Below are 51,207 nucleotides of genomic sequence, written 5' to 3'. Positions count from 1 at the left end.
GCGGTTGGCTTCGCTTTTGCTGATCCTCAGCCGCTGGCGGAGGAACTCTGCGGTATTGGCGCAGCCGTCATCGGCCGGTGAGGTGATCACCCGGTTCCGGCCGTCGGTGATACTCATGGTCCCGGTGTTACAGGGTGCAGATCCGGCGGGCCAGTGGGTGTCTGTTTCGTTCAGGGTTTCGACGCCGTTGTCCCAGCCGGTGACCCAGCCCTTGCCCGTGCCGGTGCCGGTGCCGGTGCGGGACCGGCTGGCGCGGGCGGTGTCCGCGGCGGCGATGGCCTGGGTGCGGGTCCGGTCCACGGTCCCGGCCGACAGGACCTGCAAGTACTCCACGGTCCGGGAAATTTCCTCCACCCCGGCGGCGTAGTTGGCGGCTTCAACATAGCTGGCCCCGGCAAGTATCGACGGCGCGGCAGCAGCAGCCTGAGCCACGAGCCTGCCGATCTCGGCCAGGCTCAACGGCTCCCCGGCGCGCAGGGAATCCGCGGGCACCCGCCCTGTCACAGACGCAGCTGGGCCGGACTCATTCACAGCAGGCGCGGGCCCTGTTACAGCTACGGCTGATGAGGAGTCAGCCTCTGCGGGCTTGGCTTGTGCGAAATCAGCCTGCTTGGGCCCTGTTAGAGCCACGGCTGATGAGGAGCGAGCATCGGCATGCTCGCCTGCTGCGGAATCAGCGAGCTCGCGCCCTGTTACAGACATGGCTGCTGCGGAATCAGCCTGCGTGGGCCCTGCTTCTGATGCGGCTGATGCAGTGTCAGCCTCTGTGGCCTCGGCGGGTACAGCGCGAAGGGGCCTGCCGGGCCCGAACCGGGTGTCGTCGTCGTACGCGGAAGGGCCAGAGCCGGAAAGAAAGCCAGAGGCGCCAGCCGGACCGCCGAGGTCCAAAACGCCAGACGAGGCAACAGCCCCGGCCCGTCCGAGCACCACGACGTTACCGCCGTACTGCTCAGGCCGCTCCCCAATGGCTTCCATAAACCCATTCTGGTGCGGGGGTCTGACAATTCCGGAGCCCTCGGCAACAAGGGCAGCAAACCCGGAAGCGCCCGAAGCCGTCCCAGGCTGAACTGCAGAATCAGCGCCTAAGGAGCTATCAGGAACCAGCGCACGCGCGGCGAAAAAACGGCCGAATTCCGCGAGCGGATCCCCGATGGCTTCCATACGTCAACTCTGCCAAAGGACACCGAGAAAGGTGGTTGAAACAGAAGCTATGTGGATAACTGAAGCGAGTCAGTCCTCCGCAACCACCACGACTCCGCCGGCAGGAACCGAACCCTCAAACCGCTCGCCGGACAGCAGCTCGACACCGGAAGCCTGGACCAACGCGGACGAGCGCGAGTGGTTGATGGCGAAGAGGAAACTGCGGCCGTCGTCGGAGCGGCGCCGGGTCAGCTCCACACCAGGATCGGCGGCTGCAACGGGCGCAGCACCGGACTCCTCCAGTAACTGGTCAACAATCGACTCGATCCCTTCCCGGTCCGGGAACGTGGCCAGGTACCAGGCCGCACCGGCACCAACGGATCGCTTGGTCAAGGACGGAACGCCCTCCAGCGGGTACTCCGTAAAGGTCTGAAGGGCTTCCGCACCGGCAAGGTGAACGTGCTCGCTCCAGACAGAGGAAATCGTCCCGTCGCTCAGCTTGAGTTGCGTGCCCGCCAGGAGGGGATGGAATTCCTCCACCCGCACGCCCAACAGGTCCCGGAAGGCACCCGGATAGCCTCCCAGCCGCACATGGTCCTTCTCGTCCGCGATGCCACTGAAGTAGCTCACCAGCACGGTGGCACCGGCGGAGGCTGCAGCGGCAATGTTCGCGGCCGCCTCGTCAGTCACCGAGTACAGGGTGCACACCAGCACGAGGTCGTACCCCTCAAGGGAAGCGGACGGGTGCACCATATCCACGGAAACGCCCCGCAGGAACAGCTGCCGGTGGAAGGCCCGCAGGAGGTCAAGATACTTCACGTCGACACTCGGCTTGGAATCGATTTCGCCCGCCCACCACGCCTCGTAGTCGAACACAATGGCAACGCGCGATTCCACGCGGGAACCGCGGACCGGAGCCAGCCGCTTCAGGGCAGCGCCGAGGTCCACCACCTCACGCCACACACGCGTGTCCCGTCCGCCGTGCGGCACCATGGCCGAGTGGAACTTCTCCGAGCCGGCGAAGCTCTGCCGCCACTGGAAGAACATCACAGCATCGGCACCGCGGGCCAGGTGGGCCAGCGAGTTGCGCAGCATTTCACCGGGCATCTTGGGCTGGTTGCGCGGCTGCCAGTTGACGGCCGACGTCGAATGTTCCATCAGGATCCATGGGTCACCGCCCGCAATGCCGCGGGTGAGGTCCGCGCTGAACGCGAGTTCGATCTGCCGTTCCGGGTCGGCGGCCACCAGGTAGTGGTCGTTGGCGATGACGTCCAGGTCCTTGGCCCAGTCAAAGTAATCCATGGACTTGGTGGCGCTTGAGGCCATCAGGTTGGTGGTGCACGGCACGCCGGGAGTCACCTCACGCAGGACGGCAACGAGTTCCCGGTAGTAGTCCATCAGCGCCCAGGAGTTGAAGCGCTGGAAGTCCAGCTGCTGGCCCGGGTTCAGCGTGGACGGCGCGACGGCGGGCGGCAGGATCTCGTCGAACGAGCCGTAGTTTTGGGACCAGAAAGCCGTACCCCAGGATGCGTTCAGGGCATCGATGGTCCCGTACCGGCGCTTCAGCCACGACCGGAAGGCGGCGGCATCTTCCTCGCCGTAGAACTCTGAGACATGGCAGCCCAGTTCATTGTCAACGTGCCAGAGCGCCAGGGCCGGATGGTCCTTGTACCGCTCGGCGAGCTTGCGTGTGATTCCCGTGGCGTACCGGCGGTAGACGGCCGACGACGGCGTGTAGTGCCGCCGCGACCCCGGCCCCAGGACGGTTCCGTCAGCCGTTACCGGCAGGATCTCCGGATGCTTCCGTACCAGCCATGCCGGGGGAGCGGCTGTGGCCGTTGCCAGAGCCACCTTGACGCCGATTCCAGCGAGGTTGTCCATGACCTCGTCGAGCCAGGCGAAGTCGTACGTGCCCTCAGCTGGTTCCAGCAGCGCCCAGGAGAAAATTCCCACGCTGAGGAAGCTCACGCCTGCTTCCTTCATCAGCTCCAGGTCCTCGAGGCGGACGCTGACAGGCCACTGTTCCGGGTTGTAGTCGCCGCCAAAGGCGATGCCTTCGATGTTGTTCCAGACGCTCGCCGGGCTGGAGGTTTCCTGCAAAGTCATGGGACTCCTTTGTCTGCTGGGAAGATGGATGCTGCGTGAAAATCAGATCTTTGGAAAACGCTTGCCCATTTCCGGGAATGCCGATATTGTATCGTTTCAGAAGCCGTGTAAGCCAGCTCACTACTCTCGTTGTAGATTCGGGCAATGGGACTGCACACATCGAGCAAGGAGGCTCCCATGATCAACAGAAGGCATTTCCTTACCACCGTAGCCGTCGGCACCGCATCTGCCGCGGCATTGGCGGCTTGTGGAACTGGCTCCAGCACCAGCGCCGGAGAAACCGGCACCGCGGAGAAGCCCGTCACCATCAACTACACCTGGTGGGGCAATGACGACCGTGCCGAGCGTACCCGCAAGGCCATCGCCCTGTTTGAGTCCAAGAACCCGGACATCAAGGTGAACGGCAACTTCACCGACTTCCCCAGCTACTGGCAGAAGCGTGCCACCGAGGCCGCCGGCGGGGGCCTGCCGGACGTCATGCAGTGGGACCTGTCCTATCTGCGCGACTACGGCCAGCGGAACCAGCTCCTCGACTTGGGCACCGTCAAGATCAACACGGACGCTTTCGAGAAGTCCCTCCTGCCTTCGGGACAGATCAAGGGCAAGACCTACGGCATTCCCACCAGCACCAACGCCTTCGCCGTCTACTACGACCCCGCGAAATTGGCTTCCCTCGGTGTCGCCGAACCGACGGGAAATTGGACCTACAAGGACTTCAACGCTTTCCTCACCGAGGTGGGCACCAAGAGCGGCGGGGCGTTGTTCGGTTCCACTGATTACACCGGAGTGTGGTGGATGTTCAACATCTGGCTTCGTCAGAACAACATCGAGGCCTTCACCGAAGACGGTAAGCTCGGCTTCAGCAAGGACGACCTGAAGAAGTGGTGGAACACCACCGCCGGCCTGCGCGGCACGCCCGCCATCATCTCTGAAGAGCGGGTGACCCAGCTCAAGCCCAAGTCGCCACTAGGATCCAATGTGACTGTTTCTGAGGTTACTTGGGACAACTTCATGGCCGGCTACCTCGGTGACAGTGGCGCCAAGGAACTCAAGCTGGTGCCAGTTCCGTCCGATGACCCGGACAACCTGGGCCTGTTCCTGAAGCCGTCCATGCTGATGGTGGCCAGTGCCAAGACTAAGTACAAGGACGCTGCAGCCCGGTTCATCGACTTCATGGTCAACGATCCCGAGGTGGGCCAGATCTTCAAGACCTCCCGTGGCGTCCCGGCTTCCAAGACCCAGCGTGACGGCACCACCTTCGAAGGCACGGACAAGCTCGTGGTGGATTACGAAAAGTCCATCGAGAAGTACCTCAAGGACGCTCCCGAGCCGCCCATCGTGGGCTTCGGCACTTTGGAAGCATCGTTCAACCGAATCGCCTCGGAGTTGAACTACGGCAAGGTGGACATCAACGGTGCTGCCGACGCATGGTTCAAGGAAGCCGAAGACCTCATCAAGCAGAACGCCTGACCAGGCAGACTGTCTGACCAAGACGTCCACAACTGACGGAATGAACTCGTGACTCAAAGCCCAACACTGAGCAGGCGTTCGGCGTCGTCCGCTCCCGCGCAGCTTCGCAAGTCGAAGCAGCGCGGGGCGGATGCCCGTGCCGGCTACACCTTCCTGCTGCCCTGGCTGCTGGGATTCATCGCCCTCACTGTCGGGCCCATGATTTCCTCGCTGTACCTGTCCTTCACCAACTACAACCTGTTTGAGCCGCCCAAATGGATCGGCTTGGATAACTACACATCCCTCTTCCAGGACGAGCGGTTCCTGCAGTCAGTGGGCGTGACCGTCAGCTACGTGGTGTTCGGTACCCCGCTCAAGCTTGCCGCTGCGCTGGCGGTGGCCATGCTGCTGAACAGCAAGCGTCGAGGCCAGGGCTTCTACCGCTCGGCCTTTTACGCGCCGTCCCTGATCGGCGCGTCCGTGTCCATCGCCATCGTCTGGAAGGCCATGTTCGGCGACTCCGGCCCGGTGGACCAGGGCTTGTCCTTCTTTGGGATCAACCTAGGCGGCTGGGTGGGCAACCCGGCCATGACCATGCCGATGTTCATCCTCCTGACGGTGTGGCAGTTCGGCGCCCCCATGGTGATCTTCCTGGCCGGCCTGAAGCAGATCCCGAACGATCTCTACGAGGCGGCGTCCATGGACGGTGCCGGGCCGGTACGGAAGTTTTTCAACATCACCTGGCCCATGCTCTCCCCGGTCATCTTCTTCAACCTGCTGATGGAAACCATCCACGCGTTCCAGATCTTCGCCTCCGCCTACATCATCTCCAACGGTGACGGCGGCCCGGCTGGTTCCACCCTCTTCTACACCCTTTACCTGTACCTGCGGGGCTTCAGTGACTTCCGGATGGGCTACGCCTCGGCGATGGCCTGGCTGCTGGTGATCGTTGTCGGCATCATTACCCTGATCTTCTTCCGCACCTCCAAGTCCTGGGTCCACTACAGCGGTGATGCAAAATGACAACCATGGCAACCCCCACCCAGTCCGCCCCGGACGAACAGGTGTCGCACTACAACCCCAAGTCCGAGTCCGCCGGGGCAAAGCGCGCCAAGAGCACCCTCTTCCACATCGTGGCGCTGGGTCTCACGGCCGTGGTGCTGTACCCGGGTCTGTGGATGATCGCCTCGTCCTTCAAACCAAACTCGGAGATCGGCGGCTCCAACACGTCGCTGTGGTCGAACAACTTCAGCTTCGACAACTTCGTCACCGCGATGGAAGGCATTGGTGGGGTCTCCACCCTGCAGTTCTTCACCAACTCGCTGATCCTGGCCATCGGTGCGGTAGTGGGAACCATCCTCTCGGCGTCCGTGTCAGCGTACGCGTTCGCCAGGATCAAGTTCCCCGGCCGGAGCATCTTCTTCGGCATGATGATCGCCACCCTGCTCCTGCCGTTCCATGTAGTGATCATCCCGCAGTACATCGTGTTCCAGCAGCTCGGCCTCGTTGACACGTATGTCCCGCTGCTGATCGGCAAGTTCCTCGCTGCCGACGCGTTCTTTGTATTCCTGATGGTCCAGTTCATGCGCAACCTGCCCGCCGAACTGGACGAGGCCGCACGGATCGACGGCGCCGGGCACGTCCGGATCTTCACCTCCATCATGCTGCCGCTGATGAAGCCGGCCCTGATCTCCACCTCGATCTTCTCCTTCATCTGGAGCTGGAACGACTTCCTGGGCCCGCTGCTCTACCTGAACACGCCGGAAAAGTACCCGCTGCCGCTGGCCCTGCGCCTCTTCGTGGACCAGACCCAGAGCTCGGACTACGGCGCCATGATCGCCATGTCCGTCCTGGCCCTGCTGCCGGTGCTGATCTTCTTTCTGGTCTTCCAGCGCTACATCGTCGAAGGCGTCTCCACCCAAGGCCTCAAGGGCTGACGGAAGAAATCCAACAGAAAAATGAGCGTCATGGACAGCACCACGCCCGCCTCCAACCATCACGAACCCGTCCCGGTCAACCGCTTCGCGCTGTTCTCCGAGACGCTCCTGGCCGGGGTGCTGGTGCTGGTGCTGTCCATCCCGCTCGTGACGATCCCCGCCGCGTATGCGGCGGGGATCGCCCATCTCGAACGTCATCTCTCCGGCCGCGACGATTCCGTCCGCGGCCTCTGGGATACCTTCAAGGCTGCCCTGCCCGGCAGCTGGAAGCTGGGAATGACGACGGCGGCAGCCGCCGTCGTGATTGTCCTTAACCTTTTGCTCGCTTGGGTGGGGCAGCTTCCCGGCAGGGAAGTGGTGTTGCCTGCCACGCTGGTCCTCGCCGCCGCGGGTGCCGTCCTGCTCCTGCGCGCCACCGCCGCCTGGTCGGACTCCACGGGCCACCACGTCTCCGCCGCCGCGGACTCGCGCGCTCTGGCCGGCAGCGCAGACGCCCGCAGGTCCGAAGCCCGCAGCTGGCGCTCTGCCCTCGAAACAGGCCAGGCCGTGTCCGTAAGGGACTGGAGCGGATCCCTCCTGCTGATTGCGGCGCTAATCGGGGCAGTGGTGTTCGTCTGGATGCTCGCAGCACTGTTCGTGGTGGTCCCCGGCATCCTGATCCTGGCCTCGGCCGCCGTCAAAATGCGCTCCAGCCGCGCCTGAAGTCTCCAGCTCCAGGTACCCCGGTTCTGTCCGCCACTATTGAGTTGAGTCCGACGTGTCTTCCGACCGCCAACGTTCCCAGCAGTCCCTCCGTCCTTCACAGAACCAGCCCCCGTGGTACCAGCCCCTGACCCAGCGCAATTACCGGATCTTCTTGGTGCTCCTCTTCACGGGCAGTGTAGGGGTGTGGATGCAGCGGCTGGCCCAGGACTGGCTGGTGCTGCAGCTGACCGGCAGTCCGGCCGCAGTGGGTTTGGCTGTTGCCCTGCAATTCCTGCCCATGCTGGTGGTGGGCCCGCTCAGCGGCCTGCTGGTGGACCTCTTTCCCAAGCGACGCATCATGCTGGCCTGCCAGGCTGTTATCGCTTTGCTCGCCATGGGACTTGCCGCATGGGCAGCGAGCGGGACCATCACCGTCTGGGCCGTCTACGCCAGCTGCATTGCACTAGGTATTACGTCGGCCATCAACCAGCCTGCCACCACTGTCTTCGTCAACGAAGTAGTGGGTGACACCGCGCTGCGCCCGGCCATCGGCCTCAACAATGCCATCGGCCAGCTGGGCGCCATGGCCGGGCCGGCATTGGCCGGTGTGGTCATTGCCCAGGCCGGATCAGCCGCAGCATTCGCGGCCAACTCCGTGCTGTGCGTGCTGGTCCTGTGCATGATTGCCGCCATCCGTCCCGCCGAGCTGCACCCCAGCACTCCCGCGGCGCGGGGGAGGGGCCAGCTCCTGGCCGGATTCCGGTACGTCAAGGACCGCCCCTCCCTGCTGCTGATCATCGCGCTGGCCGGGCTGCTGGGGATGTTCGGAATGAACGGTCCCGTGGTGCTGGCAGCCTTTGCAGCACGCGTCTGGCACAACGGCGTTGAAGGGTTCGGCCTTTTCAACACTGTCAGTGCGGTTGGCGCCCTGGCCGGTGCGTTGCTGGCCGCACGCCTGCGGACGCTGGGCCGGAAAGGGATTGTCCTGGCGGCCGGCCTCTTTGGGCTGGCCCAATTGGTGGCGGCCCTGATGCCCAACCTTGTCCTCTTCACCGTGATGCTGGTGGTGGTGGGCCTGATGACCCTGTTGTTCCTGACCAGTGCGGCCACCGCCGTCCAGCTCGAGGCAGGGCCGGAAATCCGGGGCCGGGTGATGGCGCTTTACCTGCCGCTGCTGCTGGGCGGACACGCGATGGGCGGGCTGTTGGCCGGCTGGTTAACCGAGCAGTTGGGGGTGCGCCTGGGGCTGGTAGCCACCGGCGCTGGAGGTATCCTGTCCGCCGTCGTCGTCGGTTTGCTGCTGTGGCGGAATTCCCGCCGCCTGCGCCGGTGATTCCTTAGGCCGCACCGCCGGGGCTGACTAGCCGCCGGCGGTCGGCGCTTTCAGGAAGCCATTCAGGATGCCGGCAGGCTGAACACGTGCGGTGCCGAGGTGGCCCAGGGGAGCCCGAGCTCACTGAACGTGGCGTGTTGCGCGCCCGAGCTTTCCAGGGCCTCCTCGATGCCGGCGACCACGGCGTGGGCCGAATCTCCCTCGCCCTCCCACTGGACGTACTCTCCGTCAATCGGGGCGGGCAGCGGCGCAGTGCGGATGGCTTCCAGGACGAGCATAAAGGCGCCGCTGTCCAGGAGCGGGCTCAGAAGAGAGGTGCCGTTGCTGCGGTGGGCCAGCAGGTTCTCCGTCAAGTCGTCCCGGCCAAAGACCTCCTCGGTACGGCCCTTCGCCGTCTCAACGGCCAGGCGGTCCTCTGTGTAGTGGAAGACGGCGGTGCCGGCCGAGCCCTGGAGCGTCACATACGGTTCCACGGATTCCGTGGCACACAGCGTCAGGGCGCACGTGATGGGCAGGCCGGCGCGGGTGCGGATCCTGATCACTGACGTGTCATCGGACTCAATCTGGTTGGCGCGGTACAGCTCGGTTTCGAGCGATGCAATGTCCGCCGTCGTGCGTGCCCCGGCAATCCTCAGTGCGGTTGCCACCGCGTGGGCCAGGGGATTGGTGGCCACGCCGTCCACCACATCCACGCCGTCGATGGTCCGCCTGCCCGCCCACCGGGACCGCTTGTAATAGGCCCGGTCCCGGACCCAGCGGCCGGTGGCGGAGATGCCCTGCAAGGTTCCGATGGTGCCGTCGGCGAGGAGCTTTTCGATGGCCGCCAGTGCATGCGATCCCAGGCTCTGGAACCCGATCTGCACACTCCGACCGGACGCCGCGGCAGCGTCGACGAGCCGGTTGAAGTCCGCCAGTGAGGCGACGGGAGGCTTTTCCAGGTAGAGGTCGGCCGCGGTGGCCAGGGCTGCCAGGCCCAGCGGCGCGTGCGTCTGGATGGGGGTGGCAACAATGATCAGGTCCAGGCCGGTGGTCTCCGCGAGCAGTTCCGTGAGGCCAGGAAAGACATGCGCTGTTTCGGGGACCGAGCCGGCGGCAGGGGGATTGGGATCGGCCACGGCAACAAGATCGACGACGCCTGCTGCCTGGAGGCGTTCCAGGTTCCGCAGGTGGTGGGTCCCGAAGCCGTGGACACCTACCAGCGCCACCTTGGCTGCAGGTCCACCGCCCGGTCCGGGCGAAGATTCGCCTGCCGACGCTGCCCGGACTGCAGTGGCGTGAGGTCCGGTTGCAGGAGTATCCCCGCTGGCCTGGGTCCCGGCGTCTGTGGCGGTTGGTGTTCCCATGGTGCTCCATTCGGCCCCGGAGGGCTGTTTTTCCGGCCGCGAGACCCGACGCGGGCAAGCGCTTTCCAGATTCAAGTGTGAAGCACAGGCAGGCTTCCCGTCCAGTATTGTAACGATTCAAAAGGCTGGGCTGTGGAAACCGAACCGAAATTCCGTGCAGCCGCAGTGCAGTTGGTAAATGTTTTGCAGTGTGGGGTGCGCTCAGGCCACGGCTTCGAGCGACAACTCTTCCACCGCCACCTGCAGGGCTTCCATGTCGAACCACTTGGCGGGCATGATCTCGTGGATAAACGCATCAAAATCAAAGGGGTGGCAGTGCCCTCCGTGGTTCCAATAGAGAACCCACAGATCGATCAGGCCAAGATCCTTCCGCTGCAGCAGGGCTCTGGCGGTGTGCCGCAGGTCTTCCATAGCCAATCCTTGCTTCTGCTCCCCCCGGCCCACAAGAGCAGTAACGGGGTTGACCGAAAGAGATTTGGCTTGGAGGCTATTGGCTGTGGGTCGGGACCGGGGCCTCAGCCTGTGCCATAACGCCGGCTATCACCTGCTTCAGCTGTGCCGCGCTGCTCTGGATGCTGGTACCGGCATCAACCAGGATAAAGCCGGGGTACCAGGGCAGTCCGGCGTACCCCATCCGGAACTTCTCGAGGTCCCCAAGGTTCTCCTGGTCCTCGCCCCGCAACATGATCCGTTCATGGGCCTGCTCTGCTGTGATGTCGAAGTAGACCACTGCCTGCGCCTGCGGAAGCAGCCGCAACAGCGTTGAGAGCGCACGGCTGCGGCGGATTCCCCGGGCTTTCCGCAGCGCCAGCTGGCAGTAGAGGTGCCTGTCCATGATGACAACGCCGTCGAACCGGGCCGCCCGCAGATGGTTGAGCAGGACATTGAAGACCCGGACCGCGGTTTCCAGGACATCGGAAACGTGGACGGGCAGGGGCACCTTGAAACGCTGCGCAAGGGCCAGGATGGTTTTCCTGCCCGAGTAATTGCCCAGTACCAGTACTGGTGTGTCCGGAAGCAGCTTTTTCATTTCCCTGGCAGCCGTGGACTTGCCGGCGCCATCGATTCCCAGCAGGACAATGAGTGCCTGTTCCGGTCTGGCGCGATGTGTCATGTTTCCTTCATACCGTCCGGGCCTGTGGCTTCTGTTCATGAAGCCGGGGAAAGGCTGTGAGTGCGCTTGGAACGGCGCTGGGGTCTAAGTTTGGTTCCGGGAAGTCAAAGCAGGAGCAGTATTGGGGGAGCCTGCAAACGGAGGGGAGAGCGGGGCATGGAGCCAGTAACGGTCGACGGCGGTAAGGGCACCGTGGAATTGCGTCCCGACGGCGTGATCCACCTTATCTGGGAACCGAAAGTCCGGATAGAACAACAGGACGCCGCGGCGGCGATGGCAGCGGTGAACGACATAGCGGGGGATGCCACCTACCCCATGCTGGTGGACATGGCCACCACCGAATCAGTCACCAGGGCGGCACGGTCCGTTTTTTCGATCCCATGCGCCGCGCACCGGATCGCCCTCCTGGGCGCCAGCCCTGTGGACCGGATCCTGGCGAACTTCTTCCTGGGTGTCCACGTCCCGCCCTGTCCCACCCGCTTCTTCACGTCCCGGACCGAGTCGATGATGTGGCTGCGGCAGGAGAACGAGTAACCCGCGGGCCTGGGATCAGTTCGCTGACGGCGTCCCGGTGCTCTGCCTGACCACCAGTTCCGGCGTGAAGATGACTGCACGGTGCCGGGGATGCTGGGCTTCGACCTCTTCGGCCAGGAGCTCGATGGCTGTCCGGCCCAGGGCCTCGGTAGGCTGCCGGATGGAGGACAAGGGCACTACCGCGGAAACGGCGAAGTCGATGTCGTCGTAGCCGATCAAGGCAATGTCCTCCGGAATCCTGAGGGTGTGCGTCATGGTCAGTGACTGCATGATCCCCAGCGCCAGAAGATCGTTCGCGCAGAAGATCCCGTCCGGCAGGTCCTCCCGGTTCCGCTCCACCAGGGTGTTGCCCACGCTGCGTCCGGCCAGGACTGTCATGCCCTCGGACACCAGCACTTCCAGGGTGGCGTCCGGTTCCTCCTTCACAGCGCGCCTGGCGCCCTGCAGCCGGTCCGCCACCTGCCGGATGGAGGTTGAGCCGCCCACAAAGGCGAGCCGACGGCGGCCGGTGTCCAGAAGGTGCCGGGCAGCGAGGTACCCGCCGGCGTCGTCGTCAACTGCTACTGAACTGAACTTTTCCTCGTCCGCCAGCCGGTCCACCAGGACTGTTGGCACCCCGCGCTCGCGAAGGAGGTCCAGTCGCTCGGTAACATCGCCGACGGGCGAGATGAGCAGGCCCTGGACGCGTTGCTCCTGGAAAAGGTCGATGTAGTTTGCCTCGCGGCCGGCATCGTGGCCGCTGTCTCCCAGCAGTACGGCACTGCCCTGGAGGGCGGCCGCATCCTCGGCTGCCCGCACCACTGAAGTGAAGAAAGGGTTGCCAACGTCCAGGACGATCAAGCCGATGGTCCGGCTGTGGCCGGCACGCAGCTGGCGGGCAGCGTCATTGCGGACGAAGCCCAGCTCGTCGATGGCCCGCAGCACCCGCTCCTTGGTCCGTTCCGAGACCCTGTCCGGGTAGTTCAGCACATTCGAAACAGTGCCCACCGCCACGCTGGCATGGTTGGCTACGTCCTTGATGCTGGCTGTGCGGTTCATGATTCTCCGTGCTGATGGTCCGAGTGCCTGTGCGTCCGGCGGTACTGCTGAAGAAGAGGGCCCCGGATTGCTTGACACCTGCTCAGGTACAAGAGTACTTTGAATCGTAACAATGAAACGATTCAAAGATGCACGAGTTCAGGAGAGTTTCCCATGAGGGTGTGTTTCCGGTCGTCGGTCCAGCCGACGCTGATGGACGAGTACCGCCGGCGGCATGCCGCCGTGTGGCCGGAAATGCTCCGCGCCCTGAAGGACGCCGGCTGGAACAACTACTCCCTCTTCCTTGCAGGGGACGGGCTCCTGATCGGCTACCTTGAGTGCGACGACTTCGACGCCGTCCGGGCCAGGATGGCCCTGGCTGACGTGAACGCCCGCTGGCAGGCGGAAATGGCCACACTCTTCGAGAACACCGACCAGGCACCCGATGAGGGGTTCCAGGTACTCGAAGAAGTCTTCAACCTGGACAGCCAGCTCGCGGCGGCAGAAGCAACCGCCGGCTGAGGCAATCTGCGGCTCCAGCAGCGGGCCTGGAGTATTGCCGCACGGCCAACCCTGCTGCACCACATCAAGACTCTCAACAGACCACACACACCAAGACACCGGAAAGAACCACATCATGAATGACGTAGCAACGGCGCTGGGCAGGCTCGGGGAGCTTGCCATCGAGGTCCCTTCGTGGGCCTATGGAAATTCAGGCACGCGGTTCAAGGTGTTCGGCACGCCCGGCACCCCGCGTACCGTGCAGGAGAAACTGGCGGATGCCGCCAAGGTCCATGAACTGACCGGCCTGGCCCCCACCGTTGCGCTCCACATTCCGTGGGACAAGGTGGATGACTACGCCGCCCTGAAGGAGTACGCGGCCGGCCTCGGCGTGGGCCTGGGCACCATCAACTCCAACACCTTCCAGGATGACGAATACAAGTTTGGCTCGCTCACCTCGTCCAACCAGGCCGTGCGCCGCCGGGCTGTCGACCACCACCTCGACTGCATCGAGATCATGCACGCTACGGGCTCCAAGGACCTGAAGATCTGGCTGGCGGACGGCACCAACTACCCCGGCCAAGATGACATGCGCGGCCGCCAGGACCGGCTGGCCGAATCCCTGCAGGAGATCTACGCCGCCCTGGGCGACGAACAGCGCCTGGTGCTCGAGTACAAGTTCTTCGAGCCGGCTTTCTACCACACCGATGTTCCGGACTGGGGCACCTCCTACGCCCAGACCCTGGCGCTGGGCGAGAAGGCGTTCGTCTGCCTGGACACCGGCCACCACGCGCCGGGCACCAACATCGAGTTCATCGTGATGCAGCTGCTGCGCCTGGGCAAGCTGGGTTCCTTCGACTTCAACTCGCGCTTCTATGCCGACGACGACCTCATTGTGGGTGCGGCTGATCCGTTCCAGCTCTTCCGCATCATGCACGAGGTGATCCGCGGCGGCGGCTTCGGCAAGGATTCGGGCGTTGCCCTCATGCTGGACCAGTGCCACAACCTGGAGGAGAAGATTCCGGGGCAGATCCGCTCGGTCCTGAACGTCCAGGAAATGACCGCCCGGGCCCTGATGGTGGACACCGCAGCCCTGGCCGAAGCGCAGCGCGTCGGTGATGTCCTGGCTGCCAACGGCATCTTCAACGATGCCTTCTACACCGACGTCCGGCCCGTCCTGGCTGAGTGGCGTGAATCCCGCGGGCTGCCCGCGGACCCGCTGGCTGCGTTCAAGGCCAGCGGCTACCAGAAAAAGATCAACGAGGACCGCGTAGACGGCCAGCAAGCCGGATGGGGCGCCTAACCAGCTATGAGCACCAATAAGACTGTTGAAGACCTGATTTCCCGTTCCAACCGCCTGGGTGCGGACAAGCGGAACACCAACTTTGCCGGCGGCAACACCTCCGCCAAGGGCACCGAGACGGACCCGGTCACGGGCGAGGACGTCCAGCTCCTGTGGGTCAAGGGCTCCGGCGGGGACCTCGGCACGCTGAAGGCCGAAAACCTTGCGGTGCTGCGCCTGGACCGTTTGAACGCGCTGAAGAACGTCTACCCTGGCGTTGAGCGGGAAGACGAGATGGTGGCCGCCTTCGATTACTGCCTGCATGGCAAGGGCGGTGCCGCACCGTCGATCGATACGGCTATGCACGGCCTGGTGGACGCCGCACATGTGGACCACCTGCACCCGGACTCCGGCATCGCCATTGCCACCGCAGTGGACGGCGAGGCGCTGACCACCAAGATCTTCGGCAACAAGGTGGTCTGGGTGCCCTGGCGCCGTCCCGGGTTCCAGCTTGGCCTGGACATCGCCGCGATCAAGGAAGCCAACCCGCAGGCGATCGGCACCATCCTGGGCGGCCACGGCATTACTGCCTGGGGCGCCACCAGCGAAGAAGCAGAGCAGAACTCGCTGTGGATCATCGAGCAGGCCGAGAAGTACATCAAGGACAACGGCAAAGCCGAGCCCTTCGGACCCAAGCTCCCCGGCTACGCAGCCCTGCCGGAGGCAGAGCGGAAAGCCAAGGCCGCAGCGCTGGCACCCGTGATCCGCGGCCTGGCCTCCACGGACAAGCCGCAGCTGGGGCACTTCAGCGATGACGGCGTCGTCCTGGACTTCCTCGAAGCCGCCGAGCACCCGCGCCTGGGCGCGCTGGGCACCTCCTGCCCGGACCACTTCCTGCGCACCAAGGTCAAGCCGCTGATCCTGGACCTGCCCGCCGACGCCTCGGTCGAGGACTCCATTGCCAGGCTGCACGAACTGCACGCCGACTACCGCGAGGACTACCAGGCCTACTACGACCGCCACGCGGACGCTGACAGCCCGGCGCTGCGCGGTGCGGACCCGGCCATCGTGCTGGTGCCCGGTGTGGGCATGTTCTCCTTCGGCGCCAACAAGCAGACCGCCCGGGTTGCCGGCGAGTTCTACATCAACGCCATCAACGTGATGCGCGGCGCCGAGGCGATCTCCACCTACGCCCCGATCGAGGAATCCGAGAAGTTCCGGATCGAGTACTGGGCTCTGGAAGAAGCCAAGCTGGCCCGGATGCCCAAGCCCAAATCCCATGCCACCCGGATCGCCCTGGTGACCGGCGCGGCGTCGGGCATTGGCAAGGCCATTGCCACCCGCCTCGCTGCTGAAGGCGCGTGCGTGGTCATCGCCGACCTGAACCTGGAGAACGCCGAGAAGGTGGCCGAAGAGCTTGGCGGCCCGGACGTTGCCATCGGTGTCCAGGCCGACGTCACGGACGAGGCCCAGGTCGCAGCCGCGATCGATGCCGCTGTCCTGGCGTTCGGCGGCGTGGACCTGGTGGTCAACAACGCCGGCCTGTCCATCTCCAAGCCGCTGCTGGAAACCACCGAAAAGGATTGGGACCTGCAGCACAACGTCATGGCCAAGGGCTCGTTCCTGGTGGCCAAGGCAGCAGCCAAGGTGATGATCGCGCAGGGCCTGGGCGGAGACATCATCTACATCTCCTCCAAGAACTCCGTGTTCGCCGGACCCAACAACATCGCCTACTCCGCCACCAAGGCAGACCAGGCGCACCAGGTGCGCCTGCTCGCCGCCGAACTGGGCGAGCACGGCATCCGCGTCAACGGCATCAACCCCGACGGCGTGGTCCGCGGCTCCGGCATCTTCGCCGGCGGCTGGGGCGCCAAGCGCGCCGCCGTGTACGGCGTGGACGAGGAAAAACTGGGCGAGTACTACGCCCAGCGGACCCTGCTCAAGCGCGAAGTCCTGCCCGAGCACGTGGCCAACGCCGCCGCCGTCCTTACCAGCAACGAACTGTCCCACACCACCGGCCTGCACATCCCCGTGGACGCCGGAGTGGCCGCAGCCTTCCTGCGATGAGCACCGAACGCACCACCGAAACTGCCCCGGCCCAGGCCGGGGCAGTTTCCGCCGCGGCCGCCGCTAAGGCTGTTGCCGGCAGTGTCTTCGCCGCTGTCGATATCGGCGCCTCCTCCGGCCGGGTCATCCTGGGCCGGGTCATCGAAGGCGGCGGCGTCGAAGGCAGCGGCGGTGAAGCCGGCGTGCAGCTCGAGGTGGTCCACCGCTTCCCCAACGGCGTGGTGGAGATCGACGGCGGCCTCCGCTGGGACTTCCATGCCCTCTTTGCTGAGGTGCTCAAGGGGCTTTCAGCGGCGGCGACAGTCGCTGCGGTACAGGGCGAAGGTGTGGCCAGCATCGGCATCGACACCTGGGCGGTGGACTACGGCCTGGTCAACAAGGCCGGGGAGCTCACAGCCCAGCCGTTCAGCTACCGGGACGATCGCAGCCGCGCCGCCGTCGAGCCCGTGCACCGGAAACTGGACCCTGCGCGCCTTTACGCCACCACCGGGCTGCAGTTCCTGCAGTTCAACACCATCTACCAGCTGGCCACCGAGCCGGACCTGGGCGGCGTGCAGGCGCTCCTGATCCCGGACCTGATCGCGTTCCTCCTCACGGGGCAGCGCCGCACGGAAGCCACCAATGCCTCCACCACCGGACTGTTCGACGCCGTGGCGGGGGAGTGGGCCACGGAGTTCCTCGCCGCCCTGGGCCTGAGGAAGGACCTGTTCCCGCCGCTGGTCCAGCCGGGCGAAACCGTCGGCACGCTCCTGCCTGCCATCGCCGCGCAGGTGGGGCTCCCGCAGGACACGAAGGTGGTGGCGGTCGGCTCGCACGACACCGCCTCAGCCGTCGCCGCCGTCCCCGCGAAAGCGGATGACGGAGAGGAGGACTTTGCCTACATTTCCTCCGGCACCTGGTCCCTGGTGGGGCTGGAACTGAAGCATCCGGTGCTCACCGAGGCCAGCCGCGAAGCGAACTTCACCAACGAGCGCGGCGTGGACGGAACCATCCGCTACCTGCGCAACATGGGCGGGCTCTGGCTCCTCAGTGAATGCCAGCGGACCTGGGCAGCCGAAGGGTTCAACCTCGAACTTCCGGCCCTGCTGGAAGCGGCGGCTGCGCTGCCGCCGGGAGGCCCGCAGATCAACGCGGACGATCCCTACTTCATCGCCCCGGACAACATGCCGGACCGGATCCGGGCAGCCGTCCGCCGCACCGGTGAAGTCCTGCCCAACGATCCGGCAGCCATCACCCGGTGCATCATGGACAGCCTCGCGGCCGGCTATGCACGCACCATCCGGGACGCCGAACGGCTCGCCGACAGGTCCGTGGACGTGGTTCACGTGGTGGGCGGCGGTTCCCAGAACCGCCTGCTCTGCCAGCTCACCGCCGACGCCACCGGCAAAAGGGTGATCGCGGGACCAGTGGAAGCGACGGCGTTGGGGAACGTCCTGGTTCAGGCGCGAGCGGCTGGGACTGTGGACGGTGGGCTCGGGGAACTCCGTGCCCTGGTGGCGGCCAGCAGCCCGTTGCAGGTTTTTGTCCCTGAACTCTCGCGGCTGTAGATGGTGTTCAGTGCGTGGCCTGCCCTGTCCTTGTCCACCGGACGGCCCTAGGATCTGGACCTACGTCCGCTGAACACCTGCTTGCCGGAGCTGGCGCGGCCAAGGAGATCGAGGTCTACCGGTTCAACAACGGCGAAGGCGGCCAGGAGCACCACTGGGTCAGGCAGCTGCTGTTTCTCCGCAGGATTTTGGGGTACGTTCCTTTGAGCGGGATGAGAAAACGGTTTCTCGTTCCGCCGGAACCAAGGAACGAATGAAGAAACTTAGCAGGCTCAGCGTGTTCGGCTATGGGGCCGGCGACGCCGCCAACAGCATGATCATCAGTACCGGGAACATGTTCCTGCTTGTCTACTACACGGACGTTGCGGGGATCGGGGCAGCAGCTGCAGGAACCCTGCTGCTGGTGGCGCGGATCTTCAACGCCTTTACGGACATCGCCGCCGGGCGGATCGTGGACCGCGTACACAGCCGGCGCTGGGGTAAATTCCGGCCGTTCCTGGTGTTTGGCTTCATTCCCTTGCTGCTGAGTGTGGCGGTGTTCCATGTTCCGGACGTGGATCCGTCACTGAAGATGCTCTACGCTTACTGCACCTACGGCCTGGTCTGCATCGCGTACAGCATGGTCAACGTGCCCTACGGGTGCCTGGTGGGTGCAATGACCCAGGATGCCAAGGACCGCGCGCGGCTCGGCGGGGCAAGGACCATGGGCGGCCTGTCAGTGGGCGCCACGCTCGGATTCTTCATTGCACCGCTCCTCGGCGCCGGCCACGACATGCAGCAGATCTTCACCTGGCTGACCCTGGCCTTCGCCGTTGTTGGTTCGGGGCTGTATGTCCTGACCGGCACAGTGTGCGTTGAACGGGTCGCCGGGAGCATCCCCAAAATCACCCTCGGCCAAAGCGTCGCAGCCCTGAAAGCCAACACGCCGCTGGTGATCCTGTGCCTGAGTTCCATCCTCTTCGTCACCGGCACGTCCGCCACCGGTGCCGCCCAGTTCTACTACCTCCGTGACGTGCTGTCCCGGATGGACCTGTTCCCGGTGATGGCAGGTGCCCAGGTGGTCATCACCCTCACATTGGCTGTATTGCTCCCGCGGCCTGTGACGCGATGGGGAAAGCGTGCGGTGTACATCGCCGGCGGTGGACTGGGCGTGGTGGGCGGCGCACTGGTTTTCCTGGCGCCGCAGGACGCGCCGCTGCTGGGGCTGGCGGGCCTCGTGCTGGGGCTCCTGGCATCGGCATCGGTCAGCATCCTCACCTGGGCCCTGATCGCGGACACCGTGGAATACGGGGAGTGGAAAACCGGCGTCCGGGTGCAGGGCATCAACTACGCACTTCTCGCTGCCACCCGGAAGCTCGGGATGGGATTCGGCGGCGGACTGGTGGCCTTCTCGCTGGCATGGGGCGGCTACCTTTCAGGCACGGCCGAGCAGTCCGATGCAGCCACCCTCGCCATCCGGGCCGCGGCGGGACTGCTGCCGGGGGCCCTGGTGCTGGCCGCCGTCGTCATCATGTACTGGTACCGCCTGACGGACCAGAAGCACGCGGAACTGGTGGCCAGCCTGTCCCGTGACGCGGCGTAACACTTTTGCGGTGCGGGCGCCCGGCGGTTATGGTTCATGGCATGACAAACCGTTGGTATGCGTATTTTTCGTTGGCTCTGGAGGGGCCCGCGTCTAACTGACACGCATCCAACTTTCCTTCAGAGCCAACAGGGCAGAGATCATTCTCTGCCCTTCGCCGTTTCTCCGGCGGGTTCTGAACTGGGCCCGCTTCCCATCTGGAACAGGACCCACAATGAGCACCGCAACAGCCCCCGCACACACCGGCACTCCCCGCAATGAAGCCGTGGCCAAGTCCACGTCCAACCTGCGCGTCAGCGAATTCACTGCCCTGCCCACCCCGCAGGACCTCATCGCGGAGTTGCCGCTGGCACCCGAGGCGGCAGGCGTCGTCGAACGCGGACGCGATGAAGTACGCGCCATCATGGACGGCCTGGACGACCGCCTGCTGGTGATTGTGGGGCCCTGCTCCATCCACGATCCCAAGGCCGGGCTGGAATACGCCCGCCGGCTGGTCAGCCAGGCCGAAAAGCACAAGGAAGACCTGCTGATCGTCATGCGGACCTACTTCGAAAAGCCCCGCACCACGGTGGGCTGGAAGGGCCTGATCAACGATCCGCGCCTGGACGGCAGCCACGACATGGTCACCGGCCTGCGCACCGCACGGCATTTCCTCCAGCAGGTCACCGCGCTGGGGCTGCCCACTGCCACCGAATTCCTCGAGCCCATCAGCCCGCAGTACATGGCCGACCTGATCTCCTGGGGCGCCATCGGCGCCCGCACCACCGAAAGCCAGATCCACCGGCAGCTGGCCTCCGGCCTGTCCATGCCGATCGGCTTCAAAAACGGGACCGACGGCGATCTCCAGGTGGCCGTCGACGCCTGCGGAGCCGCCGCGGCAGCCCAGTCCTTCCTGGGCATTGACGGCGACGGCCGGGCAGCCCTGGTGGCCACCGCCGGAAACCCGGACACCCACGTCATCCTCCGCGGCGGCCGCAAGGGGCCCAACTACTCCGCTGCCGACGTCGAAAGTGCCTCCGCCAAACTCGCCGGCAAGCAGCTGAACCCGCGCCTCATCGTGGATGCCAGCCACGCCAACAGCGGCAAGAGCCACCACCGCCAGGCCGAAGTGGCACTGGAAATCGGAGCCCAGCTCGAGGACGGCGGCACCTCTGCGCAGGCCATCGCCGGCGTGATGCTTGAAAGCTTCCTGGTAGGCGGCGCCCAAAACCTCGATGTCGCCGAGCACGCGGCCGGCCGGTCGGAGCTGGTGTACGGGCAGAGCGTGACGGACGCCTGCATGGAATGGGACGTCTCCGTGTCCGTGCTGGACCAGCTGGCCGCCTCTGCCCGCAAGCGCCGGGCGGTCAATTAGGGGGCGAAATAGGGGAGCACACTACTTTCACATTGGCCACAGGAACATCTAGAGTATCTAGAAGGTGGTTGGTGGATGGCTCAGCATCGGAACACCGCATTGGCACGTACCTGGGGTCACTGTTGTCCATCCGTCAGCAAAGGAAAATAGGGAAATGTCGGCAGAACAGAACTTCTCCAACTCGAAGTTCCTGACCGTGGCTGAAGTAGCCCAGGTCATGCGCGTCTCCAAAATGACCGTCTACCGGCTGGTCCACGCCGGCGAGATGCCCGCGGTGCGGTTCGGCCGCTCGTACCGGGTACCCGAGAACGCCGTGGAGCAGTACCTCAAAGGCGCTGTGGTGGACGGCCACACCGAAACCGCCTGACGCCGTCACGCCGCAAAGCCCTGTTCCGGCCGGTCGTTTCGGCCGGTCGGGGCCACGCCGGTCAGAAGCCGCCCCGGATAGGCGGTACCCTGTTAAGGAACGTTTTACGTCATTGTAAGAATCTGTCAGTTGTTCAGTTCGTAGCTCTGTCCACGAACATTTTCCATCAGACAGGTACTGCATCTAGTTTGTAAGGAACTTTCGTGGGTTCAGTTATTAAGAAGCGTCGCAAGCGTATGGCCAAGAAGAAGCACCGCAAGCTGCTTCGCAAGACTCGTCACCAGCGCCGCAACAAGAAGTAGAGATACTTCGAACTGCGTGGAAATGCCCGCCGCCTTCCGAGGTGGCGGGCATTTCTGTTTCCCTGGCTAGATGCGCGGCCCGCGGATCCGGGCGAAGCCTTTCCAGAGTCCGTAGACGGCGCCGCACACCGTGGCGGCCTTGAGGCCGAGGGTTGCCGCCCGCCGGCCTGCGCGGAAGTCGTAAACGGGCCAGTTGTGGTCGCGGGCGTGGCGGCGCAGGCGGGCGTCCGGATTGATGGCCACAGGGTGGCCCACGAGGGTCAGCAAAGGGATGTCGTTGTAGGAGTCGCTGTAGGCCCAGCACCGCTTCAGGTCCAGCTCCTCGGCATCGGCGAGCTCCTGGACTGCCACGGCCTTGGCGGAGCCGTGCAGGATGTCTCCCACCAGCCGTCCGGTGTACATGCCTTCGGACACTTCACCCACGGTGCCCAGCGCTCCGGTGAGTCCCAGCCGGGTGGAGATCACGGTTGCCACCTCGATTGGGGTGGCCGTCACCAGCCACACGCGCCGCCCCACCCGCAGGTGCTGCTCGGCGAGTGCCTTGGCGCCGGGCCAGATCCTGGAGACGATCATCTCGTCGTAGACTTCCTCGCCCAGCGCCTTGATGTCATCCACGGTAATGCCCGCGGCCAGGGTGAGGGCGGAATCGCGGACCGCGTGGACGTCGTCCATGTTTTCGCCGCGGGCCACAAACTTGAACTGCTTCCAGGCGAAGCCGGCTGCCTGGGTAAGGGTGAAGGCCCCGCGCTGGTGCATCTTCCGGGCCACGTGAAACAGGCTGGCACCGCGCATAAGGGTGTTGTCCACATCGAAGAACGCCGCCTCGCCGGGCTGCGGCGCAGCAACCGGCTTGGTGACTACGGCGACGTACTTCTCCTCGGGCATGGAGTCGAGTCTAGTCAATCGGCTGGCAGGACGGCGTCGGCGCCCCCTGGCACCATGAACGGGGATACGGTTAAGCCATGGCTACACCCCGCGTCGTCCTGATCACCAAAGCTGACTGCCACCTGTGCGAGGAAGCGCGCGACGCCGTGGGGCGGGTTACGGCCTCATTGGGTCTTGAGTGGACCGAAGAGTTGGTGGACAACCAGCCGGACCTGCGGGAGCGGTACGCCGAGGAGATCCCGGTGGTGCTGGTGGACGGTGTGCAGCGCGATTTCTGGAAGATCGACGAGATCCGGCTGGAACGCGTCCTCCAGCGGGCCATGGCACAGTAGGGGAGCAGGTTATGGCGCGAGTATCGTGGCTTCCTGCTTTGTTGCTCCCTGCTTTGTTGGCTTCGGCGGAAGGGCTCTAGAGTGGAGTCACAACGCGATGCGAGGGAGGGGCTGGTGGCTTCGCTGGATTCAACCCCCCAGGCTGTCCCGGATCTCCCGGACACCACGGGCACGCCGGCTAAACAGATTCCGCCCGCTGCGGTGGCCCGGCTGACGCTTTATCTGCGCGCCCTGAATACCCTGCTGGCTGAGGGGGTGGAGCGGGTCTCCTCTGAATCCCTCGCCGAAGCCTCCGGCGTCAGCTCCGCGACATTGCGCAAGGACCTGTCCCACGTGGGCTCCTACGGTACCCGGGGCGTGGGTTACGAAGTCCAGTACCTGAGCCGGCACATCGCGGCGGCCCTGGGGCTGACCCATGACTGGAAGGTCGCAATCGTTGGCGCCGGCAACCTCGGCAAGGCCCTTGCCCGGTACGGCGGCTTCGAATCCAGGGGCTTCGACGTGGTGGCTATTTTTGACGCCGACCAGATGGTGGTGGGCAACGAAGTGGGCTGGCTTCGGGTCAGCGACGTGGCGGACATGGAGACCGTCCTGCGCCGGACAGGGGCCAACATGGTGGTGCTGGCACTGCCGGCCGCAGTGGCCCAGGACGTCTGCGACCGGGTGGTGGCTGCGGGGGTGCACAGCATCCTGAGCTTTGCCCCCGTGATGCTCCAGGTGCCGGAAGGGGTCAATCTCCGCAAGGTGGACATGGCCACCGAACTGCAGATCCTGGCCTACCACGCACAACGGGCGCAGGCCCCGGGGCAGACTGCCTGATTTCTCCGGCAGTTCCGGGACCCACGCCCGCAGGTGTGGAAAAGCGCTTGCCTACCGGCCGTAGGGGTTGCCCAGGCCGCCGCCGTAAGGGTTGGCAAAGGGCTGCTGCTTCCGGAAGTACGGAGCAGATGCCGGCAGGTACAGCAGGACGATGGCGGCGATCCCCAGGAGGGTGCCCAAGGTGCCCAGCGTAGGAACGCCGAACAGGCCGAAGATGGACAGTGCGGCGAACACTGTGCCCAGGATGCGCGCCCAGTTCTTGCCCTTCCGGATGAAGAACGCCACCAGCAGGTACAGGCCGGCGCCGATGATGGCGAATACCACCAGCGTGCCGGCGATAACACCCTTGATGTCCTCGTAGGTGACCCCGGCTCCGGTGCCTTCCACCTGCTGCTCGAAGGTCTGGCGGAACATCGGGTCATCCAGCTGGGTGAGGCCGGTAAGCATTGCGATGACGAAAATCGCCGCGGAGGCGATCAGCAGCCAGAAGGAAATATTGACCAGCTGCGGCACGCCGGTGCTCCCCGTGGCCTGCGGCTGCTCGGAGGGGTACTGGGCGTACGGGGACTGGCCGTAGGGCTGCTGGCCATACGGCTGCTGTCCGTAGCCCGGCGCCTGCGGCGGGTTCTGGCCATACTGCGGCGCGTTCTGCCCGTATTGGGGTGCGTTTTGCCCATACTGCGGTGCGCCGGACTGCCCGTACTGCGGTGCGTTTTGCCCGAACTGGGGCGGGTTCTGGCCGGACTGCTGGCCGTATTGCGGTGCGTTTTCACCGTAGCGCGGCTGCTGGTTGCCCTGCTCGGGTTCGTTGGGCACGGGAGGCGGGACGGGAGGATTACTCATGAGCTGTCCTTTTGCATGTCGGGATCCTGGTGGGCTGCCGGGATTCGGTCCTGCGCCCTACCCCCAGCATGGCTTAAGTCCACCGTACCCCCGGACCAGCCGCTTGGGGGTCATTCGAAGGAGGTATTCCGCCCGCCGATCCGCGGGTTCACGTGCTGGAAATGCGGTGGCCCGTCCCGCCGCTCAGCTGTCGCCGCTCCTGCTGCCTGCAGCGGCGAACCACGCCTGTGACCGGGGCAGCCACAGCAGGACCGCTGCAACAAGGCAAAGAGGGTCAGTGAGGCCAGCACGCCGAGCAGTCCGCCGAGCAGGCCGAGGACGCCGCCCACGAACCAGATCCAGAAGGAGACCTTGAGTTCGGTGGGAAGGCCGGCCACCGAGAACATCGCGGCGAAACCGGTGCGGGGCCTGGCATCCTCAAAGTTGCTCATTGCCCTCACTGTAGCCGCGCCCCGGGTTTTATTAGCCCTGCGGCGGGCCCGTGAGCGCTGTGACTTCACGGTTCGTTGCGCAGGGACTGTCCCTGCGCAACGAGTTCCGGCTTCACGGCGCAGGGCGGGACAAAGGGCGGCACGACTTAAAACGGAAACCCCGGCACTGGCCGAAGCCGGTGCCGGGGTTTTTCGTTCAGTCCGGGTTCTTCAAGTGAAGAAACCTGACCGTTGAAGAATTAGGCTGCGGGAGCGATGAAGGCGAGTTCGAGGTTGATGGCAACCTTGTCGCTGACCAGGACGCCGCCGGTCTCGAGGACAGCGTTCCAAGTCAGGCCGAAGTCCTTGCGGCTGATGGTGGTCTCGGCCGATACGCCGGCGCGGGTGTTGCCGAAGGGGTCAACGGCCACGCCATTGAACTCGGTCTCGAGGGTGACGGGGCGGGTGACACCCTTGATGGTGAGGTCGCCGGTCAGTTCGTAGCTGTTGCCCTTGGCTACCAGGCCGTTGGAGACGAAGGAGATTTCAGGGAACTTCTCCACGTCGAAGAAGTCTTCGCCCTTGACGTGGCCGTCGCGGTTGGCGTCTCCGGAATCGAAGCTGGCGGTGTTGATGGTGGCGCTGATCTTGGCGTCGGCAACGTCACCGGGAAGGTCCAGGGTGGCGGCGGCTTCCGTGAACTGGCCGCGGACCTTGCTGATGCCTGCGTGGCGGACGGTGAAGCCGATCTCGCTGTGGGAGTTGTCGAGGGTCCAGGTGCCGGTGGTGACGTCTGCGGGAAGTGCCATGATGATGCTCCTTGTGTGTGCTTGCCTGTTGAGGGTCGTGCCGTTGAAGCTTCATAAGTTGAAGCCTCAACTAACTGCTGCATCTACTATAAACATGCATTTGCATCTTTTGTTCCCGCTCGCGGAACATTTCTTCATAAACTTCAGTTCTACTCTTTGTAGAAAGAACGGGTGAAGATTTCGGATAGCACGCCATCTTTGAGAAACTGGTAAACATGCCCCAAGCCACTGTCCATCTGCTCCGCCATGGCGAGGTACACAATCCCGACGGCATCCTGTATGGCAGGCTGCCCAAATTCCACCTCTCCGAGCTGGGGCAGGAGATGGCGCGCATGCTCGCTGATCATTTCCGGCAGCGTGCTGCCGGCGGTGCCCGCATCACTTACCTGGCCGCCTCGCCGCTGGACCGCGCGCAGGAAACTGCCCGGCCGACGTCGGAAGCGCTGCAGCTGCAGATCCACACAGACGAGCGGATCATCGAAGCGGAGAACTACTTCGAGGGCATGAAGGTCACCAAGGCAGAACTGCGCCGGCCCAAGCACTGGCCGCGGCTGGTTAACCCCCTGCGACCTTCGTGGGGCGAGCCGTATAAGCAGCAGGCAGCGCGGGTCATGGCCGCCGTGCAGGAGGCGCGCCTGCGCGCCATCGAACTGGCCAACGGAGACTTCGGAACCGACGGGCCCGAAGCCATCATGGTCAGCCACCAGCTCCCCATCTGGGCCACCCGGCTCAGCGCTGAAGGCAAGCCCCTGTGGCATGACCCGCGCAAGCGCGAGTGCACCCTGACCTCCATCACGTCGCTGGTGTTCGACGACGACGGCGCCCTTGTCCGCGTCACGTACAGCGAACCAGCGGCATCCCTTCTTCCCGGTGCAGCCAGCACCCCTGGAGCCTAGTAGTGACTGACAGCATCAATAGGGCCGCGCCGTTGGCCTCCCGCCGCAGCGTCCTTGCCGCCGGCGGCCTCGCCCTGACCGCCCTCACCCTGGGCCTCTCGGCCTGTGCCCAGCAGGACGCCCTCGCCGAGCAGGCCCGGGCCGGGGACAACAAGAACTACGTGGCCGGCGATGGTTCCGTCACGGAGTTCGCCGCGGCGGACCGCAAATCCCCCGTGCAGGTCAACGGGACATTGTTCGACGGGACCACCGTGGCGCCGGCAGACTTCCAGGGCAAGGTAACGGTCCTGAACTTCTGGTTCGCTGCCTGTGCCCCGTGCCGGGTGGAAGCACCCATCCTCGAAGAGCTTCACCAAGAGTTCAAGCCCCAGGGCGTGCAGTTCTTCGGCGTCAACCTGCGGGACGAAAAGCCCACCGCTGAAGCGTTCGAAAAGTCCTTCAACCTGACCTACCCCAGCTTCGACGACAAGGACGGCGGCGTCCTGCTGGCCGTCTCCGGCCTGGTTCCCCCGGGAGCAGTCCCCACCACGCTGGTCCTGGACAAACAGGGGCGCGTGGCTTCGCGTGTCCTGGGTGAAATCCAAAAGGGCACACTGAAGACCCTCATCGCTGCCGCCGTGGCCGGGTAACCATGAACAGCCCCTTCGCCGAAGCCATCCTCAGCGGCTCGCTCCTGCTTGCCATCCCGGTGGCGCTGCTGGCCGGACTGGTCTCCTTCCTGTCTCCCTGCGTTCTGCCGCTGGTGCCCGGCTACCTGGGCTACGTCACGGGGTTGTCCGGGGTGGACCTGCAGAAGCAGAAACGCGGCCGGATGCTGGCGGGCATCGGCCTGTTCGTGCTCGGATTCTCCGTGATCTTCGTCCTCCTGGGAGGCGCGTTCGGTCAGCTGGGCACCCTTATTACCGGCTCGCAGAACGCCTGGATCACCCAACTCCTGGGCATCCTGGTGATCGTCATGGGTGTGGTGTTTATGGGCGGCTTCAGTTGGCTGCAGCGGGACGCCAAAATCCACGCCAAGCCACCGGCCGGGCTGTGGGGCGCGCCGCTGCTGGGCCTGACGTTCGGGCTGGGCTGGGCTCCCTGCATCGGACCCACCTACTCAGCCGTCCAGCTGTTGAGCCTGTCCGGCGGTTCGTCCGCCGCGAAGGGCGCCTTCCTCGCCTTCGTCTATAGCCTGGGGCTGGGCATCCCGTTCCTGCTGATCGCCCTGGCGCTGCGCCGGGGAATGGGAGTGATGGCCTTCTTCCGCAAGCACCGGCTGGCTATCCAGCGGACCGGGGGCGGCATCCTGGTGCTCCTGGGACTCCTGATGGCCAGTGGCGTCTGGGGTACCTGGGTGACCGGGCTGCAGTACTGGTTCCAAACTGATGTGAAGTTGCCGATCTGATGAGCGAGCGTGTGAACGTAAAAAAGAAGTCCTCCACCCTGGCCGGCGGCAAAGAGCGTGGCGACAAGGTCGCCGAGGCCAAGGCCGACGCCGCGCTGCCGGCATTGGGGCCGGTGGGGATGCTCCGCTGGGCCTGGACCCAGCTGACCAGCATGCGCACAGCACTGTTCCTGCTGCTGCTCCTCGCCGTCGCGGCGGTGCCGGGCTCCCTGTTCCCGCAGCGGCCGGCGAACCCTTCAGTGGTAACCCAGTACATCAAGGACAATCCGGACTACGGCAAGCTGCTGGACACCCTTCAGCTGTACGACGTCTACTCCTCGGCCTGGTTTTCGGCTATCTACCTGCTCCTGTTCATCTCCCTGATCGGCTGCGTGGTGCCGCGCGCCATCGCCCACTACAAGGCCATGCGCTCCCAGCCGCCGCGCACCCCCAAGCGGCTCTCGCGCCTTCCTGAGTACGGCACCCTTGTCATTCCGGCCGACGCCGGGATCCCGGCATCGGAGGCCATCACCAGTGCCGCCGGGGTGCTAAAAAATCGCGGCTACCGCGTGGAGGTCCGGGACGCCGGCGGCGAACGCCCCTCCCTGGGCGCGGAGCGCGGCTTCGCGAAGGAAGTCGGAAACCTGGTGTTCCACACCTCGCTGATCGGGGTGCTGGTGTCCGTGGCCATCGGCGGACTGTTCGGCTATAGCGGGCAGCGCATCCTGGTGGAGGGCGATACGTTCGTGAACACCCTGGTGGGCTACGACCAGTTCACGCCCGGCACCAATTTCCAGTCCAGCCAGCTCCAGCCCTACTCCCTGCAGCTGGACAAGTTCGACATCACTTTTGACCGCGAATCCCGGGGCAAAATCGGCCAGCCCATCGACTTCTCCGCGTCCGTGACCACCAAGGAAAATCCGGACGCCCCGGCGCAGAAGGAAATCCTGAAAGTCAACGATCCCGTCACCCTGGGCGGCACCAGCATCTACCTCACGGGCAACGGCTACGCCCCCATGGTGACCGTCAGGGACGGCGAGGGAAACGTTGCCATGCAGGGCCCGGTAGTGGGCAAGCTGCAGGGGGACAACTACTACTCCTCCGTGGTGATCAAGGTCCCTGACGCGAAGCCTGACCAGTTGGGATTCCAGGGCTTCTTCCTGCCCACGGCGTTCGTTTCGAATGAGGGCGTTTCCTACAGCGGAGACCCCGGATTGTTCAACCCGCAGCTGACGCTGAACTCCTTTTACGGTGACCTTGGCCTGGACGACGGCGCGCCGCAGAACGTCTTCGAAATCGACGTCAGGAACCTCACCCCGCTGAATGCCCGGAACCTCGCTGCCGGCGGCATCAAACTGGCTCCCGGCACCAGCTACACGCTTCCGGACGGCAAGGGCACCATCAGTTTTGACGGCGTGAAGCGCTACATCGGCGTGGACATCCACCACAACCCCGGCCAGCTCTACGCGCTGATCTTCGCGCTCCTGGCGGTGGCCGGCCTGATCCTGTCCCTGTACGTCAACCGCCGCCGCGTCTGGGTCCGCACCGGCACCCACGAAGACGGCCGCACCATGGTGGAATACGGGCTCCTGGCCCGCGGCGAGGACCACCGGCTCGCGGGCGAAGCGGACGCCGTACGCAAGCTGCTCTCCGCGGAATGGCAGCTGGCCGCAGACGCTGACCCCGCAAAATCACAGCAAACTCCCAGCAGCAGCCCCGATAATGGCCCAGGCGCCGCCACAACTTCAGCTCCACGCACCCCAGCCGGCCCCTCCGGGCCCGAAAAGGACCAGTAATGCCGTTCGGAATCAACGAAACCATGGGCCAGTACAGCGAGCTCTTTATGCTGCTGGCGGCCGGCACGTACACGGTAGCCTTCATCGCCTTCGCATGGGACCTTGCGAAGAGCAGCAAGGCCCTGCGCGCGATCGACCTCAAAGCTGCGCAGGCTGACGAGTCCGCCAAGGTGCCGGTTGCCGCAGGCGCGGCGGCCCGCAGCGAGTCCCACCTGGCCGGGCCGGCGGGCAGGACTGAGCGGCCGTCGTCGTCCACTGCACGGCCAGCCGGAACAGGAGGCGGGGGAGTCATGACTGCCGACGGCGACATGCGGTACGCCGCCGAACGCCGCGCCCCCGCGCGGGTGGCCGTGGCCCTGACCGTCCTGGGCGCAGTGATCCACGGAGCCGGCGTGCTGACCCGCGCCCTCGGAGCCGGACGCGTGCCGTGGGGCAATATGTACGAATTCCTCACCACCGGCGCCTTCGTGGCCATCGCGGTATTCCTGCTGGTACTGATCCGCCGCGACCTGCGCTTCCTGGGCACTTTCGTGGTGGGCCTGGGCATCATCATGCTGGTGGCCGCCTCCGTGGCGTACTGGACCCCGGTGGGCCACCTGGTTCCCGCCCTGCAGAGCTACTGGCTGATCATCCACGTGTCCATCGCAGTGCTTTCCTCCGCGCTGTTCACCCTGACGTTCGCTATGTCCGCCCTGCAACTGGTCCAGTCCCACCGGCAAAAAACCGTTGCCGCCGGCGGCGCGGACAAGCTCGGCTTCATGCGCCTGGTACCGTCCGCGCTGAGCCTGGAAAACCTGTCCTACCGGATCAACGCCATTGCCTTCATCGGCTGGACGTTCACCCTCATGTTCGGTGCCATCTGGGCGGAAAAGGCCTGGGGCAGGTTCTGGGGCTGGGACACCAAGGAAGTCTGGACCTTTGTGATCTGGGTGGTTTACGCCGGCTACCTCCACGCCCGCGCAACCCGCGGCTGGACCGGAACACGTGCCGCCTGGCTCTCGATCGTTGGCTACCTGTGCGTGATTTTCAACTTCACCATCGTGAACCAGTTCTTCAACGGACTGCACTCATACTCCGGGCTCTAAGCAGGGAATTCTTCCCAACTTCGGGGGATCTGCAGGCAAATAACCAATCGGTGTAGCAATAGGGGTGTTCCCCGTCCTGCCGTGATGCTACCTTGGTGACGTTCGCCAGTGATGAAGCTTGCCGGCGAAATGCGAGTTTGCCCTGAGGTACCCATGAACTATGTTCTCGCCATTGATGTGGGGACCAGTTTCACTGCTGCCGCCGTTTCCCGCTTTGGCCAGGGTATTTCCCCTGCCGCGGAGTGCCTGCCGCTGGGACTTCGCGGAACCGCCGTGCCATCAGTGGTGTACTACCCCGAGGAAGGTTCCCTCCTGGTGGGGGAGGCCGCAGAACGCCGCAGCCTCGATTTCCCCGGTCAGGTGGTGCGGGAATTCAAGCGCCGGGTGGGCGATGCAGTCCCCATTTCCGTGGGCGGCCTGTCCCTGCCACCGGAGGATGTTTTTGCCACCATGGCACGCTGGGTGGTGGACCGGGCCGTAGAGCGCGAGGGCGCGCAGCCGTCTGAGGTCGTCGTTACCCATCCTGCCGCGTGGGGCACCCACCGGACCTCCATGATCCTGGCCGCCATGGGCGCACAGGGACTGGACAACATCACGCTCGTCACCGAACCGGTTGCGGCGGCGCTGTATTACGCCTCCCAGGTCCGCGTGGAAGTGGGCAGCACCATCGCCGTCTACGATCTTGGCGGCGGAACCTTTGATACCGCTGTCCTGCGCAAAGCAGGCAGCAGCAGGTTCCAGCTGTTGGGGCGCCCGGAGGGCATCGAAAACCTGGGCGGTGCCGACTTCGATGCCGAGGTCTTCCGCTACGTCGCAGAGCACACCGGCGGCGTCCTCTCGACTCTCAACCCCGCAGATGACGGAGTCCGCGGAGCTTTGGGCAGGCTGCGGCGCGAGTGCGTGGAAGCCAAGGAAGCGCTCTCCTCGGACAGCGAGGCCACCATTTCAGTGCTCCTTCCCGGCTTCCAGCAGCAGATCCGCCTGGTGCGTTCGGAATTTGAAGCGCTGATAGAGGAACCTGTCCGGGACACCGTCGAGGCGCTGGAGCAGACGCTGGCCCAGCTGGAGCTGGAACCGGCCGATCTCTCCGCCGTGCTGTTGATTGGCGGTTCATCGCGGATCCCGCTCGTGGCGCAGCTGATTTCCGAACAGCTGGACCGGCCCATCGCCGTCGATGCCGATCCTAAGTCCTCCATCTGCCTGGGTGCGGCGCTGTCAGCTGTGCTGGCACGCGCGGAGGCAGAGTCCCGGGCAGCCGTGGCGGCGTTGCCTGCCGGAGCCGCGCGCACCGCCGTCGGACTCACTCCCGGCACCAGCGCGCACGCGGCCAGCCGCCATGCCAGCTGGTCCCGCAAGGGTACGACGGCGGGTGGTGCAGTTGCGGGCGTGGTGGCACCTGCCCATGTGCACGGCGGCGCCCACGCGCCGAAGCCCACAGTTCGGGTGACGGCCATCGCTGCCGCCGCTGCACTGGTCTCGGTCCTTACGGCGACTACGGCTCAGAGCCCTGCGGGATTCACTGACCTCACCGCCATCTTTGTCCCGAAGGCGGGCGCTGCCCCTGAACCGGATCCGACTGCCGACAGTGCCGGCGGGGCAGGGGGCGGGCCAGTTGCTGCGGCAGCCGTACTCCCGGCAGCCGGTGTTGGAGCGGACATGACCAATGAGGCCGTGCCTTACAGCGGCCCGGGCCTTGATGTTGAAGCGTCACCCACCAGCCGGCCGTTGTGGAGGGTGGCAGCGGAAAACGGCCCGGCCGCGGTAGCCGGGCTTGACGTTGCGACGGGCGGGCCCGCAGGTCCCGCCGCAGCCGGCCCTGGTGCCGTGGCCCCGGACGCCAATGCCGCACCACCCGTAGCCATTGACCCCGTCACCGGCGAGCCGGTGCCGACAGATCCGCTGACGGGCGAGCCGGTGGCGACGGATCCCGTAACGGGTGAGCCGGTCCCGCCTGTGACTGAGCCTCCTTCGACGGGGGAGCCGGGGCCCACTGAGACTGAGCCTCCTTCGACGGCGGAGCCCGAGCCGACTGCGACTGACCCTCCTCCGACGGCGGAGCCCGAGCCGACTGGGACTGCGTCTCCGGCGGCGCCGCCCGAGCCGACCGTGATTCCCTCTTCACCCGTAGTAGCTCCAGAGGCTACGCAACCCCAGACAGGAACGCCCACAGCTTCGGCGACCCCATCTGACGTTCCTGAATCCGTCACCTCTCCAGATACGGGGGTCTAGCATGACCGGCAACGAGGTGCACTTGGCAGATCATGGTTTCCTGCCGGTGGAGCTGAACCACAGCCACTTGCCGCATGCCGCCGAGCAGATGGCCGGGCAGCTCAAAGGCGCGAATGCGGCGGTCCGCGAACTCCTCCTGGCACTGTCTGTTGGTTTTGCCTTGCCCGGCCCGCTGCCTGCTGACCTGCAGCGGAAGATCGACGGCGGCGATGTGGAGGGGCTTGACGCCCTGGTGGAGCGGGCAGAATCCGCGGGTCTTCTGACGCCGGACGGAACAGTAGTAGGACCTGCCCAGCATGCCCTGCTGACAGTTGCCCCCACAACCAGGGTGCACGCGCTCCAACGTGAGCTGGTGTCCGCCTATGCCGAGCACGGCCAGCCGCTGGGAGACCTGGCCCGCGAACTGGCTCGCGGCGGGCTCGCCGATCCCCGGGTTGCGGCCGAGCTGGAACACGCAGGTGACAAGGCGCTGGAACAGGATCCAGGTCTGGCCGCCCAACTCTATGACGAGGCACTGCTGGCAGGAGCCGATGAGCTCGGCACCGCCGCACGGCGTGCCCAGGCAGCCGTGGGCAACGGGGACCTGGACACCGCTACCCGGATTATCGATACGCTCCTGGTATGTGCTGATCCGCCGGACGTCCGCCGTGGTGTGGATGTGGCAGCAGCAGTGTGGGCCCAGCGCGGCATGCTGGCCCGGGGCGGGGACGCGTACAGCTGGTTGGGCGCCTCGAGAGCAGGCACGTCTGCACCGCTTGCCGCCGTCACCATGATCGGCAGTGGCAACGTGCGCGGCGCCAAGTCACTCTTCCGGGCAGAAGCGCCACCGGCCGCTCCCACCTTGCTGGCAGTGGCCCTCGCAGAAACGGGCAAGGGAATCATGGAGTCGCTGGCTGTCGAGCCGCACAGGGCACTCCCCGTGCTGATCCATGCCTCGGACATGCTCAACGGGACAGGTGCGGCGCTTCCCCTCCCGGACACTCCAGCGGCGTTGGCCGCACTGCTCGCCCTGCACACCGGAGAACCCCATCTGGCAGAGACAGTCTGCATGTCAGCAGTGGCGGCGGGCCAGGGCGGAAACGCAGCCAAGCCCAGGCTCTTCCTGCTTCAGGCGTGGTCGGCCATGCAGCAGGACAGGCTTGAGGACGCACGGCTCGCCATCAATGAGGCCTCGAAAGCCAACCACTGGCCGCTCGTCCCCCGCGATGAGTTCATGTGTGCGGCACTGGAAGTCGGGATCGCCCGGCGCAACGGCGAAATTGCGCAACTTGTCATGGCCTGGGAGCGGGCGCATGAAGCCATGCTGCACATCTCGGTGGACCTTTACAGCCTCCTGCCGTGGGGTGAACTGATGATAGCTGCCGCTCGGCTCCGCGAAACCCACCGGGTGACACACTACCTGGACGAGGCGAACCAGCTGCTGGGGCATTTGGGGGATCCGCCCCTGTGGGCCGTGCCCTTCCACTGGGCAGCCGTCCAGGCAGCACTGCTCAGTGACAGCCCGGCAGACCTGGCTCCCCATGCAACCGCCCTGGCCCGGGCCGCGGCCCACAGCCACCTCGCCGCGGTCTTTGCCGCCGCTGGCAAGGCCTGGGTTACAGTGCTGGCACGAAAGATCCGTACTGCCGACGTTGAAGCGGCGGCGCGGGCCCTGGGCAGGGTGGGTATGCCATGGGAAGGCGCACGGTTGGCCGGACATGCCGCCGCGCGTGCCGAGGAACGCAAGGACATGGTGCGGCTGCTGTCCTGTGCCCGGGACCTTCACCCGCAGCCAAGCGAGGCAGGGAACGGGAAGTCCAGGGTACCGGAGTCCCGCGATGCACCGGCCGTGGGTACCAACGGGACGAACCCGGACGGCTCGGGCCTGAGCGACCGCGAAAAGGAAGTGGCCAGGCTGGTGCTTGAGGGCAAGACGTACCGGGAAATCGGGGAGGCCATCTACATCTCCCCGCGCACTGCCGAACACCACATTGCCCGCATGCGCCGCCGCCTGGGCGCCGAAAACCGATCAGACCTGATGACAAGGCTGCGCCTGGCACTGGATTCCGAAGACCGCCAAAAGGAATGAATCCGTTGGGCCCCTAAACCCCTAACCGGAGGCGCTCAAGTTTCCCAGAGGGAGGACATCGGGTAGGGGGGAAGGGCCCGATGCCCGGTCGCGGAGGGACCCGTACGTTGGATGCAAGCCCGGTTGGGACTACGGGCGCTCCGGCAATTTTCGAGAAGATGAGGACAACCACATGACACTCGCAAACGATCTCGTCCAGTTCCTGATGCACCTCTTCGGCGACCGCCAGGCAGCCCAGGACTTCCTGGACGATCCGGAACGCGCCCTTGAAGCCCACGGTCTGGGCGGTGTCTGCTCGGCGGATGTTGACGCAGCGATGCCGGTTGTCCTGGACTACGCACCCGTTACGGTCAATGCTGCCCGCTTTGACCGGGATTACAACATGGGCGGCAACAGCGCCACCACGAGCCACAACGGCGGCGGCGGAACCAGCTACACCCCGCCTCCAGCCAGCGGGAATAGTGCCGGGCACCAAGAGCACGAGGACCATGCACACGCCATCCAGCAGCTCCACCATGTAGTGAACAATTACTCCTACACCTCCGTGGTGGACGACCGGGACACCTTCACCGACCAGTCCGTGAACCAAAATGTCTGGGCCGACGGCGACGTGGAGCAGTGGTTCGACAACGATTCCGTGATCGCCTCCGGTGACCGGGCCGTTGGGGCCGGCGACGACGCCAATGTTGACGATTCCAACAACATCCAGGATTCCCACACCACGGACAACTCCGAGGATCACTCGACGGACAACTCCATCCACGCCGGCCGGGATGCGAGCGTTGGCAACACGGACACGGACATCGACGACTCCTTCAACACCGACGTTGACATTGATGCCGATCTGGACAACGTGGGGAACACCGACATCCGCGAGGACAGCTCGACGAACATCGATGTCCGGGATTCCGGTAACGACAATTCCCTCAATGACGTTGGAAACACGGACGTTGATTTCGACAACGTGGGCAACACTACCGACTACTCGGATCACAGCGTTGATGTAGACCTGGAGGACGTCGGCAACAGCGACAGCTCGACGGACACCACCATTACGGACAACGTTGTTCTCGCCGATAACGAGATCACCAATGTCGAGGACAACGTTGTTATCGCCGACAACACAGTGGACTACACCCATACCGCGGTTGAGGTTGGCGACGTTGATGCCGACTTCACCACCATCGACGAATCGGTCATCGTGGCCGACAATGACCTTGACGTCACTACAGCGGTGGCCGCGGATGACGCGATCATCGAGGACTGACCTGAGGCAAAGGACACACTATGGCAGAAGCCGGACCGGCGAAACCGTCACCACCTGCGACGACTGTGCAACTCGCCGGGCTGGTTAAGCAAGGCCTCGAACTAACCGGGACCGGGGACCGCCTCGACCTGCGCAAGCGCCTCGACCAGACCTTGCGGAGGCTGGAGGACCCCAGCATCCGAGTCATCGTCGTGGGCGAATTCAAGCAAGGCAAAAGCAAACTCATCAACGCGCTGGTGAACGCTCCGGCCTGCCCGGTCGCTGATGACATCGCCACGTCGGTCCCCACCGTGGTCCAGTACGGCGATATCGCCTCCGCAGCGATCCTGGTTCCCAGGGCGGGATCCGATGCCACCGACGAAGCCAATATCGAACGGCACCCTGTTCCCATTGCGGACCTGCCGTCGTATGTTTCCGAGCGGGGCAACCCGGGAAACAGCAAAAAACTCGTGGCGGGGGAGGTGTATTTGCCCCGCAAACTCCTCACGGGCGGGCTCACCGTCATTGACTCCCCGGGCGTGGGCGGGCTGAACTCCTCGCATACCCTGACCACCCTCACTGCGCTTCCCACGGCTGATGCCATGCTGCTGGTGTCCGATGCCTCCCAGGAGTACACAGAACCGGAACTGCGCTTCCTGCGCCAGGCCATGCGGATCACGCCCAATGTTGTGGGCGTCCTGTCCAAGACGGACCTTTACCCCGACTGGCGGCGCGTGGAGGAGATCGACCGCGGCCACCTTGCCGGCGTGGCGCCGGACATTCCCCTGTTCAGCGTCTCCTCCGACCTCCGCCTTGAAGCCTCCCGCCTGCAGGATGCCGAATTGAACGTGGAGTCCGGCTTCCCCGGCCTGATCACACACCTGCGAACGGAAATCGTGGGCAAGGCACAACGGCTCCAGCGCCGTTCCGTGAGCCAGGACCTGCTGTCCGTCACCGAGCACCTCCGGCTGTCCCTGCAGGCAGAGCTTGCAGCCTTCGAAAACCCGGGAAAAACACCGGAGATGATCGCTGGCCTCGAAGTCGCCAAGGCCGAAGCCGACGAGCTGCGAAAGCGGTCCGCCCGCTGGCAGATTACCCTCAGCGACGGCATCAGCGACCTGATCGCGGACATGGAATATGACCTCCGGGACCGGCTGCGCCGGATCCAGCGTGAAGCCGAGGCGGCCATCGACCTCGGTGATCCCGGACCTGCCTGGCCCCAGTTCTCCCAGTGGCTCGAGGAGTGCGCCGCAGCTGCCATTTCGGACACGTTCGTATGGACCAGCGAACGCGCCCAGTGGCTGGCCGCCCAGGTTGCGGAGCATTTCGCTGCCGGCGAGGTGACCCTGCCAGTACTGCACGTCTCGGACAGCGGCGACGCACTGGACCCGGTGGACGATATGCCGATGCTGGACAGTGGCAGGGTCAATCCACTGCAAAAGGTGCTGATCGGAATGCGCGGGTCCTACGGCGGTGTGCTGATGTTCGGCTTGCTGACGGGCATCTTCGGCATGGCCCTCATTAACCCCTTGTCCGTGGGCGCCGGCCTGCTGCTGGGGCGCAAGGCATATCGGGAGGACAAGGAAGCCAGGCTGAAGCGGCGCCAGGCCGAGGCGAAAGCCCTGGTTCGCCGCCAACTGGACGACGTCACCTTCCAGGTGGGCAAACAGCTCAAGGACCGGCTGCGGCTGGTACAGCGTTCCATCCGGGACCACTTCACGGACATCGCGGACGAGCACCACCGCTCCCTGGGGGATTCAGTGGCCGCAGCGCAAAAAGCCGCCACCACCTATGCCCTGGAAAAGGAAGTGCGCATCCGCGAAATCAAAGCGGAGCTGAAGAAGGTCGACGCCCTGGCGCGCGCCGCGGAGGCTGTGGCCGCCGAAGCAGCTGCGGACACTGTGCGGACTGGCCACCCCGTCACCTTGAATCCCGGAGCTCCCCCCGCCACAACCGCCGCAGCCGGCGCAGCGGGGGCGGCACCAGCTGTGGCAGGGGCGGGATGACACCCTCCACCATCGCCGGTGCCGCGGACCTTGTCCGGGAGGCGTTGAGCGTCTACCGGGAAGACCCCGCTGCCGTGGCAGTGCTGCAAAGTTATGCCCGGAGACTGGAAGAACCACTGCGCGTTGCGGTTGCCGGCATGGTGAAGGCAGGGAAGTCCACCCTCCTGAACGCCATCCTCGGCGAAGAGATAGCGCCCACTGACACCGCGGAGTGCACCCGCATTGTGACCTTGTACCGCTACGGCCGCACCCCCCGGATCACCCTTTACCCGGCGACCGGAGAACCGCGCAGCCTTCCCGTGAAGCGCGTTGACGGCCGCCTGGTGTTTGTCCGCGGTGACGCCACGGCGGACGACGTGGACAGGCTGGAAGTGGAGTGGCCCTCACCTGCACTGCAGGACATGACCCTGATCGACACCCCTGGGATAGCCTCCCTTTCCACCGATGTGGCAGCACGGTCCACCAGCTTCCTTACCCCGGAGGACACGCCATCGGAGGCGGACGCGATCATCTACCTGATGCGGCACATGCATGCATCCGACCTGAGGTTCCTCGAGTCCTTCAAGGACGCCGAGGCGGGGAGGTCCGGTACTGTCAACGCCCTTGCCGTGCTCTCCAGGGCCGATGAGGTGGGTGCGGGGCGGATCGATTCCCTCCTCTCCGCGGGGGACATCGCCGAGCGGTACCGCCGGGACCACAACCTGCAGAAACTGGTGTTGGGGGTGGTCCCGGTGGCCGGGCTCCTGGCGCAAGGCGCCCGCACCATGCGCCAGCCCGACTTTGAGGCCCTGCGGCTCCTGGCCGGAATGGAACGGGCGCACCGGGAAAAGCTCCTGTTGTCCGCAGACCGGTTCCTGCGGGTGGCAGGCCCCGAAGGGCTGACGACGGCGGCCCGCGCCTCGCTGCTCGAGAGGTACGGCCTGTTCGGCATCCGGCTCGCGGCAGTCCTCATCCGCAACGGGTTTACTGATCCCACGCCGCTGGCGCATGAACTGGCCCGGCGCAGCGGGCTGCATCCGCTGCTGGAGCTGCTGGGGCGCCAGTTCCAGGCCCGCGCCGAGGCACTTAAGGCAAGAACGGCCCTGGTAGGGGTGGAAGCCCTAATGCGCACCTCACCCCGTGAGGGCACAGGCCGGCTGGCGGCCGCGCTGGAACGGCTGCAGGTCAATGCCCACGAGTTCCGTGAACTCCGGCTGCTGGCAGCCCTGCGAACCACGGGCATACCGCTGCCCATTGAGCTGGCCGCCCAAGCGGAGGGCCTTATCGGGGGCTGGGGTGCAGCGTCCCACGCCAGGCTGGGACTGGATTCCGATGCCGGCCCGGACCAGCTGGCTTCAGCGGCCCGCCGGTGCCTGGACCAGTGGCGGGCCGTGGCCGAAAACCCGCTGACCGACCGCTCGGCCCTTGAGCTGTGCAGGGTGGTCATCCGCAGCTGCGAAGGCATCCTGGCCGAATGCTCCGGGATGGTGGCACGGTCCGCCTAGCGGCTCTTCATAAGCGGGCGGATATTACCGGGCGGATCTCAGCCAGGCATTGGCGGAGGGCATCAGGAAAACATCAGCCCAACAACCGCCAGCAGGAGTTCAAGGCCCCAGAGCAGCATCACGTAGCTGCCCGCATCGCCGTCGGGCACCAGGAACACAGCCGCCACGAGCAGGACAAAGACGTGGCCCGCCAGTAGGAGGAGCAGGGCCCACCTGCCCCAGCCCCGCCGGCCCATCACCACGCCCAGCATGGCGGCCTCAAGCAGGATCACCAGGAGGACAGCCCCCATGCTGCCCCAGAAGACGATGCCCGTTGCTGTGGTGACAGCTTCCGGGTCCCCGCCGGGCGCCATCCCCGCCACCACCGGCTTCAGCCGTTGCAGATGGGATTCGCGGGTCATAAAGGATCCGACGAGCACGGCAAGCCCGGCAGCGAAGCTGAACAGCCACAGTGTGCGGGCGGTCCGAACGTTCCGCGGTGCCACCGGGATAACCGGAATGGGGGCCGGAGCGGACCAGGACAATCCGGGCCTGGGTGGAGGGGCAAGGGAACCTGGGGGCGTAGGCGGACCTGCCGCCCCTTGGGGCATGGTCCGGGGCCTGTCTTCCCCCACAGGATCCTGAGCCATCGGCCCCTACTTCAGCCCGTCGGCGTCGTGTTCGTCGGTTTCGTGCTTGTCCTTGCCGCCGGCAGTGCCGTTGCCTTGGTTTTTCGCCTTGGCATCCAGTTCATCCTTGAGCCTCTTCAGGCGCTCCGCTTCCGCCTGGTTGCGCCGGCGCGCTTCAAGGTTACGGAGGAAGTCCGGATCATCGTCCGGAGCGGTGGGGTGGCGCTGGCTCTGCTGGGGGGACGTGCCGCGTGGCCGGCCGATCAGGAGCCAGAGAATGGCGCCGATAACGGGCAGGACGATCATGACCACAATCCAGGCCGGTTTGGAGATCCCCCGGGTCAGGCGTCCCTCAGTGCGGATCACGTCCACGAGGCCATACACAAAGATGACGAGGACTGCCACGGCCAAACCCACACGGAGGAGCATGCCATTAAGTCTATCGTCAGGAGGCGCGGCGGCCTTCGGCGGGAGGCGGCTAAACTTGAATAGTGGCCTTTTTGAAATATTCCCTGATCCGCCTGGCTCTCTTCGCGCCCCTGTTCGTGGTGTTTATGCTCCTGCAGCTCGGCGTGCTGATGTCCGTCATCTGCGCGGCACTCATCGCCTTCGCCGTGAGCTACCTGTTTTTCCAGAAGCAGCGTGATGCTGCGGCAGCGGCCCTCCACCAGCGTTTCTCGGGCAACGCCAAGCCGCTCCGCTCAGCCAACGAAGTGCAGGACGCCAACGCCGAGGACGCCCTCCTCGATGCCAACCCGGAGATCGCCATCAGCAACGACGCCAAGGACCGCAAAAAGGCCTAGGGCCACCGGCAGCCAGCCCACCCGTTAGCCAGCCCCACCCGTTAGCCAGCCCCGGCGGCACGAAGTAACGCCGCGGCCTAGAACCCGTGGCTGAGCACCAGGCCCAGCGCGAACAGCACGCTGTAGCCGAGGTTGATCAGCCCGGTCTGCTTCAACACCGGGATCAGGCTCTTGCGCTTGCGGCCATTGATCATCAGCCATGCCGGCATCAGGCAGGCCGGAATCAGCAGCAGGACGATCAGCATCCACGGCCGCCCGGGCGCCAGGATCACCACCAGCATGATCGCCACGGCGAGCATCAGGACGTAGCTCTCCCGGGCATGTTTGTCACCCAGCCGCACGGCCAGAGTCTTCTTGCCCGCCTGCATATCGGTGGGAATGTCCCGCACGTTGTTGGCCATCAGCAGCGCCGTGGCGATCAGCCCGGTGCCGATCGCACCGATGATGGCCGGCAGGTTGATCTGCCCGGCCTGGGTGTAGGTGGTGCCCAGCGTGGCCACCAGCCCGAAGAACACAAACACGAACACGTCGCCCAGGCCCATGTAGCCGTACGGGTTTTTGCCGCCGGTGTAGCCCCAGGCTGCCATGACGCAGCCCAGCCCCACCAGGATCAGCCACCAGCTCTGGGTGATCACCACCAGGATCAGCCCAAAGACCATGGCGGCGGCAAACGTACCGAAGGCGGCATATTTGACGTGCTCGGGTTTCGCGGCGCCTGAACCAACAAGGCGGAGCGGGCCCACCCGGTCATCGTCGGTGCCGCGGATCCCGTCCGAGTAGTCGTTGGCAAAGTTCACGCCCACCTGGAGCAGGAGCGCCACGAGGGCGGCGAGGATGGCGTTAAACAGAAGGAATGAATCCATCTCGTAGGCGGCGGCGGAGCCGATCAGCACCGGCGCAATCGCAGCGGGCAGCGTCCGGAGTCGGGCGCCTTGGATCCATTGTGCGGCTGTGGCCACGGTCAGTACCTCGCGTTGGTTTGGGGAAGGCGGCAGGGTGGGGGCCCTGCCCGGTGGTGCAGGTCTACTTTACTTTCCCTGGTGCAGGGCGTTCAGTTTGGCGGCCATGGCCAGCCGGTCGGGCTTGCCGTTCGGGAGCATCAACAGCGAGGAGGCAGCGAGCACGGTTTTGGGCGCAAGGATGCCCAGCGTCCGGTGCCACTCCTGTTCGAGGACGACGGCGTGGTCCCGGCTTGGCGTGGAGCCGCCGGCTTCGGCCGGCCCGGCACCCGTACCGGAACCGGCCAGTGCCACGTAAGCCGCCACCGCCTGGCCCCATTCAGCAGACGGGACCCCGGCCACAAAAGCCGCGGCCACGCCGTCGGACTTTTCCAGCTCTTCCTGCACGTGCGCGGCAGACACTTTAATGCCGCCGGTGATAATGACGTCGTCGGCCCGGCCCAGGACGGTGAGGCGGCCGTCCTCGTCGATGGTGCCGAGGTCGCTGGTGCGGTACCAGCGCACGCCGTCCTCCTCGAAGAAGGTGCCGGACTCCTGGTCCGGGGCCTCCAGGTAGCCGGCGGCGATGGTATCGCCGCCCAGCAGGATCCGGCCGTCCCCGTCCACCCGGACCGAGACACCTTCCAACGGATAGCCGTTGTAGATGCAGCCGCCGGAGGACTCGGCGGAGCCGTAGGTGGTGACCACGCGGACGCCCGCATCCTTGGCAGCGGCCAGCAGCGAAGCGGAAGCAGGGGCCCCACCCAGCAGGACGGCATTGAAGCGCCGGAGCACAGCCAGCGTTTCCGGCGACGGCGCGTCCAGAAGCCGCTGCAGCTGGGTGGGGACCAGCGAAGTGAACCGGATCTTATCGGTCAACTCCAGGGCGGCAGCAGTGAAGGCTTCAGGCGTAAACCCGCCGGACATGTCCATCACCCACGGGCGGGTGCCGGCGAAGAGGGAACGGACTAGGACCTGGATGCCCGCGACGAACTGCACGGGCAGCGCCAGAAGCCACTGGCCCTCGCCCTTGAGCGCCAGGGCGGTGGCCATGGAGGACGCGGCCAGGGATTCAACGGTGAGGACGGTGGCCTTCGGTGTGCCGGTGGACCCGGAGGTGCGGACCACGGCCACGGCGTCGTCGCAGCCGGGCGTTTCCACATGGCCCACCACCAGGTTGCCTTGTTGGTCGACGGATAGTTCGACGGCGGGGCCCTCGCCGTGGAGGGCGGCAGCCAGGGCCTTCAGTGCGGGATCGATGTTGAGGGCGCCGCTTGGTGCGGTGTTCGCTTGGGGGCCTGTGGGTTCGGTGCTCATTGCCGGTCCTTCCTTAGAAGTAGTGCGGGAAGCCGGACCAGTCGGGATCGCGTTTTTGCAGGAACGCCTCCTTGCCCTCCACCGCCTCGTCCGTCATGTAGGCCAGCCGGGTGGCTTCGCCGGCGAACACCTGCTGGCCGGCCAGGCCGTCATCGGCAAGGTTGAAGGCGAACTTGAGCATCCGGATGGCCTGCGGTGACTGCCGGGCGATGTCGGCCGCGTACTCCAGCGCAACCTCTTCGAGGCGTTCGTGGTCCACGGCCTCGTTCACGGCGCCCATCCGAACCATGTCTTCTGCGGAATATTCGCGCGCAAGGAAAAAGATTTCGCGGGCGGCCTTCTGGCCGATCTGCCGCGCCAGCAGGGCTGAGCCGTAACCGGCGTCGAAGCTGCCTACGGTGGCGTCCGTCTGCTTGAACTTCCCGTGCTGGCGGGAGGCGATGGTGAGGTCCGCCACCACGTGCAGGGAGTGTCCGCCGCCGGCCGCCCAGCCGTTGACGACGGCGATGACCACCTTGGGCATGGTCCGCATCAGCCGCTGGACTTCCAGGATGTGCAGCCGGCCGGCGCGGGCCGGGTCGATGCTCTCCTGGGTCTCGCCATCTGCATACCTGTAGCCGTCCCGGCCCCGGATCCGCTGGTCGCCGCCCGAGCAGAAGGAGTGGCCGCCGTCCTTGGGGGAGGGCCCGTTGCCGGTGAGCAGGACGGTGGCGACGTCCGGGGACATCCTCGCATGGTCCATGGCCCGGTACAGCTCATCAACGGTGCCGGGGCGGAAGGCGTTGCGGACCTCGGGCCGGTTGAAAGCGATCCGGACCGTGGGCAGGTCACGCACCCAGCCGCCGTCGGAATCCCTTTCCACCTGGCGGTGGTAGGTCATGTCCTGGAAGTCGTCAAAGCCGGACACCACACGCCAGCGGGTTGGATCGAAGACGTCGGACACCGAGGCGGGGATTTGGTTGCTCACCGTCCAAGTCTAGTAATCGGGGTCAGCTGATGCAGAACTCGTTGCCCTCGGGGTCCGCCATGGTGTGCCAGAAATGCGGGCCCTCATTAGCTGTCCAGAGGAATGTCGCGCCGCGGGACTCGAGCTCCCGGCGCACCTCATCCTTGTCCCGGCCGGCGAGGTTGAGGTCCCAGTGCACGCGGTTTTTGACGGTCTTGCCCTCCGGCGCCGTCTGGAAGAGAATCCGCCGCTGCGGCGCTTTCTCCTCCAGTTCCTCGGGCGGCCGGATGGCGCAGCCGGTGGCCCAGACGAGCTTGCCGTTGTGGGTTGTTGTCTGGTCCTCGGTGGCGTAGCCCTGCTCAATCATGGACCGGATAAAGCCCTCGTCCTGGGGCTCCACTGCCCACTCGAGGCATTCGGCCCACCATTGGGCCAACTGGTGGGGATCGCGGCAGTCAACAACAATCTGGATATTCAGTCCCATGCCCCCAAGCTACGTGGACCGGGGCCTTTTCGACAGACTCGAACAACCATGGGGGCCCACGCCGCAGCGTGCCCTGGCCGAGCTTGCGACGCTAGGGAGCAACGCGGGGTCAGACCGCGCCCAAAGATGTGGCTTTTATGGGCCGGGTCTGACCCCGCGTTGGTTTCAGGCCTGGACCTGCTGGAGCTGTTCGTAGACCTCGGGCGGGATGGCGTAGATGAACACCACCGCCAGCAGGTTCTTGGCGGCGTGGACGAAGTAGGAGAACATCAGGTTCTTCCCGGTCCAGACGTACACGAACACCAGCGTGGCGCCCATGGCCAGGTAGGGCAGCAGGACTGTCAGCGTCAGTGCTTCCTTACCCACGATGTGGGGTGCCGCAAACAGGAACACGGACAGGACACAACACACCCAGATGTTGATCCGACGGCTCAGCTTCCCGATCAGCAGGTGGCGGAAGATGTATTCCTCCACGAACGGGCCGACCACCACCAGCAGCGGGACCATCAGCCACGCCGGGACCTGCTGCATTAAGGCCTGGAGTCCGGCCTGGTTCTCGGACGTCGCCACGCTGCCGCTGGCCGCCACCGCGATGGCCGAGAGGATCATCATGGCGATCACAGCCGCAGGCACCATCAGCAGGGTGAACCATGGCCGGGTTGCAAGAACCCGCAGGTCACGGCCAACTACCTTGCGTGCGGCCAGGAGCGCGAGAATTCCCACTGTGGCATAAAACAGCAGGTTCATGGCGTAGGAAGCGGCGGCGGGCGTGGGCGCGAGCTGCCGGAGGACGGGCGCCACCAGTTCGCCGGCCACCGCGAAGAACCCGGCAATTGCGACATAAAGGCCGACCGCGGTGAAGTCGAGGGGTGAAAACCGGTACAGCTGCGGCTGTGGTGCGGGTGGTCGGCGGTGAACGGTGGCCATGGTTTCAGCCTATCCCCACCCAACTGGCTCGCAGGTAACGCAGTCAAAACGGCGGCCGGGGACGTCAACTGCGGGCTACTGGGGTGGGGTAGCGGCTTGACTCCCGCTTGACTCGGTAAGCGCAGGCAGGCAGGCTGGAGCGATGAAGTCCTGACAACAGCCCGGCCATGCCGGACTGTTCCCCAAAAATCCAAGGCCGTTGGCCGGGCGCCCCATCTTCCGGGCTCGCTCCCGCGGCCGCACTTCGGAACTTTGCGAGGACTTCCCTTGACTGAACACCTGAACCTTACCGGCGTTTCCCACGGCTACGGCGACCGCCTGTTGCTGGACCGCATCGACCTGGCCATCACCGCGCGCGAGCACGTGGCGGTGGTGGGCGAAAACGGCGCCGGCAAATCCACCCTCCTGCGCATCCTGGCCGGGTATGAGCAGCCGCAGGAAGGCACCGCCACCACCAGCGGCCGGGTTGGATACCTCGCCCAGACCCATGGGCTGCCGGAGTCGTTCACTGTGGGTGGTGCCATTGACGCTTCCCTCGCCTCCCTCCGCTCGTTGGAAGCGGAACTGGACCGGCTCGAGGCCGGGCTGGCCGACGCCGCAGACGACGACCTGGAAACCTACGGCAGGCTGCAGACCGAATACCAGCTCCGGGAAGGCTACGCCGCGGAATCCCGGGTGGAAGCTGCGCTGGACCGGCTGGGCCTGGGCGGCCTGGACCGGAGCCGGACACTCGGATCACTGTCCGGCGGCGAGCAGGAACGCGTGGCCCTGGCCTGCGTCCTGGCCGACCCCGCGGACATCCTGCTCCTGGACGAACCCACCAACCACCTCGATGCCCGCGGCGTGGCATGGCTCGAGGAGCGGCTGGCAGCGCACCGCGGCATCGTGGTGGTGGTTTCGCACGACAGGATGCTGCTCCGCAAGGTGGCCGCCACGATTATCGAAGTCGATGCTGAGCGCCGCATTGTGACCCGCTATGGCAACGGTTATGACGGCTACCTCCGGGAGAAGGCCGCCGAACGCCAGCGCTGGGTCCAGCGGTACCACGGCTGGCTGGACGCCATGGCAGCCGAGAAGCTCCAGGCGGAAACGCGGCCGGGGAACATGGGGTACGGCCGCAAACGCGACGCCGACAAAATGGCGTTCGGCTTCAAAACGGGCACCTGGGAACGGGCCGCGAGCAGCCAGGTCCGCAATGCACGGGAGCGGTTGCGGCGGCTCGAAGCCAGCCCGGTGGAGCAGCCGCCCGTGCCGCTGCGGCTCGCGCCGCCAGCAGGGATGGGATATGAAGCCTCGCCAGACGGCACCAGCACCGCCGGGGCGCCTGCGCAGCAGGTGCCATTGGAGGCCCCCTTGACTGCCCTCGCCGTGAGCGTGCCGGGACGCCTGCAACCTACGGATTTCCAGGCCGGCGTGGGCGAAAAGATCCTGATCGTCGGGCCGAACGGTGCGGGCAAGTCCACGCTGCTGTCCGTGCTCGCCGGAACGTTGGCGCCCGCCGTCGGAAGTGTCACCCGGCCCGAACGGGTGGGCTACCTGCAGCAGGAACTCGAACTGCCGCCGCGTCCGTCGCTCCGGCTGCTTCCGGCGTTCGCGGCGGGCCTGGGCGGCAACATCGACGAACATGCCGAGGCCCTGCTCGGGCTGGGGTTGTTCCGCACCAGCGAGTTCCATGTTCCTGTCGGCAGCCTCTCCGCCGGCCAGCAGCGCAGGCTGGCCCTTGCCCGGCTGCTGCTCGGGGGCTATGGCACCCTGATTGTGGACGAACCCACCAACCACCTGGCGCCTGTCCTGGTGGAACAGCTGGAGGCTGCGCTTGCCGGGTTCAGCGGAACCGTGGTGATGGTCAGCCACGACCGCGCCCTCCGGAAATGGTTCGCCGCGTGCCAGCAGTCCGCCGGGGAAGGCAACGGCGGGAGCGCCACGGGGCGCTGGATCCGCTATTCGATGGACCCGGGTGTGCTCGCGCCGGCCTGAACCTCACAGGCCCGGAAAAACCGTGAGTTTTGCGTTAAAGGATCGTTACCGGGGAACCGGCAGGCTGAAACATGGGCGGCGCAGGATGGGCGGTAACAGTTGTTGCCGGCCGAAAGGGAATGCCCATGCTGACCAAGAACCTTTTCCTCCAAGGCATCTTCCCCTTCCAGGGCGCGGGGATGGAAAAGCCGGTGCCCATCCACAGCGAGCTCTCGCACTACGTCCCGGACGGGGTGATCAACCAGACGCTGTACTTCCGTGGAGGTAACTCAAGCTCGGAGCTGATCACGGTTGTCCTGCTGCGCAACGGCGTGCCCATGCGGTACTTTCCCATCGGAGCCAAGAGCGACGTCCATGTTCCGCTGCGGGTGGTGGAGGACATCGAGGGCGGGTCCGCCGTCGAGCTTTACATTGCGGCCCCGGAGGGCGTCACCGGGTCCGTGGTGATTGACCTGGGCATGGTGGAGCACTGATGACCAGCCTGCTGGAGACTCCGCGTACCCAGCCATCCGCGCGGGGCCCGCGCCGCCGGCTCGTGGTGATCGGCAACGGCATGGCCGGAGCCCGTGCCGTGGAGGAAATCCTCGCCCGCGGGGGCGCCGCACAGTTCACCATCACCATGTTCGGCGATGAGCCGTATGGAAACTACAACCGGATCATGCTCAGCCACGTCCTCTCCGGCGAGGAAAGCGACGCCGACATCTTCCTCAACTCCCTGTCCTGGTACCGGGACAACGGCATCACACTGCATGCCGGAGTGAGGGTGGACAGGATCGACCGTTTCACGAAGCATGTCTTCTCCAGCGACGGCAGGGTGACCCCCTACGACACCCTGATCATCGCCACCGGGAGCCGCTCCCACATGCCGCCGATGGACGGGCTCTACACCCCGGGCGGGCAGGTCAAGCAGGGCGTGTTCGGGTTCCGCACCATCGATGACACCCGCAAAATGGTGGCCTATGCCCAGCATGAGCACCACCGCCGGGCGGTGGTGATCGGCGGCGGACTGCTGGGACTTGAAGCAGCCTACGGGTTGCGGAGTCACGGCATCGACGTGGACGTGGTCCATTCCGCCGGTCACTTGATGAGCGCCCAGATGGGGCCCGACGGCGGTGCGGTGCTCCGGCGCAGCGTGGAGGCCCTGGGCATCGGGGTACTTACCGGCAGCCGCACTACCGCTGTGCTGGGCAGCGACAGGGCCACCGGGGTCAGCCTCCGCGACGGCACCGTGATCCCGTGCGACATGGTGGTGGTGGCTGCAGGAATCCGCCCTAACGTGGACCTGGCAGTCCTGAGCGGCCTGCCCGTGGAACGGGCGATTGTGGTGGATGACAGGCTGCGGGTGCAGGACGAGGACGATATCTACGCGGTGGGGGAGTGCGTCCAGCACCGGGGAGAGGTGTACGGGCTGGTGGCGCCCCTGTGGGAGCAGGCCGTGGTGCTGGCCAACCAGGTCACAGGGACTGACACCTCCGCCCTTTACCTGGGTTCACGCACGGCCACCAAACTGAAGGTGGCCGGCGTCGAGGTTGCCTCCATGGGACTGCACGGGCCGGAACTCGACACCGACGAGCACATTGTCTTCTCCGAACCCAGCCGGGGCGTCTTCAAATCCATCGTGGTGCGGGACAACAAGATGGTGGGCGCCACGCTCCTCGGTGACAGCCGGAAGGTGGCCTACCTGACCCGGGCGTACGACCACGGGCTGCCCCTGCCCGAGGAACGGATCGGGCTGATGTTCGATCTCGGCACCCCCGACGGGGACACCGGAGTGGCCGATCTCAGCGACGACGCGCAGGTGTGCAACTGCAACGGCGTCAGCAAAAAGGCGCTGGTAAACGCGGTGCAGGGCGGTTGCACCACCGTTGCCGGAGCCATGGAGGCCACCCGCGCAGGCAAGGGGTGCGGCTCGTGCAAGCTGCTGGTGCGGCAGGTGGTGGAATGGGCGGCCGACGGAGACGTGGCCGAGGACCCCGCGACCGCCTACTACGTCCCTGCCATTCCCCTGGACAAGGCGGAACTGATGGCGGAAATCCGGAAGCGGGGGCTGCGTTCGGTCTCGGCTGTGTTCCACGCGCTCGCGCCCGGCGGTGAGGATGCCAAGTCCAAGATGGGGCTTGCCTCGCTGCTGAAGATGATGCTTGCAGACCAATACATTGACGAACGCGACGCCCGGTTCATCAACGACCGCGTGCACGCCAACATCCAGCGTGACGGCACCTTCTCGGTGGTCCCGCAAATGAAGGGCGGCGTGACGAGCGTCCAGCAGCTGCGCCGCATCGCCGATGTTGCCGAAAAGCACAACGTCCCGCTGATCAAGCTCACCGGCGGGCAGCGAATCGACCTGCTGGGGATCCGCAAGGAGGACCTGCCGCAGGTATGGGCGGACCTGGACATGCCTTCGGGCTACGCCTATGGAAAGAGCTTCCGCACCGTGAAGACCTGTGTGGGCAAGGACTTCTGCCGCTACGGAACCGGGGATTCCACCAAGCTGGGCATCGAGATCGAATCACGGTTCCAGGGGATCGAGGCGCCGGCCAAACTCAAGCTGGCGGTGTCCGGATGCCCCCGGAACTGTGCCGAGTCGCTGGTGAAGGACGTTGGCGTGGTGGCTGTGGAAGGCGGCCGGTGGGAGATCTATGTGGGCGGTGCTGCCGGCGCCCACATCCGCAAGGGCGATCTCCTTGCCACCGTTGATGATCCCGAAGAGGTCAAGGTCCTTACCGGCAGGTTTATGCAGTACTACCGGGCACGCGCCAACTGGCTGGAACGGACCTACGCGTTTGTTCCGCGGGTAGGGATCGAGCATCTGCGGGATGTCATTGTGAACGATTCGGAGGGCATCGCGGCGCAGCTGGACGCGGCGATGCAGGAATCGGTGGACAGCTACGAGGACCCCTGGGAAGAGCGCACGGACCCGATGACGCCGGGGCAGTTCCGTACCTCACTGCCGCTGACTGTGCTCCCGCAGGTACCCGTCCGATGAGCGCCGGGACGGCAACAGGCGGGAAGGCGCATGTGCTGGGCCCGGTGGAGCAGATTCCGCCGGGCGAGGGCAGGGCCTTTGCGGTGGACGGCGGGCAGGTGGCCGTATTCCGGCTCCGCGACGGCTCGCTCCGGGCGCTCCCTGCAGTCTGTCCGCACAAGGGAGGCCCGCTGGCCGACGGCACCATTGACCTCAATGTGGTGGTGTGTCCGCTGCACCAGCACGCGTTCGACCTGGCCACAGGCTGCTCCACCACCGGCGCGGGCAACCTTCGCCCTTACGAAGTCT

At 65.4% G+C, this 51,207-nt stretch carries 47 protein-coding genes and 1 pseudogene (1 of these 48 running past the window's edge); 31 read left to right on the top strand and 17 right to left on the bottom strand.

The genetic code is table 11. The annotated features are described in order from the left end of the window. Both BMX78_RS23005 and BMX78_RS04820 read right to left on the bottom strand, forming a co-directional pair. Window positions 1–975, bottom strand: a pseudogene (locus BMX78_RS23005) (hypothetical protein); the annotation flags it as partial. 255 nt (window positions 976–1,230) lie between these two features. Next, entirely contained in the window at window positions 1,231–3,246 is a 2,016-nt protein-coding gene (locus tag BMX78_RS04820; RefSeq protein WP_091417044.1) for a beta-galactosidase, read from the bottom strand. A gap of 177 nt (window positions 3,247–3,423) precedes the next feature. On the opposite strand from BMX78_RS04820, the gene BMX78_RS04815 reads away from it, so the two are divergent. The 5 genes from BMX78_RS04815 to BMX78_RS04795 are packed head-to-tail and all read left to right on the top strand — an operon-like array spanning window position 3,424 to window position 8,649. Further along, window positions 3,424–4,716 carry an ABC transporter substrate-binding protein gene (locus BMX78_RS04815; protein WP_091417043.1) on the top strand — a complete coding sequence of 431 codons (1,293 nt, stop codon included), beginning with the start codon at window positions 3,424–3,426 and terminating at the stop codon, window positions 4,714–4,716. Between the two features lie 48 nt (window positions 4,717–4,764). Beyond that, the gene (locus BMX78_RS04810; RefSeq protein WP_091417040.1) at window positions 4,765–5,718 is read left to right on the top strand and encodes a carbohydrate ABC transporter permease; all 954 of its coding nucleotides are present in this window, start codon (window positions 4,765–4,767) and stop codon (window positions 5,716–5,718) included. After that, entirely contained in the window at window positions 5,715–6,632 is a 918-nt protein-coding gene (locus BMX78_RS04805) for a carbohydrate ABC transporter permease (RefSeq protein WP_091417036.1), read from the top strand. Before BMX78_RS04810 ends, BMX78_RS04805 begins: the two co-directional genes overlap by 4 nt. Window positions 6,633–6,653: 21 nt before the next feature. Further along, window positions 6,654–7,334, top strand: a complete 681-nt coding sequence (locus BMX78_RS04800) for a Poxvirus protein I5 (RefSeq protein WP_091417032.1) — start codon at window positions 6,654–6,656, stop codon at window positions 7,332–7,334. Between the two features lie 55 nt (window positions 7,335–7,389). Beyond that, complete coding sequence (locus BMX78_RS04795) at window positions 7,390–8,649, top strand: MFS transporter (RefSeq protein WP_091417027.1); 1,260 nt, start codon at window positions 7,390–7,392, stop codon at window positions 8,647–8,649. Window positions 8,650–8,711: 62 nt separating this feature from the next. On the opposite strand, the gene BMX78_RS04790 is transcribed toward BMX78_RS04795, so the two are convergent. The 3 genes from BMX78_RS04790 to BMX78_RS04780 all read right to left on the bottom strand — a co-directional run bounded on the left by BMX78_RS04790 (window position 8,712) and on the right by BMX78_RS04780 (window position 11,106). Further along, window positions 8,712–9,992, bottom strand: a complete 1,281-nt coding sequence (locus tag BMX78_RS04790) for a Gfo/Idh/MocA family protein (protein WP_091417021.1) — start codon at window positions 9,990–9,992, stop codon at window positions 8,712–8,714. A gap of 201 nt (window positions 9,993–10,193) precedes the next feature. Continuing rightward, entirely contained in the window at window positions 10,194–10,403 is a 210-nt protein-coding gene (locus BMX78_RS04785) for a hypothetical protein (protein ID WP_091417016.1), read from the bottom strand. A 76-nt stretch (window positions 10,404–10,479) separates the two neighbouring features. Then, window positions 10,480–11,106, bottom strand: coding sequence for a nucleoside/nucleotide kinase family protein (locus BMX78_RS04780; protein ID WP_170850687.1), 627 nt, complete (start codon window positions 11,104–11,106; stop codon window positions 10,480–10,482). 156 nt (window positions 11,107–11,262) lie between these two features. Here BMX78_RS04780 and BMX78_RS04775 point away from each other — a divergent pair, with 156 nt between their 5' ends. Further along, a complete protein-coding gene (locus BMX78_RS04775) occupies window positions 11,263–11,640 on the top strand; it encodes a DUF7793 family protein (RefSeq protein WP_091417006.1) in 378 nt (125 codons plus the stop codon). 15 nt (window positions 11,641–11,655) lie between these two features. Here the strand turns inward: BMX78_RS04775 and BMX78_RS04770 are convergent, their stop codons facing one another. Then, entirely contained in the window at window positions 11,656–12,678 is a 1,023-nt protein-coding gene (locus BMX78_RS04770) for a LacI family DNA-binding transcriptional regulator (protein WP_091417000.1), read from the bottom strand. 153 nt (window positions 12,679–12,831) lie between these two features. On the opposite strand from BMX78_RS04770, the gene BMX78_RS04765 reads away from it, so the two are divergent. The 8 genes from BMX78_RS04765 to BMX78_RS04725 all read left to right on the top strand — a co-directional run bounded on the left by BMX78_RS04765 (window position 12,832) and on the right by BMX78_RS04725 (window position 21,659). Next, the gene (locus tag BMX78_RS04765) at window positions 12,832–13,179 is read left to right on the top strand and encodes an L-rhamnose mutarotase (protein ID WP_091416997.1); all 348 of its coding nucleotides are present in this window, start codon (window positions 12,832–12,834) and stop codon (window positions 13,177–13,179) included. Between the two features lie 115 nt (window positions 13,180–13,294). After that, the gene (gene rhaI / locus BMX78_RS04760; protein WP_091416992.1) at window positions 13,295–14,461 is read left to right on the top strand and encodes an L-rhamnose isomerase; all 1,167 of its coding nucleotides are present in this window, start codon (window positions 13,295–13,297) and stop codon (window positions 14,459–14,461) included. A 6-nt stretch (window positions 14,462–14,467) separates the two neighbouring features. Then, on the top strand, window positions 14,468–16,507 hold the full coding sequence (locus BMX78_RS04755; protein WP_091416987.1) for a bifunctional aldolase/short-chain dehydrogenase: 2,040 nt from the start codon (window positions 14,468–14,470) through the stop codon (window positions 16,505–16,507). Next, a complete protein-coding gene (locus tag BMX78_RS04750; protein WP_091416981.1) occupies window positions 16,504–18,054 on the top strand; it encodes a rhamnulokinase in 1,551 nt (516 codons plus the stop codon). The genes BMX78_RS04755 and BMX78_RS04750 overlap by 4 nt, the downstream gene beginning before the upstream one ends. Before the next feature lie 253 nt (window positions 18,055–18,307). Beyond that, window positions 18,308–19,636: a glycoside-pentoside-hexuronide (GPH):cation symporter gene (locus tag BMX78_RS04740; RefSeq protein ID WP_091416976.1), complete on the top strand. Its 1,329-nt coding sequence runs from the start codon at window positions 18,308–18,310 to the stop codon at window positions 19,634–19,636. Between the two features lie 214 nt (window positions 19,637–19,850). Next, the gene (locus BMX78_RS04735) at window positions 19,851–20,990 is read left to right on the top strand and encodes a 3-deoxy-7-phosphoheptulonate synthase (RefSeq protein WP_091416973.1); all 1,140 of its coding nucleotides are present in this window, start codon (window positions 19,851–19,853) and stop codon (window positions 20,988–20,990) included. A 154-nt stretch (window positions 20,991–21,144) separates the two neighbouring features. Next, complete coding sequence (locus BMX78_RS04730) at window positions 21,145–21,357, top strand: helix-turn-helix domain-containing protein (protein WP_091416971.1); 213 nt, start codon at window positions 21,145–21,147, stop codon at window positions 21,355–21,357. Window positions 21,358–21,560: 203 nt separating this feature from the next. After that, window positions 21,561–21,659 (top strand): 30S ribosomal protein bS22, encoded by a 99-nt coding sequence (locus BMX78_RS04725; protein ID WP_003792170.1) that lies wholly within the window; start codon window positions 21,561–21,563, stop codon window positions 21,657–21,659. Between the two features lie 66 nt (window positions 21,660–21,725). On the opposite strand, the gene BMX78_RS04720 is transcribed toward BMX78_RS04725, so the two are convergent. Next, complete coding sequence (locus BMX78_RS04720; RefSeq protein WP_091416968.1) at window positions 21,726–22,544, bottom strand: HAD family hydrolase; 819 nt, start codon at window positions 22,542–22,544, stop codon at window positions 21,726–21,728. A 77-nt stretch (window positions 22,545–22,621) separates the two neighbouring features. On the opposite strand from BMX78_RS04720, the gene BMX78_RS04715 reads away from it, so the two are divergent. Beyond that, entirely contained in the window at window positions 22,622–22,876 is a 255-nt protein-coding gene (locus tag BMX78_RS04715; protein ID WP_091416966.1) for a glutaredoxin family protein, read from the top strand. A 114-nt stretch (window positions 22,877–22,990) separates the two neighbouring features. Continuing rightward, window positions 22,991–23,695 carry a redox-sensing transcriptional repressor Rex gene (locus BMX78_RS04710; RefSeq protein WP_091416963.1) on the top strand — a complete coding sequence of 235 codons (705 nt, stop codon included), beginning with the start codon at window positions 22,991–22,993 and terminating at the stop codon, window positions 23,693–23,695. A 51-nt stretch (window positions 23,696–23,746) separates the two neighbouring features. Here the strand turns inward: BMX78_RS04710 and BMX78_RS04705 are convergent, their stop codons facing one another. The 3 genes from BMX78_RS04705 to BMX78_RS04695 form a co-directional block, all read right to left on the bottom strand. Continuing rightward, window positions 23,747–24,538, bottom strand: a complete 792-nt coding sequence (locus BMX78_RS04705) for a hypothetical protein (RefSeq protein WP_091416961.1) — start codon at window positions 24,536–24,538, stop codon at window positions 23,747–23,749. 110 nt (window positions 24,539–24,648) lie between these two features. Further along, window positions 24,649–24,969: a hypothetical protein gene (locus BMX78_RS04700; protein ID WP_091416959.1), complete on the bottom strand. Its 321-nt coding sequence runs from the start codon at window positions 24,967–24,969 to the stop codon at window positions 24,649–24,651. Window positions 24,970–25,208: 239 nt separating this feature from the next. Continuing rightward, the gene (locus tag BMX78_RS04695; RefSeq protein ID WP_091416957.1) at window positions 25,209–25,757 is read right to left on the bottom strand and encodes a YceI family protein; all 549 of its coding nucleotides are present in this window, start codon (window positions 25,755–25,757) and stop codon (window positions 25,209–25,211) included. A 215-nt stretch (window positions 25,758–25,972) separates the two neighbouring features. Here BMX78_RS04695 and BMX78_RS04690 point away from each other — a divergent pair, with 215 nt between their 5' ends. The 10 genes from BMX78_RS04690 to BMX78_RS04645 all read left to right on the top strand — a co-directional run bounded on the left by BMX78_RS04690 (window position 25,973) and on the right by BMX78_RS04645 (window position 39,933). Further along, window positions 25,973–26,653, top strand: coding sequence for a histidine phosphatase family protein (locus tag BMX78_RS04690; protein WP_091416955.1), 681 nt, complete (start codon window positions 25,973–25,975; stop codon window positions 26,651–26,653). Window positions 26,654–26,655: 2 nt separating this feature from the next. Beyond that, window positions 26,656–27,282: a TlpA family protein disulfide reductase gene (locus tag BMX78_RS04685; RefSeq protein ID WP_285249674.1), complete on the top strand. Its 627-nt coding sequence runs from the start codon at window positions 26,656–26,658 to the stop codon at window positions 27,280–27,282. Window positions 27,283–27,284: 2 nt separating this feature from the next. Then, window positions 27,285–28,040: a cytochrome c biogenesis CcdA family protein gene (locus tag BMX78_RS04680; RefSeq protein WP_091416953.1), complete on the top strand. Its 756-nt coding sequence runs from the start codon at window positions 27,285–27,287 to the stop codon at window positions 28,038–28,040. Next, window positions 28,040–29,815 carry a cytochrome c biogenesis protein ResB gene (resB, locus tag BMX78_RS04675; protein ID WP_091416951.1) on the top strand — a complete coding sequence of 592 codons (1,776 nt, stop codon included), beginning with the start codon at window positions 28,040–28,042 and terminating at the stop codon, window positions 29,813–29,815. The genes BMX78_RS04680 and resB overlap by 1 nt, the downstream gene beginning before the upstream one ends. After that, the gene (gene ccsB / locus BMX78_RS04670; protein ID WP_091416948.1) at window positions 29,815–30,900 is read left to right on the top strand and encodes a c-type cytochrome biogenesis protein CcsB; all 1,086 of its coding nucleotides are present in this window, start codon (window positions 29,815–29,817) and stop codon (window positions 30,898–30,900) included. Before resB ends, ccsB begins: the two co-directional genes overlap by 1 nt. 153 nt (window positions 30,901–31,053) lie before the next feature. Continuing rightward, complete coding sequence (locus tag BMX78_RS04665; RefSeq protein ID WP_091416946.1) at window positions 31,054–33,129, top strand: Hsp70 family protein; 2,076 nt, start codon at window positions 31,054–31,056, stop codon at window positions 33,127–33,129. Between the two features lies 1 nt (window position 33,130). Next, a complete protein-coding gene (locus tag BMX78_RS04660; RefSeq protein WP_091416944.1) occupies window positions 33,131–35,197 on the top strand; it encodes a LuxR C-terminal-related transcriptional regulator in 2,067 nt (688 codons plus the stop codon). A gap of 172 nt (window positions 35,198–35,369) precedes the next feature. Further along, window positions 35,370–36,464, top strand: a complete 1,095-nt coding sequence (locus tag BMX78_RS04655; RefSeq protein WP_091416941.1) for an IniB N-terminal domain-containing protein — start codon at window positions 35,370–35,372, stop codon at window positions 36,462–36,464. Window positions 36,465–36,484: 20 nt separating this feature from the next. Then, window positions 36,485–38,449, top strand: coding sequence for a dynamin family protein (locus BMX78_RS04650; protein ID WP_091416939.1), 1,965 nt, complete (start codon window positions 36,485–36,487; stop codon window positions 38,447–38,449). After that, complete coding sequence (locus BMX78_RS04645; protein ID WP_091416936.1) at window positions 38,446–39,933, top strand: dynamin family protein; 1,488 nt, start codon at window positions 38,446–38,448, stop codon at window positions 39,931–39,933. The genes BMX78_RS04650 and BMX78_RS04645 overlap by 4 nt, the downstream gene beginning before the upstream one ends. Window positions 39,934–39,995: 62 nt before the next feature. Here the strand turns inward: BMX78_RS04645 and BMX78_RS04640 are convergent, their stop codons facing one another. Beyond that, a complete protein-coding gene (locus tag BMX78_RS04640) occupies window positions 39,996–40,418 on the bottom strand; it encodes a hypothetical protein (protein WP_286138784.1) in 423 nt (140 codons plus the stop codon). A gap of 150 nt (window positions 40,419–40,568) precedes the next feature. Beyond that, window positions 40,569–40,970: a PLD nuclease N-terminal domain-containing protein gene (locus tag BMX78_RS04635; RefSeq protein WP_091416933.1), complete on the bottom strand. Its 402-nt coding sequence runs from the start codon at window positions 40,968–40,970 to the stop codon at window positions 40,569–40,571. Between the two features lie 62 nt (window positions 40,971–41,032). Between BMX78_RS04635 and BMX78_RS04630 the strand changes: the two genes are divergently transcribed. Next, the gene (locus BMX78_RS04630) at window positions 41,033–41,344 is read left to right on the top strand and encodes a DUF4229 domain-containing protein (protein WP_170850686.1); all 312 of its coding nucleotides are present in this window, start codon (window positions 41,033–41,035) and stop codon (window positions 41,342–41,344) included. Between the two features lie 77 nt (window positions 41,345–41,421). Here BMX78_RS04630 and BMX78_RS04625 read toward each other — a convergent pair whose 3' ends face one another. The 5 genes from BMX78_RS04625 to BMX78_RS04605 all read right to left on the bottom strand — a co-directional run bounded on the left by BMX78_RS04625 (window position 41,422) and on the right by BMX78_RS04605 (window position 45,956). After that, on the bottom strand, window positions 41,422–42,303 hold the full coding sequence (locus BMX78_RS04625; RefSeq protein WP_091416929.1) for a 1,4-dihydroxy-2-naphthoate polyprenyltransferase: 882 nt from the start codon (window positions 42,301–42,303) through the stop codon (window positions 41,422–41,424). A gap of 69 nt (window positions 42,304–42,372) precedes the next feature. Then, window positions 42,373–43,599, bottom strand: coding sequence for an AMP-binding protein (locus tag BMX78_RS04620; protein WP_091416926.1), 1,227 nt, complete (start codon window positions 43,597–43,599; stop codon window positions 42,373–42,375). A gap of 13 nt (window positions 43,600–43,612) precedes the next feature. Next, window positions 43,613–44,566 carry a 1,4-dihydroxy-2-naphthoyl-CoA synthase gene (locus tag BMX78_RS04615; protein ID WP_091416924.1) on the bottom strand — a complete coding sequence of 318 codons (954 nt, stop codon included), beginning with the start codon at window positions 44,564–44,566 and terminating at the stop codon, window positions 43,613–43,615. Between the two features lie 22 nt (window positions 44,567–44,588). After that, complete coding sequence (locus tag BMX78_RS04610; protein ID WP_091416920.1) at window positions 44,589–45,029, bottom strand: VOC family protein; 441 nt, start codon at window positions 45,027–45,029, stop codon at window positions 44,589–44,591. Between the two features lie 165 nt (window positions 45,030–45,194). Next, window positions 45,195–45,956 (bottom strand): CPBP family intramembrane glutamic endopeptidase, encoded by a 762-nt coding sequence (locus BMX78_RS04605; protein ID WP_091416918.1) that lies wholly within the window; start codon window positions 45,954–45,956, stop codon window positions 45,195–45,197. Between the two features lie 267 nt (window positions 45,957–46,223). On the opposite strand from BMX78_RS04605, the gene BMX78_RS04600 reads away from it, so the two are divergent. The 4 genes from BMX78_RS04600 to BMX78_RS04585 all read left to right on the top strand — a co-directional run. After that, entirely contained in the window at window positions 46,224–47,933 is a 1,710-nt protein-coding gene (locus tag BMX78_RS04600; protein ID WP_091416915.1) for an ABC-F family ATP-binding cassette domain-containing protein, read from the top strand. Between the two features lie 125 nt (window positions 47,934–48,058). After that, the gene (locus tag BMX78_RS04595; protein ID WP_091417146.1) at window positions 48,059–48,406 is read left to right on the top strand and encodes a molybdopterin oxidoreductase; all 348 of its coding nucleotides are present in this window, start codon (window positions 48,059–48,061) and stop codon (window positions 48,404–48,406) included. Next, window positions 48,406–50,919 carry a nitrite reductase large subunit NirB gene (gene nirB, locus BMX78_RS04590; RefSeq protein WP_091416913.1) on the top strand — a complete coding sequence of 838 codons (2,514 nt, stop codon included), beginning with the start codon at window positions 48,406–48,408 and terminating at the stop codon, window positions 50,917–50,919. Before BMX78_RS04595 ends, nirB begins: the two co-directional genes overlap by 1 nt. Next, window positions 50,916–51,207 carry the 5' portion of a Rieske (2Fe-2S) protein gene (locus BMX78_RS04585; RefSeq protein WP_091416911.1) on the top strand. 44 nt of this gene lie beyond the right edge of the window, so 292 of the gene's 336 nt are visible here — the first part of the coding sequence; it begins with the start codon at window positions 50,916–50,918; the stop codon falls past the right edge of the window. The genes nirB and BMX78_RS04585 overlap by 4 nt, the downstream gene beginning before the upstream one ends.

It is taken from the genome of Arthrobacter sp. OV608 (assembly GCA_900110595.1).
In the GTDB taxonomy this organism is placed as follows: Bacteria; Actinomycetota; Actinomycetes; order Actinomycetales; family Micrococcaceae; genus Arthrobacter.
Note: the sequence above shows the minus strand (reverse complement) of the source record. Positions and strands in the feature narration are given on the sequence as shown.

Excerpts from the sequence above, each read along its gene's own strand:
- BMX78_RS04695 (WP_091416957.1), bottom strand. The coding sequence starts at position 25,757 with ATGGCACTTCCCGCAGACGTCACCACCGGCACCTGGACCCTCGACAAC.
- BMX78_RS04775 (WP_091417006.1), top strand. The coding sequence starts at position 11,263 with ATGGAGCCAGTAACGGTCGACGGCGGTAAGGGCACCGTGGAATTGCGT.
- BMX78_RS04605 (WP_091416918.1), bottom strand. The coding sequence starts at position 45,956 with ATGGCCACCGTTCACCGCCGACCACCCGCACCACAGCCGCAGCTGTAC.
- BMX78_RS04820 (WP_091417044.1), bottom strand. The coding sequence starts at position 3,246 with ATGACTTTGCAGGAAACCTCCAGCCCGGCGAGCGTCTGGAACAACATC.
- BMX78_RS04610 (WP_091416920.1), bottom strand. The coding sequence starts at position 45,029 with ATGGGACTGAATATCCAGATTGTTGTTGACTGCCGCGATCCCCACCAG.
- resB (WP_091416951.1), top strand. The coding sequence starts at position 28,040 with ATGAGCGAGCGTGTGAACGTAAAAAAGAAGTCCTCCACCCTGGCCGGC.
- ccsB (WP_091416948.1), top strand. The coding sequence starts at position 29,815 with ATGCCGTTCGGAATCAACGAAACCATGGGCCAGTACAGCGAGCTCTTT.
- BMX78_RS04620 (WP_091416926.1), bottom strand. The coding sequence starts at position 43,599 with ATGAGCACCGAACCCACAGGCCCCCAAGCGAACACCGCACCAAGCGGC.
- BMX78_RS04690 (WP_091416955.1), top strand. The coding sequence starts at position 25,973 with ATGCCCCAAGCCACTGTCCATCTGCTCCGCCATGGCGAGGTACACAAT.
- BMX78_RS04805 (WP_091417036.1), top strand. The coding sequence starts at position 5,715 with ATGACAACCATGGCAACCCCCACCCAGTCCGCCCCGGACGAACAGGTG.
- rhaI (WP_091416992.1), top strand. The coding sequence starts at position 13,295 with ATGAATGACGTAGCAACGGCGCTGGGCAGGCTCGGGGAGCTTGCCATC.
- nirB (WP_091416913.1), top strand. The coding sequence starts at position 48,406 with ATGACCAGCCTGCTGGAGACTCCGCGTACCCAGCCATCCGCGCGGGGC.
- BMX78_RS04815 (WP_091417043.1), top strand. The coding sequence starts at position 3,424 with ATGATCAACAGAAGGCATTTCCTTACCACCGTAGCCGTCGGCACCGCA.
- BMX78_RS04785 (WP_091417016.1), bottom strand. The coding sequence starts at position 10,403 with ATGGAAGACCTGCGGCACACCGCCAGAGCCCTGCTGCAGCGGAAGGAT.
- BMX78_RS04800 (WP_091417032.1), top strand. The coding sequence starts at position 6,654 with ATGAGCGTCATGGACAGCACCACGCCCGCCTCCAACCATCACGAACCC.
- BMX78_RS04655 (WP_091416941.1), top strand. The coding sequence starts at position 35,370 with ATGACACTCGCAAACGATCTCGTCCAGTTCCTGATGCACCTCTTCGGC.
- BMX78_RS04635 (WP_091416933.1), bottom strand. The coding sequence starts at position 40,970 with ATGCTCCTCCGTGTGGGTTTGGCCGTGGCAGTCCTCGTCATCTTTGTG.
- BMX78_RS04750 (WP_091416981.1), top strand. The coding sequence starts at position 16,504 with ATGAGCACCGAACGCACCACCGAAACTGCCCCGGCCCAGGCCGGGGCA.
- BMX78_RS04595 (WP_091417146.1), top strand. The coding sequence starts at position 48,059 with ATGCTGACCAAGAACCTTTTCCTCCAAGGCATCTTCCCCTTCCAGGGC.
- BMX78_RS04660 (WP_091416944.1), top strand. The coding sequence starts at position 33,131 with ATGACCGGCAACGAGGTGCACTTGGCAGATCATGGTTTCCTGCCGGTG.
- BMX78_RS04700 (WP_091416959.1), bottom strand. The coding sequence starts at position 24,969 with ATGAGCAACTTTGAGGATGCCAGGCCCCGCACCGGTTTCGCCGCGATG.
- BMX78_RS04665 (WP_091416946.1), top strand. The coding sequence starts at position 31,054 with ATGAACTATGTTCTCGCCATTGATGTGGGGACCAGTTTCACTGCTGCC.
- BMX78_RS04780 (WP_170850687.1), bottom strand. The coding sequence starts at position 11,106 with ATGACACATCGCGCCAGACCGGAACAGGCACTCATTGTCCTGCTGGGA.
- BMX78_RS04770 (WP_091417000.1), bottom strand. The coding sequence starts at position 12,678 with ATGAACCGCACAGCCAGCATCAAGGACGTAGCCAACCATGCCAGCGTG.
- BMX78_RS04765 (WP_091416997.1), top strand. The coding sequence starts at position 12,832 with ATGAGGGTGTGTTTCCGGTCGTCGGTCCAGCCGACGCTGATGGACGAG.
- BMX78_RS04790 (WP_091417021.1), bottom strand. The coding sequence starts at position 9,992 with ATGGGAACACCAACCGCCACAGACGCCGGGACCCAGGCCAGCGGGGAT.
- BMX78_RS04650 (WP_091416939.1), top strand. The coding sequence starts at position 36,485 with ATGGCAGAAGCCGGACCGGCGAAACCGTCACCACCTGCGACGACTGTG.
- BMX78_RS04645 (WP_091416936.1), top strand. The coding sequence starts at position 38,446 with ATGACACCCTCCACCATCGCCGGTGCCGCGGACCTTGTCCGGGAGGCG.
- BMX78_RS04680 (WP_091416953.1), top strand. The coding sequence starts at position 27,285 with ATGAACAGCCCCTTCGCCGAAGCCATCCTCAGCGGCTCGCTCCTGCTT.
- BMX78_RS04715 (WP_091416966.1), top strand. The coding sequence starts at position 22,622 with ATGGCTACACCCCGCGTCGTCCTGATCACCAAAGCTGACTGCCACCTG.
- BMX78_RS04705 (WP_091416961.1), bottom strand. The coding sequence starts at position 24,538 with ATGAGTAATCCTCCCGTCCCGCCTCCCGTGCCCAACGAACCCGAGCAG.
- BMX78_RS04735 (WP_091416973.1), top strand. The coding sequence starts at position 19,851 with ATGAGCACCGCAACAGCCCCCGCACACACCGGCACTCCCCGCAATGAA.
- BMX78_RS04730 (WP_091416971.1), top strand. The coding sequence starts at position 21,145 with ATGTCGGCAGAACAGAACTTCTCCAACTCGAAGTTCCTGACCGTGGCT.
- BMX78_RS04755 (WP_091416987.1), top strand. The coding sequence starts at position 14,468 with ATGAGCACCAATAAGACTGTTGAAGACCTGATTTCCCGTTCCAACCGC.
- BMX78_RS04740 (WP_091416976.1), top strand. The coding sequence starts at position 18,308 with ATGAAGAAACTTAGCAGGCTCAGCGTGTTCGGCTATGGGGCCGGCGAC.
- BMX78_RS04720 (WP_091416968.1), bottom strand. The coding sequence starts at position 22,544 with ATGCCCGAGGAGAAGTACGTCGCCGTAGTCACCAAGCCGGTTGCTGCG.